Source organism: Actinacidiphila glaucinigra (assembly GCF_035918135.1).
Classification (GTDB): domain Bacteria; phylum Actinomycetota; class Actinomycetes; order Streptomycetales; family Streptomycetaceae; genus Actinacidiphila; species Actinacidiphila glaucinigra.
In genome coordinates this window covers 461374-517870 of sequence record NZ_CP109144.1, presented here as the reverse complement: position 1 = coordinate 517870, position 56497 = coordinate 461374, and the positions used below count along the sequence as shown (strand labels likewise).

The 56497-nt window shown below is 68.8% G+C and carries 50 protein-coding genes and 5 pseudogenes (2 of these 55 running past the window's edge); 23 read left to right on the top strand and 32 right to left on the bottom strand.

Going from position 1 to position 56497, the window contains the following annotated elements; genetic code table 11:
* Window positions 1–708: the start of a helix-turn-helix transcriptional regulator gene (locus tag OIE69_RS02300; protein WP_326570240.1), read on the bottom strand. The gene continues 2034 nt to the left of window position 1, outside the view; 708 of the gene's 2742 nt are visible here — the first part of the coding sequence; the start codon lies at window positions 706–708; the stop codon falls past the left edge of the window.
* Window positions 709–1428: 720 nt separating this feature from the next.
* Between OIE69_RS02300 and OIE69_RS02295 the strand changes: the two genes are divergently transcribed.
* Entirely contained in the window at window positions 1429–2019 is a 591-nt protein-coding gene (locus OIE69_RS02295; protein ID WP_326570239.1) for a TetR/AcrR family transcriptional regulator, read from the top strand.
* A gap of 352 nt (window positions 2020–2371) precedes the next feature.
* Here the strand turns inward: OIE69_RS02295 and OIE69_RS02290 are convergent, their stop codons facing one another.
* From OIE69_RS02290 to OIE69_RS02285, 4 genes and pseudogenes are all read right to left on the bottom strand, one after another.
* Window positions 2372–2575 carry a hypothetical protein gene (locus OIE69_RS02290; protein WP_326570238.1) on the bottom strand — a complete coding sequence of 68 codons (204 nt, stop codon included), beginning with the start codon at window positions 2573–2575 and terminating at the stop codon, window positions 2372–2374.
* Window positions 2576–2720: 145 nt separating this feature from the next.
* A pseudogene (locus OIE69_RS44700) lies at window positions 2721–3083 on the bottom strand (Ku protein); the annotation flags it as partial.
* 106 nt (window positions 3084–3189) lie between these two features.
* On the bottom strand, window positions 3190–3396 hold the full coding sequence (locus OIE69_RS44695; protein WP_392567445.1) for a Ku protein: 207 nt from the start codon (window positions 3394–3396) through the stop codon (window positions 3190–3192).
* Window positions 3397–3457: 61 nt separating this feature from the next.
* Window positions 3458–3826, bottom strand: coding sequence for a profilin (locus OIE69_RS02285; protein WP_326570237.1), 369 nt, complete (start codon window positions 3824–3826; stop codon window positions 3458–3460).
* Window positions 3827–3987: 161 nt separating this feature from the next.
* Between OIE69_RS02285 and OIE69_RS02280 the strand changes: the two are divergent.
* The 3 genes and pseudogenes from OIE69_RS02280 (at window position 3988) to OIE69_RS02270 (ending at window position 5771) form a co-directional block, all read left to right on the top strand.
* Window positions 3988–5223 (top strand): annotated as a pseudogene (locus OIE69_RS02280) (IS256 family transposase).
* The gene (locus OIE69_RS02275) at window positions 5220–5609 is read left to right on the top strand and encodes a hypothetical protein (RefSeq protein WP_326570236.1); all 390 of its coding nucleotides are present in this window, start codon (window positions 5220–5222) and stop codon (window positions 5607–5609) included. The pseudogene OIE69_RS02280 and the gene OIE69_RS02275 overlap by 4 nt, the downstream one beginning before the upstream one ends.
* A gap of 21 nt (window positions 5610–5630) precedes the next feature.
* Window positions 5631–5771, top strand: a complete 141-nt coding sequence (locus OIE69_RS02270) for a hypothetical protein (protein ID WP_392567444.1) — start codon at window positions 5631–5633, stop codon at window positions 5769–5771.
* A 169-nt stretch (window positions 5772–5940) separates the two neighbouring features.
* Here the strand turns inward: OIE69_RS02270 and OIE69_RS02265 are convergent, their stop codons facing one another.
* Complete coding sequence (locus OIE69_RS02265; protein ID WP_326570235.1) at window positions 5941–9180, bottom strand: family 78 glycoside hydrolase catalytic domain; 3240 nt, start codon at window positions 9178–9180, stop codon at window positions 5941–5943.
* Between the two features lie 882 nt (window positions 9181–10062).
* Window positions 10063–10302 carry a hypothetical protein gene (locus OIE69_RS02260; RefSeq protein WP_326570234.1) on the bottom strand — a complete coding sequence of 80 codons (240 nt, stop codon included), beginning with the start codon at window positions 10300–10302 and terminating at the stop codon, window positions 10063–10065.
* A 502-nt stretch (window positions 10303–10804) separates the two neighbouring features.
* Here OIE69_RS02260 and OIE69_RS02255 point away from each other — a divergent pair.
* From OIE69_RS02255 to OIE69_RS02230, 6 genes are read left to right on the top strand one after another with little or no spacing between them, the layout of a single operon-like run.
* A complete protein-coding gene (locus OIE69_RS02255) occupies window positions 10805–11533 on the top strand; it encodes a DUF1684 domain-containing protein (RefSeq protein WP_326570233.1) in 729 nt (242 codons plus the stop codon).
* Window positions 11534–11579: 46 nt separating this feature from the next.
* Window positions 11580–13100, top strand: a complete 1521-nt coding sequence (locus OIE69_RS02250; protein WP_326570232.1) for an ABC transporter substrate-binding protein — start codon at window positions 11580–11582, stop codon at window positions 13098–13100.
* On the top strand, window positions 13100–14065 hold the full coding sequence (locus tag OIE69_RS02245) for an ABC transporter permease (protein ID WP_326570231.1): 966 nt from the start codon (window positions 13100–13102) through the stop codon (window positions 14063–14065). Before OIE69_RS02250 ends, OIE69_RS02245 begins: the two co-directional genes overlap by 1 nt.
* Window positions 14062–14937, top strand: coding sequence for an ABC transporter permease (locus OIE69_RS02240; protein ID WP_326570230.1), 876 nt, complete (start codon window positions 14062–14064; stop codon window positions 14935–14937). Before OIE69_RS02245 ends, OIE69_RS02240 begins: the two co-directional genes overlap by 4 nt.
* A complete protein-coding gene (locus OIE69_RS02235) occupies window positions 14934–15734 on the top strand; it encodes an ABC transporter ATP-binding protein (RefSeq protein ID WP_326570229.1) in 801 nt (266 codons plus the stop codon). Before OIE69_RS02240 ends, OIE69_RS02235 begins: the two co-directional genes overlap by 4 nt.
* A complete protein-coding gene (locus tag OIE69_RS02230; RefSeq protein ID WP_326570228.1) occupies window positions 15731–16495 on the top strand; it encodes an ABC transporter ATP-binding protein in 765 nt (254 codons plus the stop codon). Before OIE69_RS02235 ends, OIE69_RS02230 begins: the two co-directional genes overlap by 4 nt.
* An 82-nt stretch (window positions 16496–16577) precedes the next feature.
* Here the strand turns inward: OIE69_RS02230 and OIE69_RS02225 are convergent, their stop codons facing one another.
* The 4 genes from OIE69_RS02225 to OIE69_RS02210 all read right to left on the bottom strand — a co-directional run bounded on the left by OIE69_RS02225 (window position 16578) and on the right by OIE69_RS02210 (window position 18951).
* The gene (locus OIE69_RS02225; protein ID WP_326570227.1) at window positions 16578–17258 is read right to left on the bottom strand and encodes an isochorismatase family cysteine hydrolase; all 681 of its coding nucleotides are present in this window, start codon (window positions 17256–17258) and stop codon (window positions 16578–16580) included.
* A gap of 155 nt (window positions 17259–17413) precedes the next feature.
* On the bottom strand, window positions 17414–17785 hold the full coding sequence (locus OIE69_RS02220) for a fic family toxin-antitoxin system, toxin component (RefSeq protein ID WP_326570226.1): 372 nt from the start codon (window positions 17783–17785) through the stop codon (window positions 17414–17416).
* 36 nt (window positions 17786–17821) lie between these two features.
* Window positions 17822–17986 (bottom strand): hypothetical protein, encoded by a 165-nt coding sequence (locus OIE69_RS02215; RefSeq protein ID WP_326570225.1) that lies wholly within the window; start codon window positions 17984–17986, stop codon window positions 17822–17824.
* Between the two features lie 209 nt (window positions 17987–18195).
* Window positions 18196–18951, bottom strand: a complete 756-nt coding sequence (locus tag OIE69_RS02210) for an SDR family NAD(P)-dependent oxidoreductase (protein ID WP_326570224.1) — start codon at window positions 18949–18951, stop codon at window positions 18196–18198.
* A 124-nt stretch (window positions 18952–19075) separates the two neighbouring features.
* Here OIE69_RS02210 and OIE69_RS02205 point away from each other — a divergent pair, with 124 nt between their 5' ends.
* Complete coding sequence (locus OIE69_RS02205) at window positions 19076–19510, top strand: Rrf2 family transcriptional regulator (protein ID WP_326570223.1); 435 nt, start codon at window positions 19076–19078, stop codon at window positions 19508–19510.
* Window positions 19511–19534: 24 nt separating this feature from the next.
* Here the strand turns inward: OIE69_RS02205 and OIE69_RS02200 are convergent, their stop codons facing one another.
* From OIE69_RS02200 to OIE69_RS02185, 4 genes are all read right to left on the bottom strand, one after another.
* Window positions 19535–20881 carry an IS630 family transposase gene (locus tag OIE69_RS02200; RefSeq protein WP_326570222.1) on the bottom strand — a complete coding sequence of 449 codons (1347 nt, stop codon included), beginning with the start codon at window positions 20879–20881 and terminating at the stop codon, window positions 19535–19537.
* A gap of 471 nt (window positions 20882–21352) precedes the next feature.
* The gene (locus tag OIE69_RS02195) at window positions 21353–22054 is read right to left on the bottom strand and encodes a flavodoxin (RefSeq protein WP_326570221.1); all 702 of its coding nucleotides are present in this window, start codon (window positions 22052–22054) and stop codon (window positions 21353–21355) included.
* Window positions 22055–22364: 310 nt separating this feature from the next.
* A complete protein-coding gene (locus OIE69_RS02190; protein WP_326570220.1) occupies window positions 22365–23348 on the bottom strand; it encodes an aldo/keto reductase in 984 nt (327 codons plus the stop codon).
* 64 nt (window positions 23349–23412) lie between these two features.
* Window positions 23413–24390 (bottom strand): aldo/keto reductase, encoded by a 978-nt coding sequence (locus tag OIE69_RS02185; RefSeq protein ID WP_326570219.1) that lies wholly within the window; start codon window positions 24388–24390, stop codon window positions 23413–23415.
* A gap of 219 nt (window positions 24391–24609) precedes the next feature.
* Between OIE69_RS02185 and OIE69_RS02180 the strand changes: the two genes are divergently transcribed.
* The gene (locus tag OIE69_RS02180) at window positions 24610–25527 is read left to right on the top strand and encodes a helix-turn-helix transcriptional regulator (protein WP_326570218.1); all 918 of its coding nucleotides are present in this window, start codon (window positions 24610–24612) and stop codon (window positions 25525–25527) included.
* A gap of 116 nt (window positions 25528–25643) precedes the next feature.
* On the opposite strand, the pseudogene OIE69_RS02175 reads toward OIE69_RS02180, so the two are convergent.
* A pseudogene (locus OIE69_RS02175) lies at window positions 25644–25793 on the bottom strand (transcriptional regulator); the annotation flags it as partial.
* A gap of 168 nt (window positions 25794–25961) precedes the next feature.
* The gene (locus OIE69_RS02170) at window positions 25962–26558 is read right to left on the bottom strand and encodes a TetR/AcrR family transcriptional regulator (protein ID WP_326570217.1); all 597 of its coding nucleotides are present in this window, start codon (window positions 26556–26558) and stop codon (window positions 25962–25964) included.
* Between the two features lie 104 nt (window positions 26559–26662).
* Between OIE69_RS02170 and OIE69_RS02165 the strand changes: the two genes are divergently transcribed.
* Both OIE69_RS02165 and OIE69_RS02160 read left to right on the top strand, forming a co-directional pair.
* Window positions 26663–27364 carry an SDR family oxidoreductase gene (locus tag OIE69_RS02165; RefSeq protein WP_326570216.1) on the top strand — a complete coding sequence of 234 codons (702 nt, stop codon included), beginning with the start codon at window positions 26663–26665 and terminating at the stop codon, window positions 27362–27364.
* 182 nt (window positions 27365–27546) lie between these two features.
* Window positions 27547–28392 (top strand): MBL fold metallo-hydrolase, encoded by an 846-nt coding sequence (locus OIE69_RS02160; protein ID WP_326570215.1) that lies wholly within the window; start codon window positions 27547–27549, stop codon window positions 28390–28392.
* Window positions 28393–28684: 292 nt separating this feature from the next.
* Here the strand turns inward: OIE69_RS02160 and OIE69_RS02155 are convergent, their stop codons facing one another.
* The 3 genes from OIE69_RS02155 to OIE69_RS02145 all read right to left on the bottom strand — a co-directional run bounded on the left by OIE69_RS02155 (window position 28685) and on the right by OIE69_RS02145 (window position 34227).
* Window positions 28685–30997: an FdhF/YdeP family oxidoreductase gene (locus OIE69_RS02155; protein ID WP_326570214.1), complete on the bottom strand. Its 2313-nt coding sequence runs from the start codon at window positions 30995–30997 to the stop codon at window positions 28685–28687.
* Between the two features lie 35 nt (window positions 30998–31032).
* Window positions 31033–31551 (bottom strand): SRPBCC family protein, encoded by a 519-nt coding sequence (locus OIE69_RS02150; RefSeq protein WP_326570213.1) that lies wholly within the window; start codon window positions 31549–31551, stop codon window positions 31033–31035.
* A gap of 1086 nt (window positions 31552–32637) precedes the next feature.
* Window positions 32638–34227, bottom strand: coding sequence for an MFS transporter (locus OIE69_RS02145; protein WP_326570212.1), 1590 nt, complete (start codon window positions 34225–34227; stop codon window positions 32638–32640).
* 899 nt (window positions 34228–35126) lie between these two features.
* Between OIE69_RS02145 and OIE69_RS02140 the strand changes: the two genes are divergently transcribed.
* Window positions 35127–36155, top strand: coding sequence for an alpha/beta fold hydrolase (locus OIE69_RS02140; RefSeq protein WP_326570211.1), 1029 nt, complete (start codon window positions 35127–35129; stop codon window positions 36153–36155).
* Between the two features lie 157 nt (window positions 36156–36312).
* On the opposite strand, the gene OIE69_RS02135 is transcribed toward OIE69_RS02140, so the two are convergent.
* From OIE69_RS02135 to OIE69_RS02120, 4 genes and pseudogenes are all read right to left on the bottom strand, one after another.
* Window positions 36313–38202 carry an ATP-binding cassette domain-containing protein gene (locus tag OIE69_RS02135; protein WP_326570210.1) on the bottom strand — a complete coding sequence of 630 codons (1890 nt, stop codon included), beginning with the start codon at window positions 38200–38202 and terminating at the stop codon, window positions 36313–36315.
* Between the two features lie 320 nt (window positions 38203–38522).
* A pseudogene (locus tag OIE69_RS02130) lies at window positions 38523–38722 on the bottom strand (TetR family transcriptional regulator); the annotation flags it as partial.
* A 174-nt stretch (window positions 38723–38896) separates the two neighbouring features.
* Window positions 38897–41308 (bottom strand): right-handed parallel beta-helix repeat-containing protein, encoded by a 2412-nt coding sequence (locus tag OIE69_RS02125; RefSeq protein WP_326570209.1) that lies wholly within the window; start codon window positions 41306–41308, stop codon window positions 38897–38899.
* Window positions 41309–41664: 356 nt separating this feature from the next.
* A complete protein-coding gene (locus OIE69_RS02120) occupies window positions 41665–42660 on the bottom strand; it encodes an aldo/keto reductase (RefSeq protein WP_392567645.1) in 996 nt (331 codons plus the stop codon).
* A gap of 142 nt (window positions 42661–42802) precedes the next feature.
* Between OIE69_RS02120 and OIE69_RS02115 the strand changes: the two genes are divergently transcribed.
* From OIE69_RS02115 to OIE69_RS02080, 8 genes are all read left to right on the top strand, one after another.
* Complete coding sequence (locus tag OIE69_RS02115; protein ID WP_326570207.1) at window positions 42803–43822, top strand: zinc-dependent alcohol dehydrogenase; 1020 nt, start codon at window positions 42803–42805, stop codon at window positions 43820–43822.
* Window positions 43819–44580, top strand: coding sequence for an SDR family oxidoreductase (locus OIE69_RS02110; protein WP_326570206.1), 762 nt, complete (start codon window positions 43819–43821; stop codon window positions 44578–44580). The genes OIE69_RS02115 and OIE69_RS02110 overlap by 4 nt, the downstream gene beginning before the upstream one ends.
* 538 nt (window positions 44581–45118) lie before the next feature.
* Window positions 45119–46489: an ABC transporter substrate-binding protein gene (locus OIE69_RS02105; RefSeq protein WP_326570205.1), complete on the top strand. Its 1371-nt coding sequence runs from the start codon at window positions 45119–45121 to the stop codon at window positions 46487–46489.
* 1 nt (window position 46490) lies between these two features.
* On the top strand, window positions 46491–47444 hold the full coding sequence (locus OIE69_RS02100; protein ID WP_326570204.1) for a carbohydrate ABC transporter permease: 954 nt from the start codon (window positions 46491–46493) through the stop codon (window positions 47442–47444).
* A 2-nt stretch (window positions 47445–47446) separates the two neighbouring features.
* Complete coding sequence (locus OIE69_RS02095; protein ID WP_326570203.1) at window positions 47447–48349, top strand: carbohydrate ABC transporter permease; 903 nt, start codon at window positions 47447–47449, stop codon at window positions 48347–48349.
* 31 nt (window positions 48350–48380) lie between these two features.
* Window positions 48381–49562, top strand: coding sequence for a mandelate racemase/muconate lactonizing enzyme family protein (locus OIE69_RS02090; RefSeq protein WP_326570202.1), 1182 nt, complete (start codon window positions 48381–48383; stop codon window positions 49560–49562).
* Window positions 49559–49897, top strand: a complete 339-nt coding sequence (locus OIE69_RS02085) for an L-rhamnose mutarotase (protein WP_326570201.1) — start codon at window positions 49559–49561, stop codon at window positions 49895–49897. Before OIE69_RS02090 ends, OIE69_RS02085 begins: the two co-directional genes overlap by 4 nt.
* Window positions 49894–50730, top strand: coding sequence for an amidohydrolase family protein (locus tag OIE69_RS02080; RefSeq protein WP_326570200.1), 837 nt, complete (start codon window positions 49894–49896; stop codon window positions 50728–50730). Before OIE69_RS02085 ends, OIE69_RS02080 begins: the two co-directional genes overlap by 4 nt.
* Here OIE69_RS02080 and OIE69_RS02075 read toward each other — a convergent pair.
* The 8 genes and pseudogenes from OIE69_RS02075 to OIE69_RS02040 form a co-directional block, all read right to left on the bottom strand.
* Window positions 50715–51497 (bottom strand): FadR/GntR family transcriptional regulator, encoded by a 783-nt coding sequence (locus OIE69_RS02075; RefSeq protein WP_326570199.1) that lies wholly within the window; start codon window positions 51495–51497, stop codon window positions 50715–50717. The genes OIE69_RS02080 and OIE69_RS02075 overlap by 16 nt on opposite strands.
* A gap of 91 nt (window positions 51498–51588) precedes the next feature.
* Entirely contained in the window at window positions 51589–52464 is an 876-nt protein-coding gene (gene larE / locus OIE69_RS02070) for an ATP-dependent sacrificial sulfur transferase LarE (RefSeq protein ID WP_326580914.1), read from the bottom strand.
* Window positions 52454–52756 carry a nickel-dependent lactate racemase family protein gene (locus OIE69_RS02065; protein ID WP_326580912.1) on the bottom strand — a complete coding sequence of 101 codons (303 nt, stop codon included), beginning with the start codon at window positions 52754–52756 and terminating at the stop codon, window positions 52454–52456. The genes larE and OIE69_RS02065 overlap by 11 nt, the downstream gene beginning before the upstream one ends.
* A gap of 299 nt (window positions 52757–53055) precedes the next feature.
* Window positions 53056–53622: pseudogene (locus tag OIE69_RS02060) on the bottom strand (lactate racemase domain-containing protein); the annotation flags it as partial.
* A complete protein-coding gene (locus tag OIE69_RS02055) occupies window positions 53619–54572 on the bottom strand; it encodes an amidohydrolase family protein (RefSeq protein WP_326570198.1) in 954 nt (317 codons plus the stop codon). The gene OIE69_RS02055 and the pseudogene OIE69_RS02060, both read right to left, overlap by 4 nt.
* Entirely contained in the window at window positions 54569–55558 is a 990-nt protein-coding gene (locus OIE69_RS02050) for an aldo/keto reductase (protein ID WP_326570197.1), read from the bottom strand. Before OIE69_RS02050 ends, OIE69_RS02055 begins: the two co-directional genes overlap by 4 nt.
* A complete protein-coding gene (locus tag OIE69_RS02045; protein WP_326570196.1) occupies window positions 55558–55851 on the bottom strand; it encodes a hypothetical protein in 294 nt (97 codons plus the stop codon). The genes OIE69_RS02050 and OIE69_RS02045 overlap by 1 nt, the downstream gene beginning before the upstream one ends.
* 86 nt (window positions 55852–55937) lie before the next feature.
* Window positions 55938–56497 carry the 3' portion of a FadR/GntR family transcriptional regulator gene (locus OIE69_RS02040; protein WP_326570195.1) on the bottom strand. The gene runs 160 nt beyond the window's last position, so 560 of the gene's 720 nt are visible here — the last part of the coding sequence; its start codon lies off the right edge, out of view; the stop codon is at window positions 55938–55940.

The following is a 56497-nucleotide window of genomic DNA, read 5'->3' as shown; positions in this document are numbered from 1 at the left end:
CGCCGGAAGGTTCTCCAGCGCCATGCGCTGCTGCCCGCTCAGCACCGTGGGCAGTTCGAGCAGAGCCAACGGGTTCCCTTCGGCCGCGGACAGCAGCCGACGCCGCACTCGTTCGGCAAGGTTCGGGAATCGCGCATCGAGCAGCGCCCGCGACGACGTCTCGTCCAGCGGTGGCACCTCGTACTCGGGTAGTCCACCGCGATTGAAGAAGGTCTCGCTTCCTTGGCGCACCGCGCCGAGGAAGCCGATCCGGCTGCCGCCGAGCCTGCGGGCGACGAAGCCGAACACGGCGGCGCTGGCGCGGTCCACCCACTGCAGGTCGTCGATGACGAGCAACAGGGAGTCGGGCGCGGCCACCTGGCGAAGGAGCATGAGGGTCGCGCTGGACACGACGAGTCGGTTCGGCGACGCTCCGCTGCCGAAGCCCAGCGCGACACGCAGGGCCTCCTGATGGGTGCTGTCCAGATCACCGAACGTCTCGGACAGGGGGAAGAGGAGTTGGTTCAGGCCGGAGTAGCTCACGTCGGCTTCGAACTCGACGCCGGCCGCACGCAGGACCCGCGTCCCGGTCGCGGACGCCGCCTGCGCCACAGCGTTGAGCAGAACCGTCTTACCCACCCCGGCCTGCCCCGACAGCAGGAGCGCCCCGCCACGGTCGGTGGCGCCGAGGAAGCCGCGTATGCGATCCAGTTCCTTGGCACGCCCCACCAGAGCGCCAGCGGCTCCGTCATCAAAGGGGTCGCCGTAACCCACGCGTCCACACTCCCGTCAGCCGTCCGCGTCCGCCCGGGTTCCACTCGGTCGGATATTCCTTGAATTCATTGGCAAGAGGATGCTCATGCTACAGCGCGAACCTCCGGTATCCCCTTGCCGACCGCATTTGTACTCGCCCTTCGGCACGTCTGGAAAAGTCAGGAGAATATTCTTTCACTGAGTGAAAACCGGAACCCGATGAGTGCCTGCGGGGGGTAGTGTGCCGTCCGGGCACGGGCTCCTTCGGCGGAAACCCCTTCGCTGTGACGGTCCTCGCCCAGGTGGGCGGCCCGTCAGGCGCCTAGCCGACGGATGTCAGGGGCGGGCCATGCGAGGAATACCGGAACGCGCGCGACGCCGGGAGCGGAAAAGGCGCCACACCGACCCGTGAGCGTCGCGCACCCTTCCGGCGGCCAAAGGTCATTCGTCCCCCACGGCCATTTCCCACCCTCTTGTCGGGGAAAAGTCGGCACCGTCGGCCCGTGCATTGGCCTCACGTCCTTTGCGCGCCGGTCGGCGCATCCGCCGGCACCGTCCTGACGGGAATTCGGACGGCGCCCGAGGAGGATGTGGGCGGCCCTTCGGCGTCGTCGTGTTGTCCCAGTGGTGCTGTGACCTGGGTGCCTGCTTGTGCCTACCCCAGGTTGTGGAAGGAACGTTCTATATAATGTCTCCATGACCGAGACGAAGAGCGGGCCTGCCACGACCGGCCGCAGGTCGGCGGCGCGGGAGCGGCTGCTGACCACGGCGAGCAGGCTCTTCTACACCGAGGGGATTCGCGCTGTCGGCGTCGACCGGGTGATGGCCGAGGCCGACGTCGCACGCGGCACCTTCTACCGGCACTTCGAGGGCAAGGACGACCTGGTGCGCGGCTACCTGGACGCCACCGATCACGACATCCGCGCCCGGGTGGCCGTGGCGGGCGAGAAGACGGGTGGAGGTGCGGCGTTGCTCGATGTCGTCGCGCACGGTATCGGCGAGGAGATCTGCGGTCCGGGGTTTCGGGGTTGCCCCTTCATCAACGCGGCCGCGGAGTACCCGGATCGGGAGTGTCCGATCCACCAAGCGGTGCTGAGGCACCGCGAGTGGTTCCACCAGGTACTGGAGGACACCCTCGCGACCATGGGCGTCGCGAACCCCCGGCAGTCCGCCGACCTGGTGGTCGCCCTACGTGACGGAGCGATGGTCGCGGGCTACCTCGGCGACTCCCGGTCCGCGGCGCGCACCCTGGTCCAGGGTGTCAACCTGGTCGTCGCGTCGGGCTGACGGAAGGGCGGGCCGGCGTCGGGACGCTGTCGTCGGCGACGCCACCTCACACGTCAAGAGGCTCATGAGCTGATCGCCGTCGCCGACCCCGGGGAACTCGCTCGACCTTCCACCTGGATCCCGCGACCCGCACCAGTGTTGCCAGGGGCGCCGGTTGCGGTGAATAGCAGCGGTAGTGGGCGAGTGCCCAGGAGGTCGAGGGATCGGGCGTGCCACAACCGTGCCGGGTGAGGCGGTGCCGAGTAGGGAGCCACGGCGAACAGCGGTGACGGGATCGCGTTGCCGCAGGTCAGCGTCCGCCCAGGTGAGGCCCGGTCCGCCGCCTCGGTCTTCCGAACTGGTTGCTTGCTGATCAGGAGTAGAAGCCTTGGCCGAAATCCTCGGGCGGGAATGTGAAGTCGCCCGGACGCTGACGCCGCAGCTCCTCATGGCGGACTGCGACCACGTCAATGGCTTCATGAATCGTGCAGCCCGTTGCTTCGCGGATCGCCCTGATCGCAAACATGATCCGATGATCAAGGATGTCGCGGTCTACGCTCGCCGGCAGTCCGGTCATGGGTCCCCCAGAAGTCGCTGTAGAGCAACGGAGTACAGCAACCGGGCAGACCGCAGTCAACCGAGTAGGACGGACCCCTGCCAACTCTGCTGAACAGCGCAGCGACCCTCGGCGACCGTCGCGCCCATAGTTCGCATCGAGGAGGTCAACGGTTGCGGTGCGCCGGAAACACCTGGCATCGGTGGCCTCTGTCCGGCTCGTGAACGTGAGCGTGGGGCGTGCAGGCCGGCGATCTCCACGCCGGCGAGCTGACCATCAGCGACTTCGCGAGGTCCGGCTCCCGCTCCGTCACCGGCGCCGGCGAGGACAGGTCCCCGGGCTCGCGGATCTCCTTCGGCCACAGCAACGTGTGGAGCGCGAGCATCCCGTACCGCGGCCTCAGGACCGTCAGCCGCTCCCGGGTACGCAAGGTGACCTTTGCGACCGCCACCCGACCGTGCCGGGCAAGGGTCTCCACGAGCAGCGCATACGGTCGCTGCCCCTGCTCGCTCGCGGCCCCGACCGAGTACGGGGGAGTAGAGCACCGGGTCGACGTCGCTCTCGTCGACGAACCCCAGGGACCTCTACCGTGCGCTTCGCGGGGAGGGGGAGTGCGGCCGGCTCCTCATCGAGGATCACGACGGTGCGGCCGTCCGGACGCTCCCGACCCCCTGTGGGACCTCGACGTCCTCACTCTCACAGACCCTCCGGTGCTTGATCCTGGAGCCGTCACGCGCATGAACCTGATGGAACCCCGTGCCGTGCTCCTCGGTCGCCGAGTATCGGTGGACGGGCAGCCTGACCAGGCCGAAGCTGACGTAGCCGGTCCAGATCGCGTGCATACCGACAGCAAGCAACCCGGGGCGGTCGGACGCGCGGTGGGCTACTCCTTGCCGCTGACCGTCAACTGGCGTTCTCGGCGGCGTAGGTCTGGAGCTTGCGCAGGGCTTGAGGCGCGGCGCTCTCGTCGACGCGGGCGACGATGACGATTTTGCTGGTGGCGACCGCGATGATTGCCTTGTCGTCCTTCTTTCCGATGACGGTGTCGTCCTGTCGGGCCGTAAGCGCGTAATCCTCGCCCTGAACCGTCAAGCGCGGAGTGGCTTCGGGATCGCGAACCGTCTGCACGATCTCCTTGGTCTCCTGCGGCGAGGGGCGCCAATGCGCGGCGTCGCTGGTGCCGTACAGGCTCCCGCTGAGATCAGCGAGGAACACCGCATCTACGCCCGGAGTGCTTCGGACGATGCCTTCGCAGGACGGTTCCCAGCTCATGAACCGCTCCTTTCCGATGGGGAGCCGGCGGCGGCCGGACTCGGGTCCAAGACGGTGCGCATACCGCCAGCGTGCAACCCGGGGCGGTTCCCCGCGCGGGGTGCTGCTCCGGGTCAGTGACCAGCGCACGCGGGCACGCGGTCGGCGACAAGGGCGTACCGATGCGCCAGGTTGCCGAGGTCTTCGCCGCGAACCTCGACGTCTCCTTGATCGACGAGATCGTGCGCGAGGGCGCTCGCCGGATGCACGCCGCCGCGCTGGAGGCCGAAGTCAACCAGTACGTAGCCGAGTTGGCGGCCGAGACGGAGGGCGTCGGCCGCCGCGTGGTGGTACGCAACGGATACCACCCGGTGCGGACCGTGGTCACCGCGGCCGGGCCGGTGGAGGTGAAGGCGCCGCTGGTGAACGACCGGTGGGTGGACGAGGCCACCGGGGAGCGCAAGCGATTCTCCTCCAGGATCCTGCCGCCCTGGTGCCGTAAGTCGCCGAAGATCTCCGAGGTGCTGCCGCTGCTGTATCTGCACGGCCTGTCCACCGGCGATTTCGTCCCGGCACTCGAGCAGTTCCTCGGCGGGGCGGCGGGCCTGTCCGCGGCGACCGTGACCCGGCTGACGAAGCAGTGGCAGGACGACCACGCCGCATTCCAGAACCGGGACCTGTCGGACCGCGACTTCGTCTACGTGTGGGCCGACGGTGCGCACCCGAAGGTCAGGCTTGGGCAGGCGTACTCGTGCGTGCTGGTCCTGCTCGGGGTGCGTCTGGACGGTACCAAGGAGCTGATCGCACTGGCCGAAGGGCTGCGCGAGTTCACGGAGTCGTGGGCCGATCTGCTGCGCGACTGCCGCCGCCGCGGAGCTCGTCGTCGGCGATGGAGCGATGGGCTTGTGGAGAGCCCTGGCCGAAGTCTTCGCGGACGCTCGGCACCAAAGGTGCTGGGTCCACAAGTCCCGCAGCGTCACGAACTGCCTGCCCAAGTCCGCGCAGCCCGTGCGACGAAGGCGATGCAGGAGATCTACAACGCCGAAGACCGCACCCACGCCGAGAAGGCGATCGAGGGGTTCGCAAAGACCTACGGCGCAAAGTGGCCCAAGGCCGTCGCGAAGATCACCGACGACGCCGAGCGACTGCTGGCGTTCTGCGACTTCCCGGCCGAGCACTGGATCCACCTGCGGACCACGAATCCCATCGAATCGACCTTCTCCACGGTCAAGCTCCGCACCAAGGTCACCCGCGGCGCGGGCAGCCCGGCGGCAGCCCTCGCGATGGTGTTCAAGCTCGTCGAGTCCGCCCAGACACGCTGGCGCGCGATCACCGGCGCCCACCTGGTCCCCCTGGTCCGCACGGGGGCCCGGTTCGAGAACGGCATCCTGGTCGAGCGACAGGAGCAGGCCGCGTGAACACGGGAAAGGACTACGGAGACTGCCAGATCTATGTGCGAGGCGGCCATCGCGAGTCCGTGACCGCGCTCGTCGCGGCGACTCTCGGAGCCTCCGCCGACGATCACTACACGATCCGATCAGGTCGGATGGTCTTCGAGATCCGACTCAACCCGGACGACGGGCTGGCCGAAGACTTCATCGGATGGCCTTTCACGATCGAGGCGGAAGCCGACGACTCCGACCCCGACCCCGTCCTCGTCCTCGTCCTCGTCCTCGTCCTCGTCCTCGTCGAAGCAGTATCACGAATGCTCAAGGCAATCTGGCATCGCGGCCTCGACGCCGTCGCCGCCTGCGACTTCGAGGACGAGCTCCCGGACCTCGGCGGACTCCCGCGCTACCACTGAACCACGCCGAATCCACAGGTCTTGACTGTCCCTCGCCGGCTGGGCGGGTTCTGGGGATTCGACGGCCCCGCCTCGTCGCAGATCACCCGCGACCTGCTCGGGTGGCAGCCGACTCGTCCCGGACTGATCGCCGACCTGAAGGACGGCCACTACTTCGCCTGAGCACGCCCCGCGCTCGGACGGGCGAGCGCGGGGCGCACGTACGGGATCACGAGGGGTGTGGCGAGGGCCTCGCCGGCCGGCGGTGGATGTCGCCATCCCCACCGCACCGCGAAGGCCCTCGCCTTCTCCGCCACCCGGCGTGCGTGTCACCAACGCTGTGGGACGACACCTACCCCGTCACGCGGAACAGGTGGCTCCCCGCGCCGACGGTGAAGCGGGCGTAGCCGCCACCGCGTTCGCCGGCCGCCGCGGCTGCGGGAGCGTGCACGGTCTGCCGGCCGCTCACCGGCACGAGAACCTCGGCGGTCGACCCCACCGGCACGTCCACGCGCAGACTGAAGCGTCCGTGTGCCCGGGTCCACGACGAGGCGATCCGGCCGAGCGGTGACTCGACGTGCGCGGAGGCGTGTGTCAGGTCGCCTACGGCCTGGGGGCGGATCCTCACCTTCGTGTAGCCGGGTGCGGCGGGTTCGATGCCGGCGACATCCTGGTAGAGCCAGTCGTCCACCGTGCCCATGAAGGCGTGGTCGTGCGAGCGCGAGTTCGCGTTCCACTCCTCCCACATGGTCGTGGCGCCCAGGCCCTCGAACCAGTAACCCCAGCCGGGATAGGTCGGGTTGGTGGCCACCGTGTAGGCCAGGTCGGCATGTCCGGCGTCGGTGAGGACCGGAAGGAGCGCCTTGGTGCCGAGCGCGCCGGTGTCCAGGTGGTCTCCGCGGGCGTGGATGTCCTCGACGAGGTTGTCGACCACGGCCTGGCGGTGCTCCTTGGGCACCAGGCCGAAGCTCAGTGGCAGCAGGTTCGACGTCTGCCGGTAGCCCGCGGCCTTGTTGTCGTAGTAGGCCTCCTGGTCTGCGTCGTAGAACGTGGCGTTGAAGGTGTCCTTGACCTGTGCGGCGAAGGCGCAGAAGTGACGGGCGTCCGCGTCGTGGCCGATCGCCTTCGCCATCGTCGCCAGCCGCGTCGCGGTGAGGTAGATGTACGCGGTTCCCGACAGCCGGGTGCCTTCCGGGGCATTGGCGCCCTCGGGGGAGAGCCAGTCGCCGTAGCTGAAGCCGGTGTAGATGCCGCCGGTGCCGGCGATGTCGTGCTCGTAGTGCTCCAGCCAGGCCTTCATGCCGTCGTAGTTCTCGGCGAGCGTGTTGGTGTCGCCGTAGTACCAGTACAGGTCCCAGGCGCCGAGGATGAAGCTGGCCGACCAGATGGGGTCCTTGACCTGTTTCCCCGACTCGGTGGTGGGCACTGTGGGGCCGATCGATCCGTCGTCGTTCTGGTCGTCGCGGTGCGAGCGCAGCCAGCCGGCGTAGAAGTTCTGCATGTCGAAGTTCGCGATCGCCGAGTCCGCGTACAGGAAGCCGTCAGCCGTGTAGGGCCGCTTCTCGTACATGGGCGTGTCGGTCGGGATCGAGTGCAGGTTGTTGAGGATTGTGTCGGCCTGCGCGTCCTGGTAGCGGTTCAGCAGGTCGCTGGAGCTGGTGAAGTCACCGGTGGACGATACGGCCGTGTGGACCCTCATTCCGTCGACCGAGCGGAGGGTGACCCCCTGGGGGACGACCACCTGCGCGTAGCGGAAGCCGGCGTAGCTGTAGCTGGGCTGGTAGTACTCCACTCCGTCGCCCTTGAGGGTGTAGGAGTAGGACTGCAGGGCCATCCCGAAGGCGCCGGTGTTGTCGACGGTGCCGTCGGCGCGCAGCTTCTCGCCGTAGGTGACCGTGACCGTGGCTCCGGCAGGCCCCTGGACCCCGATGCGCGCCCAGCCGGCCGTGGGCCGGCCGTAGTCGTAGACGTGCGTGCCGTCGGCCGGCGCGGTGGTGTGCTCGGCCTTGAGGTGGTCGGTCACCTTGACGGGCGGGAAGTTCTCCGAGCGGAGCGTGCCCTTGGGGCCGTCGACCGTAAGGGCGCGACGCCAGGTGTCGTCGTCGAAGCCCGGACGGTCCCAGCCGGACTGCTCGACGCGGGCGTCGTAGGTCTCCCCGAACCAGAGCGACTGGGTGGTCGTCGGCCCGTCGGACACCTTCCACGAGTCGTCGCTGACCACCTGCTGGTGCGTGCCGTCGGTGTAGGTGATGTCCAGCTCCAGCTTGAGCTTGGGCTCGCCCCACCAGGACGACGCCTTCCACTCGTCGGGGTTGGTCATCGCGTAGAAGCCGCGGCCGAGGCTGACCCCGATGGCGTTGCCGCCCTGACGCACGGCGTCGGTGACGTCGTACGTCGAATACAGGACGGTCTTGTCGTACACGGTGAACCCGGGTTCGAGTTCGCGGTCGCCGATGCGCCGGCCGTTCAGGTACAGCTTGTTGTAGCCAAGGCCCGCGATGTGGGCGCGGGCCGACGCCACGTGCTTCTTCGCCGTGAACTCGTCGCGCAGCAGCGTCTCGGGGGGCGGCGGCGCCGACACCGACCGGCCCCAGGGGCCTGATCCGTAGTGTGCCGCCTCGCGCGCGTTCGGCCACGCCGCGTCGTCGAATCCGGGCTGCTCCCACCCGTCGTCCGCGGTGGACGAGGCCCTCCAGCCGCTGTCCGTGACGAGGTCGGCAGGCGATCCCGCGCCCTGGAAGTGCAGGCTTCCGAGCACGCCCGCCGGCCCCTGATTGGTGTTCGTCGCCTCGACCGCCAGCACATTGGCGCCCGCGTGCAGGTAGGGGGCGATGTCGATGACGCTCGCCGTCCTCCAGGAGTCCGCGACGCGCGGAGAGCTCGCCACCTCCGTGCCGTTGACGTGGAGCGTGAAGCGGTCGTCTGCGGTGAGCTGCAGCTCCGCCGCGGTGATCTGCGCGTCGGCGGGCACATCGAAGCTCCGGCGCAGGTAGCGCGTCCCGGCGGGAGCCGAGTCGGCCGGATTGCCCTCGGGGTACCAGATCCAGCTCGCGTCGTCGAGCCGCAGCGTGGGCGCCTTGTCGTGCGCCCCGATCCACGCCCCGCCGAAGTCACCGGGGTTCACGAAGGCCGTCTCGAATCGCGCCTCGCCGCTCCACGGCGATGCCTTTCCGGAACGGTCCCAGACCCGTACGCGCCAGTAGTAGTGCGAACGCGACGTGAGAGCGGGCCCGTCGTACGCCACATCGAAGGACCGGGAAGAGCGCACGCGCCCGCTGTCCCAGACGTCCGCCCGGCCGCCGCGCGACGTGGACACCTCCACTTCGTAGGCCGTTTGCCCGGCAGGGGTGCGACCGGCCGCGCCATGGCCCGGTGCCACCTGCCAGCTCAGCCTGGGCCGGGGGACGTCGACACCCAGGGGCTGGACCTGGTGCTCGACCTCTAGCCCGCTGACCTTGAGCGCCGACCCGCCTGCGGACGGGCCCTGTTGGAGGTCCGGGACGGGCGCGCCCGCCGCTCCGGGCGCCGCTCCCAGCCCCCACACGGCCGCGAGTGACAGCACCAGCCCGGCAGCGATTCTTCGCTTCCTCACGCTTGCTCCCATCGATGACGCACGGTTCGGTATGCGGCGCGCACGCATGCCGTTAATGAATCGATTCAATTGTTTCGTGTGTTACTCAATCACAGCCGTCAGGGGCGAGACAAGATGTCGTCAGTGGTTCGGTCGACCGGACGTGTCGGCCCGATTCGCGCGCCGGATGCCCTAAGGGCGACGGCGAACGCGTCCGCGTGAACTCGTCGCCCGTGAGGTCACCGAGCACGCGAGCGAGGACCGCAACCGGCTGCGTGGATCACCTGAACTCGACGGATTCCATGCTCGTTTCCGAGAAGGGCGACCGGCGCGTCCCTTGCGGGGCCAGTGAGGCCCAGTCAGACGCAGACCGGCGACGACGGCCTCGGCTGCCGCGCGTCGGTGCGCGCGGCAGCGACGGCCCGATCACGCACGCGCAGGGGGCGCGGGCTGAACCGGAAGCGGCACGCGGGGCGGTGTCACGAAGCGACCTTGAGTCCCCGTCAGGTGCGGGGACAAGAGTTCCCCGGATCTGTCATGGACAAGACATGAAGCGTCACTTTCGTGCAGTGCTTCGGCAATACGAAAGCCGGGCTTTCGAGATGATCCAGGACGAAGCGCTTCACCGGTCCGAGTGGAGAGCGCGGGATGCGAGCCTCGCCGCCCTGACGCTTTTCGGGGAGGCGCGCAGGCGTTGTCGGTCGACCTTCGAAATCAACGCTTCTGCGGCCGCAACCTCGCGAGGATCCGCTGGGCTTCATCGCGGACGTCGGCGTCTGTGTCCGCCGCCAGTTCGTGCAGTTGCCCGATCAGCCGGTCCGCGCCTTCGTCGACCGTCCAGTCGGGATCGCTGTCCAGGGCGGCTTGGATCTCGTCCGCCGTCCAGGTCTCGGCCGCATGGCTTCAGGCCAGTAGGACGCGGCGGAGGCCGATGGAGTCCCTGCGTGCGAGCAGAGCCACCGCCGTCTCCTGGGTGACCGCGGTGTCCTGGGCGTCCAGGAGGAGGCGGTGGATGACATCCGCCATCTCATCCACCTTGTCCGAGGCCGCGAGGCGCCGCCCAGCCGCGGCGCGTACCGACCAGTCCGGCGAGTCGGCATCGCGAACTGCCGTGGTCAGTGCTTGATCTCCCGAGAGCGTCATGCCTTCAGCCTGCCAGGGGGCACACCCTCAGGGGCGCGCCCTGATGGCTCGGTCCCACCCGGGCGGCGAAGGCCGCGGCCGGCCGGTGGTCGTTCCGTACGCCGACGCTGCCGGCATGGCGCGGCGGTGGTGGCGAAGGTCACGCAGGGCAGTGGACCGGCGGTGTGGCGGCGCCCATGGCGGTGCCGCGGTGCCTCTGACCCGCACGCGCAGGTCACCTGTTGGTCTCAAATAATGGACAGTCTGTGATGTGGTCGTCCGCGAGTCAGGGTGGGGTGATGACTCCCGTAATCCCAGGTCATGAGGCTCATCCCACGTTCCGCCGAGAGGTGGACGTGCTTCCGCCGACCGCCCCCGTCGGTCGACATCGTCTCAATATGTGGGACCTCGTTGACTTTGGATCTCCGTCTGGCGGATAAAGAACACCCTTAGGTCAATTCTTCGCGCAGCGTGACCATCGCGGCGTGAGTGCCGACGTTCCCTCTACGCGAATGAGTCCAACGTGTCCCAGCCCACTGCCATCGGACCTGCGTCCGTCCCCGTCGGGCTGTGGCACGCGTGGCGCGCCGAGCGCCATCGCAGTCTCACCTCGGCGACGGGGAATCTCGCCCTCGTGGAGACCCGCTGGCTCCCGGCGGGCGAGCACTCCGATGCGGAGAAGGCCGGGGTGGGGCAGCCGGACACGGTGACCGTCACGGCGCTCGAACGGACCGACATCGTCACCGGTGAGCCGGAGTACGGTCTGCGCTTCTGGGACGCCGACTCACCGGCCATCAGGAACTTCGACCGCGTCGACGTCTTCCCCTACGACCCGGCGTGGGTGGTGCACGCCACCTATACCCCCGTGCCCGGCGCCCGCCGGATCTCTTTCGAGCACCTTCGGGACAACGGCGGCACGCGGGACCTCGTCGTCCCCGGCGACATCACGCTCACCCTCGACGGTCACGAGTACACCCTGAGCGCCTTCGACGACGACGGCACCCTGCTGCTGGTCTTCGGCGACCCCACCAACGGGACCGCCACCTACGGCGCCGGCCGCTTCCTCTTCGTGGAGCGCACCCAGGACGACGATCGAGTCCTGCTCGACTTCAACCGCGCTTTCGTGCCGCCCTGCGGATTCTCCGATCAGTACAACTGTCCGATGCCGCCGCGGCAGAACCGTTTCCACCTGCCCGTAGAGGCCGGCGAGAAACTCCCCCTCTTCCGCGGCGGCTTCCTCGCGCAGCACTGAACCTCCCGCAGCCTTCTCGTTACTGCAGCACGAAAGCGCCTTCATCATGAACCTCAAGAAGACCTCCCTGTATGGCACCGCGACGGCCGCCACGCTCGCTTTGACGCTCACGGCCTGCGGGGGCTCCAGCTCCGGAGGGAGCGGCGCCGGCGGCGCCTACGACAAGGACGCGACGGTCAACATCGGCTCGCTCTACGAGCCGCAGAACCTCGACAACACCGCCGGCGGCGGCCAGGGCGTGACGGAGGCACTCAACGGCAACGTCTACGAAGGCCTCTTCAGGCTCACCGACGACGGCAAGGTGGACAAGCTCCTCGCCCAGGACTACAAGGTCAGCCCCGACGGGCTCACCTACACCTTCACCCTCCGCGACGGCGTGAAGTTCCACAGCGGCAAGGAACTCACCAGCGAGGACGTCAAGTACAGTCTGCGGAAGGTCATCGCCGAGGACTCCCAGTCCGCGCGCAAGAGCAACCTCGAGGTCGTCAAGGACGTCGCCACCCCCGACGCGCGGACGGTCGAGGTCACGCTGTCGCAGAAGTCGATCTCCTTCATCTACAACCTCTCCTACGTCTGGATCATCAACTCCAAGGCCCAGAACCTGAAGACGACGGAGGACGGCACCGGCCCCTACACACTGGACAAGTGGACCCGCGGTTCGGCCCTGAGTCTGGACCGCTTCCCGGGCTACTGGGGCCACGCCGCCGGGAACAAGAAGGCCGTCTTCCACTACTACAAGGACGCCACGGCCCTCAACAACGCGCTGCTGACCAACGCCGTCGACGTGGTCACCAGCGAGCAGTCGCCCGACGCCCTGGACCAGTTCAAGAGCAACCGGAACTACAAGGTCAACGACGGCGACTCCACGACCAAGCTGCTGCTCGCCTTCAACGACAAGGCCAAGCCCTTCACCGACGTCAAGGTGCGCCAGGCCGTGTCCGCCGCGATCGACGACAAGAAGCTGCTGGAGTCGGTCTGGGGCGGCTACGGCAAGCTCATCGGCTCCATGGTGCCGCCGACCGACCCCTGGTACGAGGACCTCACCAAGGTCAACGCCTACGATCCGGCGCGCGCCAAGCAGCTGCTGTCCGAAGCGGGATACGCCAAGGGCTTCGCCTTCACCCTCGACACCCCGAACTACGACCCGCACCCGACCGCCGCCACCTTCATCAAGTCGGAACTGGCCAAGGTCGGCATCACCGTCACGATCAACACGATCACCCCCGACGAGTGGTACACGAAGGTCTACAAGAACCACGACTTCTCGGCGACGCTCCAGGAGCACGTCAACGACCGCGACCTCGTCTGGTACGGAAACCCCGACTTCTACTGGGGCTACGACGACAAGCAGGTCACCCAGTGGGTCCAGCAGGCCGAGGAAGCCGCCACCACCGATGAGCAGACCGCGCTGCTGAAGAAGGTCAACGAGAAGACCGCCGAGGACGCGGCAAGCGACTGGTTGTACCTCTACCCGCAGATCGTCGTCGCGAGCAGCAAGCTGTCGGGCTACCCGCTCAACGGCCTCAACTCGCAGTTCTACGTCTACGACATCAAGAAGAAGGGCTGATGGCGCGTTACCTCCTGCGCCGACTCGTCTTCCTGCTGGTGTCGCTGGCCCTGGCGAGCGTGGTGCTGTTCGTGCTGCTCCGCCTGCTCCCCGGCGACCCGGCCAACGCACTCACCGCGGTCGGCGCAAGCCCGGAGCAGATCGCCGCGGCACGGCACTCCATCGGCTCCGACAGGCCGCTGCCCGAGCAGTTCACCCACTGGCTCGGGCAGCTGGCCCGGGGCGATCTCGGTACGTCCTTCGTCAGTTCGCTGCCCGTCGGGCCCGAGGTCGCGTCCCGGCTCAACGTCACCGTCCCGCTGACCCTGGCCGCCTTCGTGCTCGCCGTTCTCGTCGCCGTCCCCGCAGGGTTCGTCGCCGCACACAGGCGGCACACCTGGTACGGCGCCCTGCTCAGCGGCGTCTCCCAGCTGGGCATCGCGATACCGGTGTTCTGGCTGGGCATGATCCTGATCGCGGTGTTCGCCCTGAACGCGGGCTGGCTGCCGGCGGGCGGCTTCCCGCCGGACGGCTGGTCCGAGCCGGGCGAGGCGGTCCGCTCCCTCGTCCTGCCGGTCGTGACCATCGCCTTGGTGATGAGCGCCTCCCTGATCCGCTACGTACGCTCCGCGACCCTCGACGTTCTGGGGAGCGATTATCTGCGGACCGCCCGCGCCCTGGGGTCGTCCTTCGGCCGGGCCATGTGGCGGCACGGCCTGCGCAACGCCTCGGTACCGGTGATCTCCGTCCTCGGCATCGAACTCGCCACGACCCTGCTCGGCGCGGTCGTCGTGGAGTCGGTGTACGCGCTGCCGGGCCTGGGCTCGATGCTCGCCACCGGCATCGCCCAGCACGACTACCCGGTCATCCAGGGCGTGCTGTTCGTCTCCACGCTCGCCGTACTGGTCATCGGCTTCGTCGCCGACCTGGTCCAGCGGATCATCGACCCGCGGCTGCGCGGACGGCTGTCGGGAGGAGCCCGATGACCCAGGACGTTCTCGAACCGGCCCCGTCCCTGCGGGCGACGCGAGCCGGGCGCCGCTTCCGGGGTTCCGCCACGCTCGCCGTCGGCTGTGTCCTGGCCGGACTGATTTTGCTGCTCGCGCTGGTCTCCCTGTTCTGGTCGCCCTACGCCGCCGACGACACATCCGGCGGACGGCTGGCGGCACCCGGCGGGGGGCATCTGCTGGGCACCGACAAGCTCGGCCGTGACCTGTTCACCCAGGTGATGGCGGGGTCGCGCATCGCCGTCGAGGCGGGGCTGGGTTCCGTGCTCATCGCCGCCGCCCTCGGCGTCACCCTCGGCATGCTCGCCGCGTTCGCGCAGGGCTGGCTGGACGACACCCTGTCCGCGTTCCTCGACATCCTGATCGCGTTCCCGACGCTGCTGCTCGCGATGCTCATCGTCGCGGCACGCTCGGCGACCCTCGGGTCCGCGGTCCTCGCGATCGGCCTGGCGCAGAGCGCCGTCGTCGCCCGGCTGGTCCGCATCCTGGTCAAGCGGGTCCTGGCGCAGGACTTCATCACCGCGGCCCGCACGTCCGGCACATCCTGGCCCCGCACGGTGCTCGGCCACGTCCTGCCGAACATCTGGCCCACCCTGTCGGTGAACCTCGCCCTGCAGTTCGGCCTCGCCGTGCTGGCCGAGGCCGGCCTGTCCTACCTCGGCCTGGGTGCTCCGCCGCCCAACGCCTCATGGGGCCGCATGCTCCAGGAGGCGCAGGCCACCTTCACCACCGCCCCAGCCGGGGCACTCGCCCCCGGCGTCCTCCTCGTCCTGCTCGTCATCGGCGTCAACCTGATCGCCGACGGGCTGCGGGACTCCCTCGACCCCGCGACCCGCCGGAGGCGCACATGAGCCTCCTCGACGTACGCGGACTCACCGTCCGGACCACCGACGACCGCGTCCTCGTCGACGACCTCTCCTTCACCGTAGAACGCGGTGAACGACTCGGTCTCATCGGCGAGTCCGGCTCCGGCAAGTCGCTCAGCACGCTCGCCGTGCTCGGCCTCCTGCCCGCCGGCATGACCGCCACCGGCAGCATCGAACTGGCCGGAACCCAGATCGTCGGCGCTTCCGACAAGAGGCTCACCGCGGTGCGCGGCCGCGACGCGGCCATCGTCTTCCAGGAACCGCTCACCGCGCTCGATCCGCTGATGCGCGTGGGCCGGCAGATCGCCGAACCGCTCGCCCGGCACATCGGTCTCAAGGGAGCCGCCCTGCGTGACGCCGTGCGCGACGCGCTGACACAGGTACGGATGCCGGATCCCGAACGCGTCGCCCGGGCATTCCCCCACGAGATCTCCGGCGGACAGCGCCAGCGCGTCGCCCTGGCCATGGCCTTGGCCTGCGCCCCCGCGCTGCTGATCGCCGACGAGCCGACGACCGCGCTGGACGTGTCCGTGCAGGCGGAGATGCTGGACCTCGTCGACGCGCTCGTACGGGAACGGAGGATGGCGGTGCTCTTCGTCAGCCACGACCTCGCCGTCGTGGCCCGGGTGACCGACCGTGCCGTGGTGATGAAGGACGGCCGTGCCGTCGAGGAGGGCACGGTCGGCGACCTCATCCGCTCTCCTCAGCAGGAGTACACCAAGGCCCTCGTGGCCAGCGCGCGGAAACTGGAGTCCGCTTTGGACCTGAGGAGCGCACCGTGACACCCGTGCTGGAGCTGAAGGACGTGACCCTGCGCCACCGGGGAGCCGCGGCCGGCGCGGTGCAGGACGTCACCCTCGCCGTCGAGAGCGGACAGAGCCTGGCCCTCGTCGGTGAGTCCGGGGCCGGGAAGACGACACTGCTGCGCCTGCTGCTGGGTCTGTCCCGCCCCACCACCGGAAGCGTCCGCTTCGACGGCGCCGATCTGTCCCTGCGCGACCGAGAGCAGATGCGCCGTTTCCGGCGCAGCGTGCAGTGCGTCTTCCAGGACCCCTACTCCTCGCTCGACCCCCGACGGCGCGTGGGAGCCATCGTGGCGGAGCCTCTGCGCTCCCTGGGCATCGACACACGGTCCGGCGCCATGCCGAAGGCGGCCGCGGCACTGGAACGCGTCGGTCTGCCCGCCGAGGCGCTGCACCGCTATCCGCACGAGTTCTCCGGGGGACAGCGCCAGCGCATCGCGATCGCACGAGCCGTGGTGTGCCACCCGCGGGTACTGCTCGCCGACGAACCCGTCAGCGCGCTCGACGTCACCACCCGGGTCAAGGTCGTGGACCTGCTCGCGGAGCTCAAGCAGGAACAGGGCCTCACCCTCGTGATGGTCTCCCACGACCTGTCGGTCGTGGCGTCCCTGTGCGAGCGCACCGCCGTGCTGGAACGCGGCCACGTCGTCGAACAGGGCGACACCCGCCAGGTGCTGGGGCGCCCCGAACACCCCTACACCCGGCGCCTGATCGACAGCGTGCCGCGCCTGCCCGCCTGACCCCTTCCCCACCGGCGCCCGGGTGCCGTCGCATCCCCATCCCCGCGCCGCGGAGCCGCGCCAGAACGCGCTCCGGCAGTGCTCAGCCCGGCCGCCGCGCGATCAGGTCCACCACCTCAGCGGTGGTGCGCACATCGCCGAACGACCGGTAGATCGTGTGCAGCGCCGCATTGTGGTCCTCGTCGCGCCGGGCCGCGTTCGCATCGGCGACCATCACCACGCGCAGGCCCGACGTGGCGGCGTCCCTGGCCGACGACTCGCAGCAGACATTGGTGAGCGTGCCGGTGATGACGACGGTGTCGACACCGCGTTCCGCCATCAGCCCCGGAAGAGGCGAACGACCGGGGAAGAACGCGCTGTACGCGGTCTTCTGCACCACCGGATCCTCCGGCCGCACGTCGAGGGCGTGCCACAGGCGCGACCGCAGCGGGCCCTCACCCCCTGACCCCGCGTACAGCCTGCTGACCGCCGGTCCGTAGAACTCGGTGGTCGCCCCCGCGAGGGGCGCCTCGTGCGCCGGTACGACCCACGCCACCAAGCCGCCGGCCACGCGCAGCGCCTCAGCGATGCGGCCCACGTTCGGCACGATGCCGCGGACGTACGGATTCCCCTCGGCGAAGAACGGCACCATGTCGATCACGATCAGGGCGGTCCGGGCCGGGTCGAGGTTGTTGTAGGCGTGCCGCTTCCCGCGTCTTTCCTCCTGCCGCGCATACTCCCGAGGTTCGATCCGCCACTCGTGCATCTTGGTGTCAGGTTGCATACGTCCCCTTGGCAGGCGCGTCATGGCGGGGCGAGCATGCCCTCCATCACCACCGGCTACGCCGGCCCGCCCGCCCGGCAGTACGACGTACCGCCGGCGTCCCCTCTGCGCGCCGGGAAGTCCCTCTCAGGGCCGAGGTCCTCCTCAGCACCGCGTCAGGCGGGCCACGCCCGCAGCAACGCAGCCACGCTCTGCCCGGTGCACGCCTCGTCGCGCAGTTCGTCGACCAGGGCCCGCACCTCGTCCCAGGTGGGTTTCACCTGGCGGCCGGCGGCTTGCAGGTACGCCACGGTCACCGCGACAGCGACCGTCATGTTCGACCGCTCCAGCCACCGCAGGCGCCCCAGGGAGTGGGCCAGAGCGGCCGCGCGGGCGACCGGCCCGTCGTAGACGTCCCGGTCGAACAGCTGGGCCTTGTGCCGCTCCACCGCCGACAGGGGCACGCCGAAGTCGTCCGGGGCCGGATCGTCCTGCCCCGCATTGCTCGCGACGCTCAGGATCCAGCCGAGGTCAACCTCGAGGTTCACGCACGCGCTCCTCGATGAGGTCCCCGAACTCCTCGATCACGTTCGCCGCCGACGCGAGGAACGCTTCCGGAGGGGATCGGTGTCGGACTTCACCAGGTGCTCGATGTACTCCTGGAGGGACATGTGCCGGTTGCCCGCCGCCTGGCGGGCCGCCTCCACCGTGTCCTCGTCCAGCCGGACGTTCAGCTGCGTCTTGGCCATGCGGTGATGCTAGCTCTCGCTAGCCAAGATCGGTAGTGCCTCTGTCGGGGTGCAGGACGGGAGAAGTCGAGTTCGCGGATCTCCTGCGGCCACAGCGGCGTGTGGCAGCACCAGCATCCCGCGCCGCGGTCTCAGGACTGCCGGCCGCTCCTGGGTGCGCGGAGCCCTGGTGCGACCCCGCGGGTCGATTGCGGGGACAGGGTCGCCGTTCAGGCGTTGTAGCCGCCGTGGGCGTCCAACACCGCCCCTGTGACGTACGAGGCGGCGGGGCTCGCCAGGAAGGCGATTGCCGCGGCGATCTCCTCAGGGCGCCCCATGCGCTGGAGGGAGAGGGAGCTGACCAGGGTTTTAAGGGTCTCGGGGTCCGGCGGCTCCATGCCGCTCTCCATCAGCCCGGCCTCCACGACGTTGGCGGTGATGCCCCGGTGCCCCAGGTCCCGCGCGACGCCCATCGTGTACCTCTCGATGCCCGACTTGGTCGCCGAGTAGTCGGCGAGGCCAGGAAGGCCGACGCGGGAACCGAGTCCGGAACTCACCGTAATGATGCGGCCGTCTGCGCGCAGCACCCGGGAGGCGGCCCGGATGACGGCGATCACACCCAGGTAGTTGGTCGCGTGCATGCGGTCGAGAGCGGCGGTGTCGGCGTTCGGGTCATCCACCGTGCGGCCCTGTTCCACCGAGATCGCCGCGTTGTTGACGAGGATGTCCAGGCCGCCGAAGGCGGTGACCACGTCGTCGATCAGCAGCGGCGCCTGGTTCATGTCCGCCTGGTCGGCCTGGAAGGCAGCGGCCTTCGCTCCCTTGTCGCGCAGTTCGTCGACGACGGCCTGCGCTGGCTTCTCGGAGTTGACGTAGGTGAAGGCGACATCGGCGCCCTGCTCGGCGAGGAGCCGTACGGTGGCGGCTCCCAGTCCGCGGGATCCGCCGGTGACCAGGGCGACCTTGCCAGCGAGTGGCTTGCTCATGCTTCTCTCCTCGTTGATCCATTCCAGCCTGTCGCAACAAAGATTGTTACGACACTGGTCGCAACTATACTGGTTACGATTGCGTTGTCGAACGTAGAGTGGTTCCGCCGAGAGGAGGGGGCGCATGAGCGCCAACAGCAGGTTGACGATCGCGGCCCATGCGCTGGCCTGGATCGGCCTCTACCAGCGCCAGGGCAACGCCGTCGCCACCTCCGAGCAGATCGCGACCAGCGCCAACACCAATCCCGTGGTGATCAGACGCCTGCTGGGCGAGCTGCGCCGCGCCGGTCTCGTGGAGTCCCGGCGGGGGGTGGGTGCGGGCTGGGCGCTGGCGCGCGACCTGGGGTCGATCAACCTGCTCGATGTCTATGAGGCGGTGGAGCCCGGGCCCCTTTTCGCGCTGCACCGGGCCACCCCGGACCAGGGGTGCGTCGTCGGTCACGGCATCCAGCCGGCGATGCAAGGCGTCTACGAGGGCATCGAGGACACCGTGCGACGTGAGCTGTCCCGCGTCTCACTCGAGGACGTGCTCCGGGACGTCCTCGCGGCACCTCGCTAGTGTCCTGCGCCAGAAATGGCGGTGCTAAGTCTCTGGTGGGTTGTCGGTGGCTGGTGGTGCGATTTTGCCGAGGTAGTCGGCGAGGGAGTTGAGGATCTCGTCGGCGGTCTTGGTCCAGGTGAACGGTCTGGGGTTCTTGTTCCAGCCGTCGATCCAGGCTCTGATGTCGTCTTCCAGGGCTTTTACCGAGGTGTGGATGTCGCGGCGGATGAGCTTGTCGGTCAGCAGGCCGAACCACCGCTCGACCTGGTTGATCCAGGACGAACCGGTGGGTGTGAAGTGGACGTGGAAGCGGGGGTGTCTGCTCAGCCACGCTTTGATCTCGGGGGTGTTGTGGGTGGCGTAGTTGTCGCATACCAGGTGCACGTCGAGTCCGGTGGGGACCGCCTTGTCTATCGTGATCAGGAACTTCTTGAATTCAACCGCCCGGTGGCGGCGGTGAAGTTCCCCTATGACAGTGCCGTCGGCGATGTTGAAGGCGGCGAACAGGCTGGTGATGCCGTGCCGCAGGTAGTCGTGGGTGCGGCGCTCGGGCATGCCGGGCATCATCGGCAGGACGGGCTGCGAGCGGTCCAGGGCCTGGATCTGGCTCTTCTCGTCCACGCATAACACCACGGCCTTCTCCGGCGGGTTGTGGTACAGGCCGACGACGTCGACGACCTTCGCGACGAACTGCGGGTCGGTGGACAGCTTGAAGGAATCCTGCAGATGCGGCTTGAGGTCGAACCGTTTCCAGATCCGGCCGATCGTCGATTTCGACAGCCCGGTCCGGGCGGCCATCGAGGCCCGGGACCAATGCGTGTCGCTTCCCGGCGTGGATTCCAGGGTCGCCACGATCACCTCTTCGACCTGGTCGAGGAGAATCGACGGCGGCCGGCCCGGCCGGGGCTCATCGGCCAAGCCGTCAAGGCGGTCGGCGATGAAACGGCCCCGCCAGCGATCAACCGTGGAGGTATCGACACCGAGATCAGCCGCGGCTTGCTTGTTCGTCCCGCCCTCCGCGCAACGCAGCACGATCTTCGCGCGAAGCGCCAAATACTGGGCGGTCTTCGCGCGCCGGGACCACCGGACCAGTTGCGCCCGTTCGGCCTCGCTCAAAACCAGATCGGCCTTCGGCCGGCCGATACGAGCGGCGTCCTCCAGCCCGGCCATCCGCTCAGCCGCGAACTTCCCCCGCCACTTCCTCACCGTCGCGACGGTCACGCCGACCTCCACCGCCACCTTCGCGTTCGGCGTCCCGTCCGCGCATGCCAGCACGATGCGCGCCCGCTCCGCGAACCGTGGTGCCACCGCCCCGCTCGCCCAATGGGCCAACTCCGCGCGTTCCTGATCGGACAGACGGACTTCAACGGCACGAGGACCCGGCGACATGACAACAGACTACAGACTTAGCCCCGCCATTTCTGGCGCAGGACACTAGCGGCGGTCGCGCGATCGCATGCCGACAGCGTGCGACTGGCGTATGCCAACCCCTGTCCCCTCCGATGTTCCTCTCCGGCGCTGCCATCAGGTCCACCGCCGGCACCGGCTCTCCGGGCTCCTCCACTTCGCTGCCGGACATCTTCGCGACCACCGGCTGCTCCAGCGCCGCGGCGTACTCGTCGCGGAGGTCGCGACTCCGTCGGCAGCGCGCACGGCAGTGGTCGGCCTCTACCTCGTGAATCTGCTCGTGGACCCGGTGCAGCTGCTGCGGCAGGTGGAATCGATCACGCTGAGGCGGGTGAGTTCTGTGAGGTGTCCGCGTCGGCGGGCACGCCCGTGACGGACGGGCCGGGGGCCACCACCATGGCGCTGGACGGCGGCCCGGCCGGGCTGGCGCAGCCCGCACGCTCCAGGGCGCGGTCATGCGCGGGGAATGCCGGCGCGCTGCAACCACGCTTCGATGTCGGAATCGGCGCCTCCGACCTGTTCGCCGCGGACTGCGAGACCTTCTGCGACGGTGGCGCCGGGGCAGGAGGCGGCGTAGTCGCGTTCGGTCGTTCCCAGGCCACTCATGGCATAGGTGGTGACCGGGTGGACGGTCTTACGGCGCCAATCGAAGGCTTCGGTGAACGTCGTCATGATCATCGGTGCTCTGACGTTCCAGATGGGGCTGCCCAGCAGGATCGTGCCGTAGCCGTCGAGAACAGGCAGGCGGCCGGAGATGGCCGGCCGGGCGTCGGTGTCCTGTTCACGGACGTTGCGCCGGACGGTCTCGTCGTAGTCGTGCGGGTAGGCGTCGGCAGCCTGGATGCGGTAGGTGTCGCAGGTGATGCGGCTGCTGATCTTCCGCGCGAGGACCTCGGTGTTGCCCGCCTTCAAGTCGGTGCGGCGGCCGTAGAAGTAGTTCTCGCCCGGCCGTGAGAAGTAGACCAGCAGGACTCGACTTCCGCTGCTCCCGGTCGTAGGAGCCGAGCGGGAGGGCGCGGAGGTTCCTGGTTGAGGTGAGGACGGTGAGCAGCCCGTCAGATGGCTTCCGGCCAGAGCAGCGGCTCCTGTCAGCAGTGCCTGGCGCACGACGGTGCGCCGGCTCGGCATGGCGGTGCTGAGCTGTGGCGTGATCACGCAGACACCTCCCGGTGAACCGTCGGGTAGGGCGGGTAGCAGGGGACGCCCCGAGTAGGTCACGGCGCGGAGCGTCCGGGAATGGCGGTAGCTGAGGGTCAGGCATGGGGCGCTGCTGCCGCCCCTCTCGGTCGGCCATCCAAGCGGCGCTTGCTGAACATGGCGAACATCCGTGGGCCGTGATGGTCGGAGCAGCGCGTCAGGGGGCATAGCCGAGGCTGGGGCCGTGCTGCTGTATGTGCGTGCCTGGTCACGGTTGGGCAGGGCCAGGCTCCCCGCCGGTGGCCGGGCACACGGCAGTGAATGTCCGTCAGAACCATGTGGGCATTCGGGGTACGTAGGCCTCTTCCAGGGAGTGGATCTCCTCCTCGGTGAGCTCGATGTCGAGTGCGGCGGCGGCGTCGGCCAGATGGTGGGGTTTGGTGGCGCCCACGATCGGCGCTGAGACGACTGGGTTCTTCAGGACCCAGGCCATCGCGACCTGCGCCATGGGGACACCGCGGGCCTCCGCGATCCTCTGCACGGTGTCGACGATGGCCTGGTCGCTGTCGAGGAAGAGCGGCCGGCCCTTGGGGTCGACGACGGGGTAGTCCTTTCCGCGGCGCGTGGCGGACTGCGTACCCCAAGGGCGCGCGACCCACCCCGCCGCGAGAGGGCTCCAGGGCATGCTGCCCACGCCCTGGGCGGCGAGCAGGCCGAACATCTCCCGCTCTTCTTCGCGGTGGATCAGGTTGTACTGGTCCTGCATGGACACGAACCGTGTCCACCCGTGCGTCTGGGCGGTGTGTTGCATCGTGGCGAACTGCCACGCCCACATCGAGGAGGCCCCGATGTAGCGGGCCTTGCCGGCCTTGACCACGTCGTGCAGGGCCTCCATCGTCTCCTCGACCGGGGTTTCGGGGTCGAAACGGTGGATCTGGTAGAGGTCGATGTAGTCGGTGTCCAGGCGCCGCAGGGAGGCGTCGACCTGCTCCATGACGGCCTTGCGGGACAGGCCCGCTCCGCCCGGTCCCTGGTGCATCGGTTGGAACAGCTTGGTGGCCAGGACGATGTCGTCGCGCTGCACGTACTTCTTCAGGGCCCGCCCGACGATCTCTTCCGACGTGCCCAGGCCGTAGATGTTCGCGGTGTCCCAGAAGGTGATGCCCAGTTCGACGGCCTGTCGGAAGATGGGTTCGGCCTGGTGGTCGTCGAGTACCCACGGCATTCGTTTGGCTGGGTCGCCGAAGCTCATGCAGCCCAGTGCGATGCGGCTGACCTTCAGTCCGGACGTCCCCAGGCGGGTGTACTCCATGATGTGTGTCCTTTTTCAGAGGTGGCGGCCGTGGGGCCTTTGTGCGGGTGGGGACGGGCGCTGGTCAGCGTTCGATGATCGCCATACCGGCCTCGTCATGGCTGTCGCCGGATGCGGGGGTGAGGTTGTTCAGTTGCTCGATCTGCTCGGCGGTCAGTTCCACGGCGTCGGCGGCGGTGTTCTCCTCAACACGTGCCATGCGCTTGGTGCCGGGGATCGGGGCGATGTCGTCGCCTTGCGCGAGCAGCCAAGCGAGTGCGACCTGGGCGGGAGTGGCACCGGCCTGGTCGGCGACGGCTTGGACTTCGTCGGCGATCGCCAGGTTGCGCTGGAGGTTCTCGCCGGTGAACCGGGGGTTGTTCTTGCGCCAGTCGGTGTCATCGAGGTCGCCGGTGGAACGGATCTGCCCGGTGAGGAATCCGTGGCCCAGCGGTGAGTAGGGCACGAAGCCGATGTTCAGCTCCCGCAGCAGGGGCAGCAGCCGTGTCTCGGGGTCCCTGGTCCACAGGGAGTATTCCGTCTGGACCGCGGTGACCGGGTGGACCGTGTGGGCCCGGCGGATCGTCTCGGGGCCGGCCTCTGAGAGGCCGATGTGGACGATCTTGCCCTCGGTGATGAGGCCGGCCAGCGTCCCGATCGTCTCTTCGATCGGGACCTGCGGGTCGACGCGGTGCTGGTAGTACAGATCGATGTGGTCGGTACCCAGGCGCTTCAGGGACCCTTCGACGGCCGTGCGAATGCTGTCCGGGCTGCTGTCGAGCTGTCCGGACGGCCGTCCGGTGTGGGAGAGAAATCCGAATTTCGTCGCCAGCACCACATCGTCGCGGCGACCTTTCAGGGCGCGGCCGACCAGTTCCTCGTTGGTGTAGGGGCCGTAGACCTCGGCGGTGTCGAGGAACGTGACACCCAGCTCCAGGGCCCGGTGGACGGTGCGGATCGACTCGGCGTCGTCCTCGCCTGCTCCGGTGTAACCGTAGGACATCCCCATCGTGCCCAGGCCGATGCGGGAAACATCGAGGTCACCGAGTGTTACGTGATTCACGGCGGTAAGTCATCTCCACTTCGGATCACCATCGGGCCGGCTATTCAGCCGGTCGCTCACTTCTGCGTGCTCCGTCCCGCGAGCCGGGTACGGCTGCTGGGCGGCCGTATCCCACTCTCGCCCGTGTTCGGCGCAGGTGGCAGGGCGAGCTGTTCAGGGGTAATGACAGGGCCCCTCACTTCGCTGCCGCCCAGGTCAGCGCGGTGTGACACTGATGTCATGGCATCGGAGCACCCCACCGGCGGTAGCGAGGGCGCGGAGCTGGGCCGTTTCCTGCGCGCCCGCCGCACCCAGACCAGCCCGCGGCAGGCCGGTCTCACCGTCGGCCCAGGGCTGCGCCGCACGCCGGGGCTGCGTCGCGAAGAGCTGGCCACCCTCGCCGGGATCAGCATCGACTACTACGTGCGCCTCGAACGCGGCAAGGAGACCCGCCCCAGCCCCTCCGTCCTCGACGCGCTCGCCCGCGCACTGCACCTGGACGACCAGGAACACCAGCACCTGCGGGATCTGGCCGCCCGGGCCGCCCGCTACGCGCCCGAGACGCCGCCCGCGCCGAGCCGGACCGTGCGCCCGCATCTGAAGCTGCTGCTGGAATCGCTGCGCCCCAACCCCGCCTACGTCATCAGCCGCAGCATGGACATGTTGGCGTGGAACCCCGGTGGCCTCGCTCTGTACGCAGGCTTGGAGGACTGGCCGGCCAAGCACCGCAACCTCGCCCGCTACCTCTTCCTCCACCCGGCCGCCCGCACCCTGTTCCCGGACTGGGACCGCCAGATCACCGCCTGCGCAGCCCGGCTGCGCGCCGTCGCAGGCACCGCCCCCGACGCCCCCGACCTGACCAATCTGGTCGGCGAACTCCTCCTGAAAAGCCCCGACTTCGCCCGGCTCTGGGAACGCTACGAGGTCACCGGCCGCAAGCCCGCACAGAAGACCTTCCACCACCCCCGCGTCGGCACCGTCACCCTCACCTCCCAGTCCATGCAACTGGAAGGCACCCCCGGACAGCGCATCGGCGTCTACACCGCCGAACCCGGCACCCCCGACCACGACGCCTTGCTCCTACTGGACATGACCGCAGCGCAACCGACGCAGCGCCCAGCCGGGGCGGACGCGGAGCAGTCCCGCCAGCAGCCCTGAACGGGGGCGCCGGCCCTGCCACCAGACCAATGTCGAGGTGTCGAGTTCGCGAGAGCTGTCGTCCAGCACTGTTGTCGCGAATTTGGTGACGGGCGGTCAGCTGCTCTGCTGTGTATGGGGGAGTCGGATTCCTGGGTGGCTGCCCACGATGCTGGCAGGCGCAGGCTCTCTTCCGATGGGGAGCCGGGTCCGGCGGCATGGATGGTGAGGGTGGATCCAGGCGCCGCCGCCATCTCAAGGCCCTCGTAGGCGGGGGTGAGGTCGCCGCGGTGTGTCGAAGCGCAGCGTCTCGGCAAGCCGTCGTGGTCGCCCCGGAAGTCAAACTGACCCTGCAGAGGCGGGAGTCGGTCGCCTTGGACGCGTCTGGGTGGGTGTCGGTGCCGGCCTCTGGGCGGGTCCCCGGGGCGTGACTCCATCGACTCGGCCCCGCCCTGTCAGGGCATTCCCGCCGTGTCCAGCAAGGCCGTGGCGGTGGCCGTGGCCAGCCCGCCCAGGTGCTGGGCCTGGGCGACGACGCGGGAGCTGGATCCGTCGAAGGCCACGGTGAGCTGGCGGGCGAGCAGATCCGGGTCCTGCGCGCCGCCACGACGGGCCTCCTCGCGGAAGAAGTCGGTGAGCGCGTCCTTGTAGCGCCGGGCGACCACGCTGGCGGGGTGCTCGGGGTCCTTGAGCTCGAACGCGGTCGCCAGGAACGGGCAGCCGAGGTAGTCCGATGACGCGGACAGCGACTCGAGGCGCTCGAAGACGTGCATGATGCGTTCGCGCGGTGGCAGGTCGGCTTCGGGGGCGGGCAGCAGCGCGCCCAGGTAGCGGGAACCCGCACGGTCCAGGCTCGCGGCAAGGACGTCGTCCTTGCTCGTGAAGAGCTGGTACATCGACCGCTTGGAGACGCCGGCCGCGCGGCACAGTGCCTCGATGCCGATGTTGACGCCTTCCCGGTAGAAGAGCGCGGCCGCGGCATCGAGGAGCCTTTCGCGAGTCGGAGCCGCCGTGGCGGTGGCAACGGGCGAGGCGGGTGTGCTGGACGTCATAGGAGTGAGCTTACGCCTTGTGTTGCAGAGATGAAACCGATCGGTTTACGGTACTGGAAACCGATCGGTTTCCGCCGGTCGGCCGACAAGCCGGGAGTAGATCCATGACCGCAATCGCAGGTTCGACCGTGCTCGTCACCGGAGGCAGCCGAGGCATCGGCCGGGCCCTGGTCGAGTCCCTGTACACCCGAGGCGCCAAGAAGGTCTACGCCACCGCCCGCGACCCCCGCACCATCACCCACCCCGGCGCCGTCGCGCTGCCTCTGGAGGTCACCGACCCCGCCTCGGTGGCCGCCGTCGCGGAACAGGCACAGGACGTCACCATCCTGATCAACAACGCGGCTGCGGCCATAGCGGCGTCATTCCTGACCTCCCCCGTGGACGACGTTCGCCGCGAGTTCGACACCAACTTCTACGGCCCCCTGCAGATGACCCGCGCCTTCGCCCCGATCATCGAGGCCAACGGCGGCGGCCACTTGCTCAACGTGCACTCCGTCCTCTCCTGGGTCGCGCTCTCCGGCTCCTACAGCGCGTCCAAGGCCGCACTGTGGTCACAGACCAACTCGCTGCGCCTGGAGCTGAAGCCGCGCGGCATCACGGTCACCGGGCTGCACGTCGGCTACGTGGACACCGACATGGCGGCTCACGTCGACGCGCCGAAGACGTCGCCGCAGAGCGTCGCGGAGCAGGCGCTGGACGGAATCGAAGCCGACGCCTACGAGGTGCTCGCCGATGACCTGTCCCGCCAGGTCAAGGCGGGCCTGGCAGCCGACCTCGCCGCCTTGTACCCGCAACTGACGGGCTGACCCAAGCACCCCGCCGCGACGTCCGCGGGCGCGAACGACGACCTTGCCCGGGACGCGCGGCAACCGGCCCGAGCGCCGAGGACCGGACCAGTCGTTCGCCGCCCGCCTCGGCCGTCAGCTCCAGCCGTCCCCGTAGCAGCCAGTCTCTTGACCCCTAACAGCCATGAACGAGAGGTATTGTCATGCCGTCAAACGGTGCACTCGCGTACGAGGTCTTCATCGCCGACCCGATCCCGCTGAGCGTGCCCGAGCTCGTCCCCAACGGCGACCGGCGGACGTTTTCTCCCCTGTCCGTCACGCTCATCTACGGCGAGCGTGACGCCGTGCTCGTCGACCCGCCCATGACTTCGGCTCAGGCCGAGGCCGTCGGTGAGTGGATCGACGCCAGCGGTAGGAACCTGACCCACATTTTCGCCACTCACGGTCACGGCGACCACTGGTTCACCGCCGGTGTCCTGTCCGAGCGATTCGGCGCCCAGGTCGTCGCGACGACCGGCACGATCAGGCAGATGCACCACAACGTGTCGATCCGTGCAGGCTTCTGGGACAAGTTCCTACCCGGCCAGATCCCGGACACTCCGGTCACGGCCGTCACCGTGCCCGACAACCGGTTCACGCTCGAAGACCACGATCTGGTGATCATCGAAGCCGGCCACAGCGACACCGACGACACGAGCGTCCTGCATGTCCCCGACCTCGACCTCGTGGTCGCGGGCGACGTGATCTACAACGGCGTGCACCAGTTCCTGGTCGAGGCCGGACAAGGCGGACTGGACGCATGGCGCCGAGCCATCGGAATCGTCGAAGACCTCAAGCCTCGCCGGATCGTCGCCGGACACAAGAACAAGGGGCTCGACGACGATGCCACCCGCTCCATCCATGAGACCCGCCAGTACCTCGACACCGCCGCCGAGTTGCTCCTCCAGCACGACAGCGCGCTCGGCTTCTTCAACGCCATGCTGCAGCGGTTCCCCGAGCGCCTGAATCCGGGCGCCCTGTGGGGCGGAGCCGTCGCACTTTATTCCTGACTTCCAATCGGTGACCGTGCACAGCAGCCGGCCATGAGGCCCCGCCTTGGAAGCCATTGCATCGATGAGGTCCGGCAGCAGAATCCTGCTGGAGTACAAGGTGTCGGCCCCATTCGGCATTGACGCGGTGCAAGGCGCTCCGCCAACAAAGCCCTTCAGAAGGGGGAGGGTTCAAGATAAACGGACGTGGCCATAGTGTTGCCGGTGCCCTGACCGGGGTGATGCGACGCTTGCTCTGACGGCCCGAAGGGGTAGGCGTGCCCCGGGCGTTGAGGAGCCATGGGGCACCGGCTCACCGTGGCGAGGCGTCGGGGCGGGTGTCCGCGGGCTCCAGCCGGACGACGATGCCCTTCGAGGTGGGCTGGTTGCTGGTCTCGGCCACGCTCTCCAGCGGCACCAGGACCTGCGTCTCCGGGTAGTACGCAGCGGCGCACCCCAGCGCGGTCGGGTAGGGGACGACCTCGAAGCCCTCCGCGCGGCGCTCCACGTTGTCGGACCACACGCTCACCAGGTCCACCGGCTGTCCTCCTCGGAGGCCGAGGTCGGTCAGGTCCGCGGGGTTGACCAGGACGACGCGACGGCTGCCGTGGATGCCCCGGTAACGGTCGTTGTTGGTGTAGGGGATGGTGTTCCACTGGTCGTGGGAGCGCAGGGTCTGCAGGAGCAGGTGCCCGTCCGGGGCCTGCGGCATGGCCCAGGCGTTGCGGGTGAACATGGCCTTGCCGGTGGCGGTGGCGAAGACGCCCTCGTTGACCGGGTTCGGCAGCCTGATGCCGCCCGGCCGGACCACGCGCCGGTTGAAGTCGTGCAGCCCCGGCAGGATGTGGGCGATCCGGTGGCGGATCGTGCCGTAGTCGGTCTCGAACTGCCTCCACGGGATGTCGGTTCTGCCGTCGAGGGTGTGCCTGGCGATCCGGCACAGGATGGCGATCTCGCTGAGCAGCAGTTTGGATGCCGGCTCCAGGCGTCCTCGGGAGGTGTGCACCTCGCTCATCGAGTTCTCGACGGTGACGAACTGCTCGCCGCAGGGCTGGACGTCCCGTTCGGTGCGGCCCAGTGTCGGCAGGATGAGTGCCGTGCGGCCGCAGACCGCGTGGGACCTGTTGAGCTTGGTGGAGATGTGGGCGGTCAGTCGGCACCGCCGCATGGCCTCCTCGGTGACCGCGCTGTCGGGCGCGGCTCGGACGAAGTTGCCCGCGAGGGCGAGGAAGACCTTGATGCGGCCTTCCCGCATGGCCTTGATCGAGTTGACGGAGTCCATGCCGTGGGCGCGTGGCGGGTCGAAGCCGAACTCCCGCTGCAGCGCGTCGAGGAACGAGTCCGGCATCTGCTCCCAGATGCCCATCGTGCGGTCGCCTTGTACGTTGCTGTGTCCGCGTACCGGGCAGGCACCGGCCCCGGCCCTGCCGAGGTTGCCGCGCAGCAGGAGAAAGTTGACGATCTCCCGGATGGTGGGGACGGCGTGCCGGTGCTGCGTCACGCCCATGGCCCAGCAGACGATGACGCGCTCGCTGCGCAGCACGTCGTCGCGTACGTCCTCGATCTCCTCGCGGGTCAGTCCCGTCGCGGGGAGGATCTGGTCCCATCCGATGCCGCGGGCGTGCTGTGCGAACTCCTCGAAACCGCTGGTGCTGGAGCGGATGAAGTCGTGGTCGAGCACGCTGCCGGGCCGGGCGTCCTCGGCCTCCAGCAGCAGCCTGTTCAGGCCCTGGAACAGCGCGAGGTCGCCACCGCTGCGGATGTGCAGGAACCGGTCGGCGATCTGGGTGCCGTGTCCGATGATCCCGCGCGCCTTCTGCGGGTTCTTGAACCGGATCAGCCCGGCTTCCGGCAGCGGGTTGACCGCGACGATGCGGGCGCCGTTGCGCTTGGCCTCCTCCAGGGCGGAGAGCTGCCTCGGATGGTTCGTTCCGGGGTTCTGGCCCACCAGGAAGATCAGGTCGGCGTGGTGCAGGTCGTCCAGGCTCACTGTTCCCTTGCCGGTGCCGAGGGTCTCGTGGAGGGCGGTGCCGCTGGACTCGTGGCACATGTTGCTGCAGTCGGGCAGGTTGTTGGTGCCGAACGCCCTGGCGAAGAGCTGCAAGACGAAGGCGGCCTCGTTGCTGGCCCGGCCGGAGGTGTAGAAGACCGCCTCGTCGGGTGAGTCGAGCGCGTTCAGCTCCACGGCGATCAGTTCGAAGGCGTCCCGCCAGCTGATCGGTTCGTAGTGGTCCGCGTCCGGTCGCTTGACCATCGGTTCGGTGAGCCGGCCCTGCTGGTTCAGCCAGAGGTCCGAGGCCTGTTCCAGCTCGGAGACCGAGTGCCGCCGGAAGAAGTCGGCGGTGATGCGGCGCGTCGTGGCCTCGTCGTTGATGTGCTTGGCACCGTTCTCGCAGTACTCGTTGCGGTGCCGGTGGCCGGGAGCGGGGTCCGCCCAGGCGCAGCCGGGGCAGTCGATGCCGTCCACCTGGTTCATGGTCAGCAGGGTCACTCCGGTGCGCGCGACCGAGGTCTCCTCGAGGGAGTACTCCAGCGCGTGCCGTACGGCGGGTACTCCCGCGGCCCAGTCCTTGGGCGCAGTCGTGTCGAGTGTTTCGTCCGGCTCTTCTCGGGGGGCCTTCTTCATGAGGTGCGTCCCTCGTTCTCTCGTGCGCGGATCGCTTACCCGACGGGCCACCGCGGGACCCGGCTGCGTGGCGGTTCCGGCTCCAGCGGCAGTACGTGTCCGTTGTGGATGGACGCGCGCCAGGCCCCGCTCTCCTCGCCCAGGCCCTCGATGTACTCCTTGAAGTTCCGCAGCTCGGCGCGGACGACCCGGCGGGTGACCCCGAGGCCGTTGGTGACGGCGTCCCTGAGTCCGCGCCGCGTGGTCTCGATCCGCACGGTCATCACGGTGCGGTCCGGTGCCACGGAGCGGAACGACACCGTGCCCCGGTGGTACGGGCTGCGCTCCAGGCTCTGCCAGACGAGGTGCGAGTCCGGCCGCTGCTCCACGATCTCCGCCTTGAACTCCCTGTGCAACGGGCCGATCCCGATGACCCAGCGGGTGACCGCGGGGTTGATCTGCTCGACCCGCTTCACCGCGGACATGAAACGTGGAAAGCTCTTGAACTGGGTCCACTGGTTGTACGCGGTTCGTACGGGGACCGCGACCTCGACCACTTCTTCGACGGTTGTCATGGCCCACCCTCTCCAGGCGCCGCTCTTCCCAGTGTCACCGGCCTGTCGGCACGTCGCATGTGGATGCGCGCGGGGCAGGGACCCGAGCCGGGCTCCAGTGACCCTCCGCACAGCAACCATCACATATTGCGGCGAGGGTGATCCCCTCGGCCTGCAGGGCTTGCCACCGTTTGCGGTGGCGGCGGAGACATCAGGAGCGACAGGACCGACGCCGTGGCCCCTGCCGCGTTCCAGCGCGGCGCCGAAGAAGATCGTCACGGGGACCTGGGTATTGGACTTGCAGGAGTGATGCCGGATCGCCGCCCGGCCGACTGGCGATGGCGGCTCGGCTTCCACAGACCTGACCGAACAGGTCGTCGGAGAAGCCTGCGGCCTGTGGTAGCGCGTCCTTGGTTATCCACAGCGATACGGTGTCGATGGCGAGTGTCCTGTCGATGCAGAAGTCGCCGGGGTCCTGCATCCGGCCCCGTGTGCAGGTGTCGGGGCGTGGAGCGGGGCCCCAAGGGGGAGTGTTTGGGGCCCCGATTGCGCACTGGCGGCCTTCCCGGGCTCCGTTCGGCCAGCCAGCCAGCCAGCCAGCCAGCCCCGTGCCACGAGGCGCTTGGCGTTCGACCGCACTCCCTCGACCTTCACGGGCACCGGCTGAAGCCCGAGCGCGGCGGCGACCTGCCGGCAGTCCATCGCTTCTTTGACCGGTCCGTCCGGGCCAGTCAGGATGTCCATGATCTGCCGGTAATCCGGCGCGAGCACCCCGGCCTCCAGCCCCTCCCGCCACACCGGGACTACCGAACCGCGCACGGCGCCGGCCACGGGCGCCGGCCGGCTACCGGCTGCTGCCCCCGGCGTCTGCCCAGTGTCATCAGGCTCGGTCAGGACCTGCCCGACCGCCGTGCTTGCTTCTCGCAACGCGCCGTCGCTCCGGCTTGGTTCTCGCTCGGTACCACGCACACGCCACCCGACGGTCTTTCGCCCTGGGGGCGAAACCCCTCTTTCCTGCCCTGCTCCGCAGGGGTCCGATTCCTCCCCGGCCTGAAGGCCGGGGCATCCTCGGAGGAACCCGGTGACCCATCATGGAAAAGGAAGCCCTCAGGCAGCCGAGTTTTTGCGGAGCCGGTGTGTCGGCAGGTGCCGGGTGGACGGGAAGCCGGCGAGCGCGATGGCGGCGGTGGCGAGGACGGCGGCTTTGAGGCTGCCGAGCTGTGCCTCGGCGTATTCGGCCACGAGGGCGTCGGCCTCGGGCTTGCCAAGGCCCGCGCGCTCTGCCGCGGCTCGTACCTGGTCGGTGCCGACGAAGCTGACGCCCGCCTCGATGGTGATGCCGACCTGCTGACGTGCCGCGTTGGAGATCTCCGGGTTCTCTTCGATCCGCGTGGTGAACACGTGCACCAGTGCCCCGATGAGCAGCGAGCCGATGAGGGCGGTTCCCAGGGAGGATCCCAGGTTTTGAGCGGTGTACTGCAGACCGCCTACCTCGCTGCGTTCCGACTCGCCGACGCTCGATTGGACGACGTTGCCGAGTTGGGAGGCGAGCAGGCCCATACCCGCACCAAGCAAGGCCATCGCCCATGCGAAGGAAAGATCGTTGAGGGATGGAGTGATGGTGGCGAGCAGCCAGAGAATCGCCGCGATGAGAATCAGCAGAGCCGTACGGACCACCGTGCGGGGGGAGGCGATCCGGCCGAGCAGGGGGCCGCTCATGGAGACCACGAGCATGCTGATCGACACCGGTAGCAGCCGCAGCCCCGTCTCGAAGGCACTGAGGCCCTGCACGATCTGGAGGTACAGAGGGATGACGAAGAACAGGCCCAGCAGGATGAGGTTCTGACTGAGCAATGCGGCAAGGCCGGCCCGTAGAGCGGGCACGCCGAACAGCGAGAACCGCACGAGGGGTTCGTGCCCACGTGCCTCCTGCCGTCGCTCCCACAACCGGAACAACCACAGCACGACGGCCCCGGCAGCGATGACGAAGACGGTGAGGGAGAAGCCGAAGACGGTCACGGGGGAGTTGCGGGGGCGCAGCCACCCCCAGGTGCTGCTTTGCAGGACGCCCAGCACCACGAGGGCCAGGCCGATGGAGGACAGCGCGGCCCCGGCCTTGTCGAGGTGCGGTCGGGAGCCGCCGTGGGGCTGGTCCTCGATCCAGCGCATGCCCAAGAGGATGGCAGCCACCAGCACGACCTCGGCGGCGAAGACCAGACGCCAGGTCAGGTAGGTGGTCACCCAGCCACCGACCAAGGGTCCGACTGCGATGCCGGCTCCGGCCAGGCCGCCGATGACCCCGTAGGCGACGGCCCGGTCCCGGCCCTGGTAGGTCCCGGCCACGAGGGCGGCAAGCGCCGGGAGGACCAGTGCCGCGCCGAGCCCTTCGATCACGGACCAGCCCAGGATGAGCACCCACAGCGTCGGGGACACAGCGGTGAGGGCGGAGCCCGTGGCGTACACGATCAGTCCGATGCCGAATACCTTGCGGCGTCCGAGCATGTCCCCGAGTTTCCCACCCGTGATCATGAGGGCTGCCATGACGAGGGTGTAGAGGGTGATGACGGCCTGAATCGCGGTGACCTCGGTGTCGAAGTCCTCGACCAACTGGCTGATCGAGACGTTCATGACCGAGGTGTCGAGCACCATCAGGAACTGGGCGGTACCGAGGATGATCAGAGCCCGCCATCGCCTCACCGCTTGCACCTCCAGAGGTTCCGGTGTGCGTCACGGCTTGCGCGCGCGACCCCTCAGGTCACCATAAAGCAGGCATAACCTCACTTTCAGTACATTCGGTGCTTGAGCTGTGGCGTTTGCTCCTGCGTGGCCTGTGTCGGTCAGCGCAGGATCTTCTCCAGGGCGCGTTGGAACTCCTCGTCCGTGAGGTCGCCCTTGGCCGCTACCGCCGGTGTCAGATCTCCAACTCGCCCACGAGGTCGGCGAAACCGAGTGCGCGCAGCACGTTGCCTGCCGCGGTCGATTCTCGCCTGCACCGTGTGAGCGGCCTGGCGGTCGGTCAGGTTCTCCGCGAACTGCGGCACGCTGACGGGCGCCAGCTGGCCCGGAGCGATGCCAGGGCGGCCACGCACCTGGTCACCGGCCTGGCCGCCCGGCTGTGCCGTGCGGAGGGCCGCAAGGGACGGATCGGCGCCGGTGCCGGAGCCGACCCATCTGGCCGTCGACGGTGATCCCGTCAAGGACCCCGCCGCCCTTCTGGACGTGCGGGCCGTCTTCCGGCCGGCATCCGGGTGCGCTGACCTCCGCCGGGCGGCGTCGCCTCGCGTGCCGTCGGCGGGCGACCTGTCAGGGGTGGGAGGCCGTCCCCCCAATGGCGTATCCCCGGGTGCTGTGCTCATGATGGTCGCGTAGGGCCGACGTTCAGCTCTGCCTCCGCCGGCGTGTACAGCCTGGTGGGCAGGCGATCCGCCTTTGCCCGCACTCCTTGCCGCTGCGGGAATTCCATGGCCCGCTGGGTCGTGCGCGGCGTCGCCGGTGCAACAGCGTACATCGCTGACGTTTGGCCGTGATCACGCGCACTGGTGGCCTGCGGCAACAAAATGACCTCCCTCATACGAATCACTTCAGGTGGGTGAATCGTGGATACACCAACCAGGAAAACCGGCAGGCTCGCCGCGCTCATCGCAGTGCTGGCTGCTGCCCTGCTGGTCGCCCCGAGCGCGAGCGCCGGAGCATGGGGCGACAGCCGCGGGCAGGACACGGCGGCGGGAGAGTCTCCCTCCCCGTCGTCCTTCCCGCAGGCGAAGCCTCCCCCCGGTTTCACTTCCAAGTACGCAGAAGTGAACGGCTTCCGCATGCACTACCTGCGGGGCGGCAAAGGTTCACCGGTCGTGCTGATCCACGGCTTCCCCCAGTCGTGGGCGGAGTGGCGGGACCAGATGGGCCCGCTCTCCAAGAACCACACCGTGATCGCGGTGGACCTTCGCGGCGCCGGCAACTCTGACGTCACCAAGGGCGGTTACGCGAAGACGCAAATGGCCGAGGACGTACATGAGCTGCTGAAGAAGCTGAAGCTGAACGACGGCGTCCAGGTCGTCGGGCACGACGTCGGTCTGTGGGTCAGCTACGCCTACGCGGCCCAGTGGCCGCAGGAGGTGCGCCGTATGGCCGTGATGGAGGCTCCCATCCCGGACGACAGCCTGTACCGCTTCCCGGCGCTGGAGGCCAACCCGAAGACCCCCTCGATGTGGCACTTCGGGCTGTTCCAGCTGCCGCTCGCCGAGCAGCTCATCTCCGGTCACGAGCGCGTCTTCGTCCAGGGCTTCATCGAGGAGCTTCTGGCCGACAAATCGGCGTTCACGAAGGACGACTACGACTTCTACGCCCATTACCTGAAGGAGCCGGGCCGCACGGTGGCCTGGATGAAGATGTACCGCGAGCTGCGCGGGGACGTGGACCAGAACAAGAAGTTCCTGGCGGAAGGCAAGCTGCGGATGCCGGTCCTGGCTATCGGCGGCCAGGCGTCGTTCGGCGGCAAGATCGCCGACCAATGGCGCGACTATGCCGTGAACGTCGAGGGCCGGGTCATCAAGGGGTCGGGTCACTGGGTGACCGAGGAGAAGCCCAAGGAAGTGACGAACCTGCTGCAGTCCTTCCTGCAGAAGTAGGGTGCCGCGGCGAACGGCGGTCCCCGCGGTAACCGTGACAGCGCCATCGGCGCCACAGGCCGCGGGGGGTGGGGGATGCGGCCCTCGGCAGTGGGGGGTGGGAGCACGGATCGTCCTCGGCGGTGCCGGTCCGGCTGATCGGCGGGGGCGTGACGGATCAGCGGTCCTGGGAGAGTTCCAGGAGTTCGGCGAAGGTTCCGCCGGCGTGGAGGAGGTCGTCGTACCGTCCCTGCTCGGTGATCCGGCCGTGTTCCATTACGACGATATGGTCGGCGATCTTGGTGTTCTCGAGGCGGTGCGTGACGATGACCGTGATGCGCTCGGCGGCGATGGCCTTGATCTGTTCGAAGATCTGGTGCTCGCCGCGCGGGTCCATCTGGGAGGTCGGCTCGTCCAGGATCAGCAGCCCCGGGCGCCTGTACAGGGCCCTTGAGCAGGCGATGCGCTGCCATTGCCCGCCGGAGAGCTCCGTGCCGCCGAAGATGTCGCGGGCCAGGAGGGTGTCCAGGCCCGCGGGCAGGTCCTCGACGGCCTCGCGCAGGCCGACCGCGTCGATGGCCTGCCACACGGGGGTGTCGTCGTGGGTGCGGGGCTGGCCGAGGGTGACGTTCTCGCGGACCCGCAGCGGCCACTGTGCGAAGATCTGCGGCACCAGGCCGGTGTTGGCCCACACCGTGGCGGGGTCCACTTCGGCCAGGTCGGTGCCGTTCCACGTGACCTTGCCCTTGTCCGGCAGGTAGATCCCGGTCAGCAGCCGGGTCAGCGTGGACTTCCCCGAGCCGTTCGCGCCGACGATCGCGAGGATCTGGCCGCGTCGCAGGGAAAGGGAGACACCGTCCACGGCGGGCTTGTCCTTGCCCGGGTACTGGTAGACGACCTCCTCGAGCCGGATCTCCTCGGTCGGCGCGGCGTGTGTGCGGGGGCCGCGTTCGGGGGCGCGGGCGGTGGCGTCGTCGAGGAAAGCCTGCAGGTCGCCCAGGTACAAGCTGGTGTGGAAGACCGCGGCGCCGTTGACGACCACCTGGGAGAGTGCGGCGAGCGTGGTCTGCACGGCGACGACAGCGGTCGCCGCCACCGCGAGTTCGATCCGGCCGGACACCGCCAGCCACGCCAGCGCGCCCCAGGTCGCGACGAGGAAGACGCCGCCGGCCAGCGCGGCAAGCAGGGCGATCCGCAGGGTACGCGGCGCGGCGGCCAGGGTGCGCCGGTCACACCGGTCGGACAGGGCCCGGTACCAGTAGATGAGGTAGTCGGTCATCGCGTTGGCGCGGACCTCGTCGCCGTTCTTCGACTCGGTCGCCCACCAGCGCATCATGCCGCGCACGTTGCGATCGGCGATGTTGGCGTAGTGGATCTCGTAGTCGACCCGGGCGGTCAGCACGGCGCCGACACCGGCCGGCAGCACCGCCAGCAGGAGCGGTGGCAGCATCAGCGGGTTCAGCACCGACAACACGCCGCCGGCGGTGGTCATGCGGATCAGCGCGGACAGGAACCGCTGGGCGTCAGTGACCATGACGTGCGTGCGGATCACCCCCATCTCGGCTGCCTCGTGCCGATCCGAGAACCCGTCCTCCGCGTACGCCGCCGCCTCCACCCGGCACACCGCCTCGACCAGCGCTGAGTCCGTCTCCGTGGTCAGCCGCGGAGTGATCCGCCGCTCGGCGTACGTGGCCACCGCCCCCGCCGCGCGGCCCAGCGCGGCTGCGAGCGCCACCACCAGCAGCGCCGGAAGGGCGCCGCGCAGCCGCTCGCCGGCAGTGCCGTCCCCGAGGACCGGTTCCATGCCGCGGGCGGTGGCGGCCAGCAGCACGGCGGCCGAAACGCCGGTGACCACCTGGCAGCCGAGAAGCAGTTGCACGGCCCGCCGGTCGGTCCGCAACGACAGCCGGGCGATCCGGCCCAGGACAGCCGGGATCTGCCCGCACATGCGCCGGAACGAGACCTCGGCGAGCGGATTGACGGAGTAGTGCCCGCTGTAGGTGATCTCTGCGGGAGGTGGTGGAGGCGGCTGGGTGTGCTGCTGTGCGTTCGTGGCGGCCGAGGTCAACGTGGCTCCCCTACAGGGTCGTCCGGCGTGGTCGTGAGGCTCAACGAGCCGGCCCTGATATCGAACTGGTGTGTTTCGGACGCTCTCTGAATCCCGAGATAGAGCGCGTGTCGGAGCGTGGACGATGCACCGACCCGTCTCCTGCAACAGGAGCGCGAAGAAACGGGGTTGGCCAAATCGCCGATGGTGCCTCGGAGGGCTGGGCCGCTGATACCGGAACCGCTGCGGTTGCCGGTTGCCACCACTCACCGGACCACTCGGCCCGGACTCGCCGCCGTCCTCTGCTGCTTCAGAAGACTCGTCCGCCTCACCACGTAGGACACGGGCAGGAGGCGGTCGAGGAAGTGGGCGTGCGGCGTCTCGAAGCCGGCGTTGTCGGACCGCAGTACGGCGGCGAGCCCGTCCTTGGTCACCAGGAAGTCGACGAAGAGGTCGATCCATCGCGCCGGCGCGGTGTGCGGGGTCGCGCCGCCCGCCGGCAGCGCGGGGGGCTGGCATTGGCGCAGGCGTCGGCTTGGTGCAGCCGTGCGGGGCGAGCGTACGCCCGCCCCGCACGGCTTTACGGCCGACGGCAGGTCACGTTTGGTGCTCTGGTCCTCTTGTGCGTCCGCTGCCGGGGTCCGCGCACCGCCGGTCCGCCGGCGCGCTCCGCAACACGTCACCGGGCCTGCCGTCGGACGACCGTGAGCGGTATCTACGGCATCATTGCGGCCGTGAATGAGGCGGAGTCGAACTGGTTGATCGCTGACTGCGTGACGTCGTGGGACGTGGAGAAGATGCCCGCGTCCTGCTTCGCTGCGGCCGAGGCCAACGTCACGGGCTGACCGATCGGGACATAGTTGGCGCCGTCGTAGGAGTACGAGGCACTGAACGACGTGCCTGACCGGGTGAGCTTCACCCAGATGGGGCGGTAGATGTCGACACTGGCACGGGCATCGGTGTCCAGGTACCCGTCACCGTTGGCGTCCCACTCGAACACGACGCCGTTGCGGGCGGTGACCGCCACGACGGCGTACCCGGCCGAACTTCCCGCATTGGTCATGTCGTTGCGGACCATGACCCCGGACTTGGCCCAGGCGTTCGCGTCGTTGACCGATACGACCCGGGTGGACACGCTCGCGTCGGCGTTGAACGAGCCGTCCCGGTAGACCGAGCCGAACTGGTCGTCGTGCTGACCGCCGGCGCCCCACACGTCGGCGCCGGCCGCCGCGATCCCGAACCCACCGCCGCGCTGGCCGAAGTACGAGCTGACGGCCGAAGTTCCGGAGGTGCGGAGGCCGGGTGCGACCGGTGCGTCGACCGCGCACCCGCTGAAGCCGAACTGGTTCGCGTTGAGCGACGTCCGGTACTGCGGCGCGACACCCGCCTGGCAGATCACGTCTCGTGCGCCCGCGGGCCAGTTGGCGCCGGTGACCTTCACGTTGTTGATCAGCTGGTTGTTGTGCGCCGCGGCGTTCGGTGTCGAGGCTCCGCCCGAGTTGTACCAGTTATTCTGGATGACGTTGTCGCTGGTGTTGTTGCGGAGGCTGTACGCGTTGGTGAAGAGGAAGGAACCGCCCTGGACCACGTTGTTCTCGTAGGTCATCGAGCGCGAGCCCTCGTCGAGGTAGAGGCCGACTCCCGAGATGTTGAACAGGTAGTTCCTGGCGACGACGCTTCCCGGGCTGGCGGAGAGGTTGTAGACCGATCCGCCGTCGGCGAAGCGCGCCTTCGTGTTGTGCACGAGGTTGCCCTCGACGCGGTTGTCCTTGAGCGTGGTCGGCGTCGTGTAGAGCGTGTTCCACTTGTAGTAGCCGCGGTCGACGTAGTCGTTCGAGCCCCCGGCGTCGTTGATGCCCCAGCCGTATCCGGTGTCGATGCCGTCGTAGGGGACGTTGGAGACCTCGTTGTGCAGGATGCGGGCGCCTGTGACGTAGGTGCTGAGGATGCCGCTGTTGTCCTTGTAGTCCACCGCCACGCGATTGATCGTGTTGTCGGAGATCAGGATGTTCCGGTTGGTCATCCTCGGGTCGCTCGGGTGGTGCGCGTCAGGCAGTACGCCGCCGACCGCGACGCCGTGGCCGCTGTTCTCCATGAACCGGTTGCCGACCACATCGATGTCGCCGGCGCCCAGCCCGACGCCGGTCGCGGTGGCGTTGGCGTCGTTTCCGATGCCCAGCGCCGACTGGCCGAGGTTGGTGAACGTGTTGCCGGTGAACGAGATGCGGCCGGCAGCGGAGACCTGCACGGCGGCGGGTTCCTGGTACCAGCTGGTGCGTGCTCGTTCGAACATCTCGCAGCCGCGTGAGCAGCTGGTGAAGGCGTCGGCGGGGCGGTAGTCGTAGGCGCCCTTGATGAAGAGGCCGTTCTGCTGGACCGCATACCCGTCGGTGGAGGGGCCGAGCCACGAGGTTCCGGAGAACTGGATGCCCTTGAAGGCAAGGCCGGACACGGGCTTGTCGTACGTCCCGCCGATGCTGATCAGTGTCTCCAGGCGGGGCAGCTCGATGTCGAGCCGGTTGGGGTCGACCCCGTTCGCCGGCTTGTAGTAGAGCTTCCCGGCGCCCGGATCTATGTACCACTGGCCGACCTGGGTGAGGAAGCTCAGTGAGTTGTCGAGGTACCAGCTAGGACCGGCCAGGAATGAGTTCTGGACGGTGTCCCAGCCCCAGGTGTTGTTGTCCCACGCCGGTTGCGCCATCGTGATCTCGGTGGCACTGATGCTCTGGACCGGCGAGTAGCGGTTCGTGAAGTCGCCGAGGGACTCGAACTCGATGCGCCCCTGGTCGGGGAGCGTGGCGAGGTAGCTCAGGGCCGGGTTCTTGATGGTGAGGCCGGTCGCGGTGGGAGTGACGTCCGCGTTGGCCAGGCGGATGGCGGCGCGAGGGGCGATCACGCCGTTCACGTAGAGCTGGCGGGTGTCGAGGCCGCTGGGGGTGTCGGCCTCCCAGATGCCCGATCCTGCCTCGGACTTGGACCAGCCGGTGACCTTCGAGGCACCTGTGATGACGGGGTGGGCGCCCGGGGCGGCGGCCCACTGGACCGTGTGGTCGCCGCCGTCATCGCCGGGTCCGAACCGCAGGGGCTCCGAAAGGCGGTAGGTGCCGTCGGCAAGCTGAACGGTCACGTCACCGTGCTTGGTGGCCGGACCGACCACATGCTGAGCCCGCTCGAGCGAGCACGGCTGCGCCTGGCTGCAGTGTCCGGAGCCCTTACCGTCCGGCGCTGCGAAGTACACCGTCCGGGGCGCGGCTTGAGCCTGGAGGGGAATGAGCGCTGATGCGATGACGGCGCAGGTGCCGAGCGCCGCAAGGATGCCCGCCTTGCGCCTCCATCGTCTGCTCACCGAGCGTGTCGAGTCTGACGTCGATGTCATGTTCGATCGCTTCCTGTGCTAGGGGCGTTGATGCCCGACACAGAGTTAGCATACGTATGATGTTTGTGACAAGATTCATATGACGTATGACTCCTGACCCTGGAGGGTCAGCTTGTCCGGACCGGGTCGGGGACGAGCCCTGTGAAGTGCAGCTCCTCCCACAGCGCCTCCGGGATCGCCGCCCGATACCGTGCGACATTGCTCCGCACGTGTTCCTCGGTGCGCATCCCTGTCACCACCGAGACGACCGCGGGATGACGCAACGGGTATTGGACGGCGGCCGCGGGAAGCTCCACGCCGTGTCGCTCACAGACGGCGGCGATGCGGGCGGCACGTTCTACGACGGCCCGCGGCGCCGCCGCGTAGTCGTAGGTCGCCGACTCGTCCACGGCCGTGCTGCTCAGCAGTCCGGAGTTGTAGACCGCCGCGGCGACGACGCCGATGCCGCGGGCGCCGGCGACGGGCAACAGGTCGTCCAGTGCCGATTGGTCGAGAAGCGTGAATCGCCCGGCGACCATGACCACATCGACGTCGGTGTGCCTCACGAACTCGGCCGGCATCGCCGCCTGGTTCATGCCGGCGCCGATGGCACCGACGACACCCTGGTCCCGAAGTTCGGTCAGAGCTGCGATCCCGCTCGACGATGCCGGCCCCCAGTGGTCGTCGGGATCGTGCAGATAGGCGATATCGAGCCGGTCCGTTCCGAGCCGCGCCAGTGACTCCTCCACGGAGCGCAGGATCCCGTCGCGGCTGAAGTCCCAGACCCGCCTCTTCGTCGCCGGCACGATGAACCCGTCGTCGTCGAGCAGGTGACTGGTGTCCGGGCTGTCCACGAGCAGGCGCCCGACCTTCGAGGAGATGACCACACCTCGCCGAGTGGCCGCATGCAGGGCGTCCCCCAGGCGGCGTTCGGACAGTCCGAGGCCGTAGTGCGGCGCGGTGTCGAAGTAGCGGATCCCTTCCTCGGCTGCGGCTCCGACGGCGCGGTGCGACTCGTCGTCGGTCGTCTCGGTGAACAGGTTGCCGAACTGGGCTGCACCGAGGCCCAACTCCGTGAGCTGGTGCCCGGTCCGCAGTCCTCGGGTCGGCAGCGTCTGCTCCATGGATGCGTGGTCGCGCGTCGGCGGCTTGCTGGTCACGAGGTTGAATGTAGCAGCGACAGCATACGTATGATGTTTCCCTGTTAGGCTGCGCAGGGCTGTGGGCCGGTGCGGCCCGCGACTTGAAGAGGAGGAGCCGATCGGCATGTTGGCGGCACATTACGTAGGCGCGCGCACGATGACGGTCGAGGAACGGGAACCGGCTGAGCCGCGTGCGGGGGAGGTCCGGGTCGCCGTGGCCTACGTCGGAATCTGCGGCACGGACCTCCACGTGTTCCACGGGGACATGGACGGCCGGGTCAGCAGGCCGGCGACGATCGGACACGAGATGTCGGGCACCATCGCCGCCCTCGGCGCCGGAGTGGAGGGCTGGTCGGCGGGTGACGCGGTGACCGTCATGCCGTTGGCCTGGGACGGGACCTGTCCGGCCTGCCGCGCGGGGAACGAGCACATCTGCCAGAACCTGGACTTCATAGGCATCGACAGTCCAGGAGCCCTTCAGGAGTACTGGAATGTTCCGGCGTCGACACTCGTGCGGCTGCCCTCGGAGATCTCGCTGCGAGACGCCGCGCTCGTGGAGCCCGTCGCGGTGGCGGTTCACGACGTACGACGTTCCGAACTTGCCGCAGGCGACAAGGCCGTCGTCATCGGTGCGGGCCCGATCGGCGTTCTGATCGCGACCGTCGCTGCCGCGTTCGGTGCCGAGGTCGTGATCGCCGAGATCGACCCGACCCGGCGGGCCGCCGCCGAGGAGATGGGGCTGACGACGCTGGACCCCTCGTCGGACGATCAGGTCTCCTGGGTGGAGGAGTGGACGGACGGCGCCGGAGCGGACGTCGTGTTCGAAGTCTCCGGCTCGGCCGCCGCCGTGCTCGGCGCCACCAGCTTGGCGAAGGTCCGTGGCACGCTCGTGGTGGTGGCCATCCACTCACAACCGCGGCCCGTCGACCTGCACCGCGTGTTCTGGCGGGAGCTGAGATTGCTCGGTGCGCGGGTCTACCAGCGCCACGACTTCGAGCGCGCCGTCGAGCTCCTGGCCGAGGGCGCCATCCCGGCCGACAAGCTCATCACGGGCATCGTGCCCCTGAGGGAGGTCGAAGCGGCCTTCGGTGTCCTCGAGGCCGGGCAGGCGATGAAGCTGCTCGTCGAGGTGAGCGCGTCATGAACCCGTTCGACCTGACCGGGCGCCTCGCTGTCGTGACGGGGGCCAAGCGTGGAATCGGGTTCGCCGTCGCCGAGGCCCTGGCCGCCGCCGGTGCCGACATCGTCGCACTCTCCGCCACCCTCGATCCTGCGTCATCGGAGATCGGCGACCGCGTACGCCGGCTCGGCCGCGAGTTCTCGGGACACCGCGTCGACTTCGCGGACCGGCGGCAGGTGATCCGGTTCGCGGGGGAACTCGCCGCAGGCGAGCGGCCGGTGGACATCCTGGTCAACAACGCCGGGACCATCCGCCGCGCTCCCGCCGCCGAGCACCCCCTGGAATGGTTCGACGAGGTGCTCGAAGTCGACCTCACCAGTACCTTCGTGCTCAGCCAGGTTCTCGGGCGGCGGATGCTGGAGGCGCGGCACGGGCGCATCGTCTTCACCGCCTCCCTGCTCTCGTTCCAGGGCGGGATCAACGTGCCGGGCTATGCGGCGGCCAAGTCCGGCGTGGCGGGACTGATCCGGGCGCTCTCGAACGAGTGGGCCGGACGCGGTGTGACCGTCAACGGCATCGCCCCGGGCTACATCGCGACCGACAACACCCAAGCGCTTCAGGACGACCCTGACCGGTCCCGCGCGATCCTCGAGCGGATACCGGCGGGGCGGTGGGGAACGGCGGAGGACATCGCAGGCGCTGCAGTGTTCCTGGCGTCGGACGCTGCGCGCTACGTCTCCGGGACGATCCTGCCGGTCGACGGCGGCTGGCTCGGCCGATGAGGCTCTTCGAACGCCCGTCGGTGGTGACGACGCTCCGGCAAGAAGCTGCGGCCTGACGGGCGAACACGTGCTGCCCCCCCCGGGGGAGACGATGGGGCTGTTCCGCGCCGCCGACGTCGGCGACCTCCTCGAGGCGGTCGACGCCCGCATCCGGCCGGTGTGCGCGGACAGCAACGTCGCCCTGGGCCTTGGCCGGCCCGGCATTGAGGCGATCCGGGCAGGGCGAGTCGTAAGCGACGCCCACTGGTGGAGAGCGTGGCACTCGTCCACGTCCCTCCACCGGCGTGAGCGACGCGGCAGCAAGTGTTTCCTGGATCTCGGCCGGCTTCGCGACCCCGAGTTGCCAAGAGGCCCTGCCTTCATGCCCGCAGTCGACGGAAACCGATCGAACGAGACCGCCGTCGACGCGCACCCCTCGAGATCGGGACGACAACAGCTTCTCAAGGTGATACGCCTCAGGCCCGTGACAAACATCATACGTATGCCCTACAGTCCTGGCGCGGAGTCGTCAACGAAGTCGACAAGACAAGGACATCTCATGGTCGGAATCCACTCTGTGGTGCGTTGGCGCCGTAAGGCGTCGGCCGTCGCCGTAATGTGTGCCGCGACGGCGCTCCTGAGCCTCGCTGGTTGCGGCGGCCAAGGCAGCTCGGCGAACGGGGCGTACGGGTTTCCCGAAGCCAAGCAGGAGGCCTCCTCGACGATCACGGTCTGGGTGGACGCGGACCGACAGGCTGCCGCGAAGGCGTTCCAGACGGCGAACCCGGACACCAAGATCAAGGTCGTCACCTATGACGGGTCGGCCAACGGGTCCAACTCCTTCCGGACGAAGATGCAGCTCTTCGACCGTGCCGGCAGTGGCTGGCCTGACGTCGTCTTCTCCAGCCAGAACAACGACGCGGCATGGGCCAGTCAGAAGAGCGCCGGCAAGCAGGCGTTCGCGGCCGTGTTGGACAAGGGTCTGGTCCCGAAGGAAACGCTCGGCAACTTCACCGAAGGCTCTCTCAACCCCTGCACGGTGGACGGCCGCGTGTACTGCCTGCGCAACGACCTCGCCCAGGCGGTGCTCTGGTACGACAAGTCCCTGCTGGACCAGTTCGGCTACGCCCTCCCGACCACATGGGAGGAGTACCAGGCGCTCGGGGAGAAGGTCGCCAAGGAGCACCCCGGCTACATCATGGGGACGGCCGGTGACGCCTGGACGCCCGAGGTGTTCATGTGGGGGAGCAAGTGCCAGGCCAACGGCGTGACCGGTCCCAAGTCCGTCACCGTGAAGGCCGACTCGACCGAGTGCAAGCGGGCGGCCTCGATGCTCGACGCCCTCCGCCAGAACGGAACCGTGCCGGTGGTCAGCGTTTTCACTCCTGAGTTCCTGAAGAAGTACTCGGGCAAGGTGCTGATGATGCCGGGTCCGGCCTGGTACGCCGGCGCGATCTTCAACAACCCTCAGTCGCTCAACGTGCCGGCCGGGCGGCTCGGCGTCGGCGCGCCGCTGCCGTGGAAGGGCGAGGGCGGCGCGGTGACGGGCAACGTGGGTGGCGGAACCTGGTTCGTCTCCAGCCATTCGAAGAACCTCAAGGCCGCCGAGAAGTTCGTCCAGTTCGTGACCACGGCCGACGAGTACCAGGTGAATGTCGCACCGGGTTACCCGGCGTACGCGCCCGCCGCACAGAAGTGGATCGCCAAGCAGGAGGCGAGCAAGTACTACGCCACCCCGCTGCAGCCGGTGGTGACCGCCGCGTCGCAGGTCTGGGACGGCTGGGGCTACCCCATGTTCAGCCAGGAGGCGATATGGGCGAAGACGATGACCCCGGGGATCACGGGTGGCAAGTCGATCGTGGACCTGCTGCCGACCTGGCAGAAGGCGATCGAGAACCAGGCCGAGGTCAACGGGTACAAGGTGAACTGACATGACCCTCGCTCCTCCGAGTGGCCGGCCGGCCGTCGACGCCTCGGGGCGTCGGCGGTCGGGCCGGGGCAGCGGCCGGCCGGCCGGCCGCGCCTTCGCTCGCAGTCCGATCGGCTATCTCTTCGTCTCGCCCTACGCGTTGTTCACCATTGCCTTCGGGATCGTCCCTTCGCTCTACGCAGTACTCCTGGCGTTCACGAATACCGACGGTGGATTCGCGGGCTTCGACAACTTCACCAAGGTCGTCGGCGACTTCCGGTTCTGGCCGGCCGTGTTCCACGTGACCACCTATCTCCTCATGTGGCTCCTCGCGCTGGTCGTCTTCGTCGTCGGCCTGGCGCTGGTGGTCCACGCCGTCAGCGTGCGGTGGGTGAGCACGAGCCTGCGCTTCGTCTACTACCTGCCCGGCGCGCTCGCGGGCGCGTCCAGCGTCCTGTTGTGGCTCTTCGTCCTCGATCCGACGGCGAGCCCGGTCAGCGGTCTGCTCAGGGCGATGGGGTTCGAGAGCTTCGTGCAGGTGATCCAGCCCGGCCACCTTCCGGCGATCTTCGCGATCATCGCGTTCTGGACCGGAGCCGGCGGGTGGATCATCATCATGTACGGCGCCCTCAACAACATCAGCACCGACGTGATCGAGGCCGCCCGCATCGACGGTGCGAACGCCGTCCAGATCGCGCTTCGGATCCAGCTCCCGATGCTGCGCAAGTGGGTCGCGTACATGGGCGTCATGTCGCTCGCGGCCGGCACCCAGCTGTTCGTCGAGCCGCAGCTGCTCAGCCAGGCCAGCAACGCGGTGGTGCCCAACGACTACTCGCTCAACCAGCTGGCCTACCAGTACGCGTTCCAGCAGAACGACTTCAACGGCGCGGCCGCGATCTCGTTGATCCTGCTGGTCGTCGCGCTCCTGCTGTCCTGGGTGTTCGTGACCCGCGGTGGCCTCTTCGAGAAGGAATGACCATGAGAGCACTCTCCGCCGAACGCCGCCGGCCGCGCCTCAGCGGGTGGAGCGGGCGGTCCATCGCCGGCGTCCTGCTCGTCGTCTTCGTCCTGTTCTTCGCCGTCCCGATCGTCTGGCTGCTCCTCGCGGTCACGAAGTCCTCGAAGGCGCTCGTCGTCGCCGATCCGTTCTCGTTCGGGTCGTGGTCGGACTTCGTCGTCAACTGGCACCAGCTGTTCGACTTCCAGGACGGTGCGGTGACGACCTGGATCGGGAACTCCGCGCTGTACGCCATCGGCGCTCTGGTGATCACGCTCCTCGTGAGCATCCCCGCCGGCTACGCGCTCGCGCTCACGGAGTTCAGGCTTCGGCAGGCGCTGCTCGTGCTGACACTCGTCGTCATGCTGATCCCCAGCACCGCACTGGTACTGCCCATCTTCCTCGAACTGAACAGCGTCGGTCTGATCGGGAGCCCGCTGTCGGTGATCCTGCCCATGTCGTTCTTCCCGTTCGGCGTCTATCTCACCTACATCTACTTCTCGACCAGCATCCCTCGTGACATCCTCGCGGCCGCACGCATCGACGGCTGCAACGGGTTCCAGGTCTTCACCCGGGTCGCCCTTCCGCTGGCCGCCCCGATCGTCGCCCTGGTGGCGTTCTTCAGCTTCGTGCAGAACTGGAACAACTTCTTCCTCCCGTTCGTGATGCTGCCCTCGAGCGACGGCTACCCGATCCAGGTCGGGCTCACCTCGCTTCTGGCGTCAACCCCGGCTTTCAATCCCAGCTCCGCGGGATCCGACTCCGTTCAGCTGCCCACCCTGGCGCTGGGAACGATCGTGTCGATCCTGCCCGTCCTGGTCGTCTTCCTGTTCTCCCAGCGATTCCTGGTCGCGGGCATGACAGCAGGAGGAACCAAGGAATGACCGCTCGCACCTGCAAGGAGAACCACCGCCGATGAAGATCACCGGGTACCGCAGTCTGAGTACCGTTCACGACTGGGGCAGAATCACCGGGGACGTCAACGGTGTCCAGCCCGGCCACTCCACGCCGGTCCCCGTCCTCATCATCGAGACCGACACCGGAATCGAGGGAGTGGGCCTCGGGTCCCACGCCGACATCGCCCGTGTCTTCCCCGCGATCGAGGGCGATGACCCGCGGTCGGTCACGGCGCTCTACGACCGGATGCTCGACTGGGTGTTCAAGGCCGGTCACTCGGGATCCACCTTCGGCACCATCGGCGCCGTCGACATGGCCCTCTGGGACATCAAGGCCAAGGCCGCCGACGAGCCGCTCTGGCGGACTCTCGGGGCCCGCGAGCGCTTCGTCCCCGGCTACGCGTCGGGTCTCGAGTACGGCCTGACCGAGGACGAACTCGTCGACCTCTACGGCCGGTTCGCGGATCGCGGGTTCAAGGCGGGCAAGCTCAAAGGCGGCCGCGACCTCGACCGCGACCTGCCCCGGCTGGAGATCATGCGCGACGTTCTCAGCCGCAACTCCCGTCGGCCGGCGCTGATGTTCGACGCCAACGAGTCGTGGAACCACGCCCAGGCGGCCCGGTATGTCGCGGCCATCGAGCAGCGCATGGACCTCACCTGGGTGGAGGAACCGCTGCGCCGGTGGGATGCGGCAGGCATGGCCACGCTGCGCGGGAAGGTGCGCGCGGCGATCGCAAGCGGCGAGAACCTGACCGGGCTGGAGCAGTACCGCCCCCTGCTGGACGCCAACGCGGTCGACATCGTGCAGGTCGGCAACGTGTGGGGGATCACCCACTTCCTCCGCGTCGCGACGCTCGCACACGCCCACGATCTGCCGGTGAGCCCCGTCGCGTACAACGCGAATCCGGTGGCACACGCCGCCGCCGCCGTGCCGAACCATCTGGCCTTCGAAGTCCAGGATCTCGTCTTTCCCGTCGGTCTGGACGTCGACCAGCAGTTCGACGACGGAGGCATCGTCCTGGGCGATCGCCCAGGCATCGGGATCGTGGTCGACGAGTCCCGGATGTCACCGGCGGGCGCCGCGACGCCCGGGCCCGCGGCGACCGGACCGCACATCCGGCCCGAACGGGCCGCCCTGCGGCTGGTGGCCGAGCCGGACGTGCTGGACGACCCGTCCTACCGCGGAGGCCGACTCTCGTGACCGGTCGACCTGAGCGCAGGGCCTTGGTCGTGGGTGTGCGGCCCGACAAGCGCGAGGAGTACCTGGCGCTGCACCGTGCCGTGTGGCCGGGCGTCGAGCGAAAGCTCACCGAATGCAACATGCGCAACTACAGCATCTTCATCTTCGGCGACATCCTGTTCGCCTACTACGAGTACGTCGGCGAGGACCACGAGGCGGACATGCGACGGATCGCCGACGACCCGGTCTCGCAGGAATGGTGGACGCACACCGACCCGTGCCAGGTGAGGATCGCGGAGGAGCGTGATCCCGGTGCGCTGTGGCAGCCTGTGGAGGAAGTGTGGCACCTCGCATGACTGCACGCATCGACGCCCACGTGCACCTGTGGAATCGGGCCGTGGACCCGCAGGACTGGATCGACGCGGAGACCATGGCGCCGATCGCCCGCGACTTCGGCGCCTGCGATCTGAGCGGGATGCTGGACTCGACCGGACTCGACGGTGCCGTGGTCGTGCAGTCGAGCAACAGCCTCGACGAGAGCATCCGGCTCGCCGAGCTGGACTCATCGGCCATCGCCGGCCTCGTCGCGTGGGTCGACCTCGCGGCGGAGGTCGGACCTCAGCTCGACCGGATCCGCGAGCACGCCGCCGCCCCCGTCGTCGGGGTACGGCATCTGGCCCACATCGACCCGGACCCGGAGTGGATGATGCGCGAGGAGATCAGCTCGGGCCTCGCCGTACTCGAGCGTGAGGGGCTCTGCTTCGACCTCGTCGTGCGTGAGTGGCAGCTCCCGCAGGCAACTCGTCTGGCCGCGCGCCACAGCGGACTCCGCTTCGTGCTCGATCACCTGGGCGGTCCGCCCGGGCCCGGGCAGCACAGAAGCATGTGGGCGTCGCGACTGCGGGAGCTCGCGCGGCAGCCGAACGTCGTCGCGAAGGTCTCGGGACTCACTTCGGGCCTCGCCCCCGGATCATGGCGTGCAGCCGATCTCGCCGACCCGGTGACGATCGCCCTGGGATCCTTCGGAGCTGAGCGTCTGCTCTACGGCTCCGACTGGCCGTTGGCTGAACTCGGCGGGGGAGCGGCGCCCTGGAAGTCCGCTCTGGAAACCCTGCTCGACGGGCTCTCCGCCTCGGAACGCGCACGTGTGTTCGGCGGCAACGCCGCCGACGTCTACTCGCTCTCCTGAGCGGCTGCCCGGCCGCGCGCCCGTGGCGCGTGGTCGGGCAGCCGACGACGCTCCCACGAGGTGTGGATGTGATCGTGCATCGCCTTCTGGGCCGCGGCGACGTCCTTCCTCGAGATGGCCTCGACGATCGCCGCGTGTTCCTTCAGTGTCAGTGCGACCGCGTCAGGGGGGTCGATGCCCTGGTAGCGGCTGGACTCCGTGGCGCGCTTGTACAGATGCTTGGCGATGTTCTCCGCCAGCCGGTTGCCGGAGATCTCCATGAGCGCGTAGTGGAACACCACATCCGCCTGCCGGAAGGAGTCCGTCTCGGACTCGCTTTCACGCATCGTGGTCAACGCGTTCTCCAGCCTCCTCAATCCATCTGCGCTGCGAGAAGTGGCAACCGCTCCCGCCATCGCCGACTCGAGGCTCGCCCGCACGATCGTCAGCTCGTCAAGGACGCCGAGCGTCGCGTCGTTGTCGATCAACGCGGACAGCACCACCGGATCGAGCATGTTCCAGTACCCCGGCGCCCGCACCTGGGTGCCGCGGCCCTGGGAAACGATCACCAGGCCCTTCTCCTCGAGCCGCTTCACCGATTCACGCAGCACCGTGCGACTCACGCCGAAGTGTTCGCTGAGCGGACCCTCCGGGGGCAGCAACGCGCCTTCCTTCAACTGGCCCGTCACGATGAGGTCGACGAGCTCGGCGACGACTGCAACACCCAAGCGGCCTGCGGGTAGGCGTGGCGGGAACAGGCGGTTCGAGGGCTGCGACTCGGATGGCATACGTATGACCTTATCGCTCAATCAATCTGCGGTCGAAGAGGTTCATGGTTCACGACATGTCGTCGATGTCACGTCCGGGTCGCGGAGGCGTTCACGACGGACAAATTCGAAGTGGTCGGCAGCGGCATGCCGAGTGGGGCCTGAACCCCGGCGCCCGCCGGTGCGGGCCGGACTGCCGGCCGCGCAGGCCGCGCAGGCCGGCGAAGTCCGCTTCCGCGAGCGTTCCCGCGAGGCCCGGCAATGCCGCGATGCGGGCGACGAAGGGCGGATCCACCTCGATGCGGGTCCGGTCTCCGAGGTCGCGGACGCGGAGGTCTCTCACGTGCACTCCGGCCCCGGCCGTCAGCGCGCGAACGGCCGTTTCCGCGCGATCGATGCGGGCCAGGCGGTAGGAGGTGACTTCGACGCCGTAGCGGACACGGCTGGCGAGGCAGGGGGTCGCGGGTTTGTCCCAGGTGGGCAGCGACCAATGTTCGCTGAGGCGGCGTACGTCCGCCTTCGTCAGGCGGGCGTCGAGGAGCGGTGTCCGGATGCCGCGTTCCCACCCGGCGCGGATGCCCGGACGGTGGGGATCCACTGCGTCATCGGCATTGGTGCCGGTGGCCACGACACCGAAGCCGTGGTCGTGCGCGAGCGCGGTGATGGTGTCCAGAACCTCGGACTTGCAGAAGTAGCAGCGGTCGGGGCCGTTGGCCCGGTATCCGGGTCGGGACAACTCGTTCGTGTGCGGCGCGAGATGGATGATCCCGAGGTCGTCGGCGAGTCGCCTCGCACGGGACAGCTCACCGTCGGCCAGGCTCTCCGAGACGGCGGTGACGGTCAGGACGCGCTCGGGCCCGAGCGCCCGCGCGGCCGCGGCGAGGACCAGGGCGGAGTCGACCCCGCCCGAGTAGGCGACGGCGATGGAACCCCCGAGCGCGCGCACGCGGTTCAGCAGTCGCCGCTCCAGGGTGTCGTCACTGCGCACCGTGCAGGTGGGCCGCGGCCAGCTCCTCGTCACTGAGGAAGGAGGTGTGCATGATGACCCGGCTTCGCGACTGTATGCGGGCCTGGATCTGCACCTGCCACTGGTCCGGAATCGTCTCGGTGCGCGCGGAGATCTCGTCGACGAGCGCCTGCGGGGAGGGGGCCGAGGCCAGAACCCGGCGGTAGGAGCCGTGGTCGGGGAAACCGTCACGGCACTCGGCCGCGCACACGATCGTCCCTCCGGGGCGGACCACCTGGTGGGCCGCCGACATCCCCTTGACCGCCTGGTACAGGTTCTGGTCCAGCGGGCAGCCGGAGTTGGTGGTGACGACGACGTCGACGGTGCCTGTACCGGGCGCATCGCCATGCGTGCGGCCGTGGCCGTCGCGGCGGCGTGCATCGGCAGCAGATCGCCGCCGAACGCCGCGACGACGTCCTTGTCGCGGTTGAGCACCACGTCGAACGCGAAGGTGACGCCCGTGGCCTCCGCGATGGCGCGCACGTCGTCGTGAACCGGGTTTCCGTGGGTGATGCCCCAGGTGGCGCGTGGATCGCCGATCCGTGCCGCGTCATGCAGCACGAGTACGGTCTCGAGCCCCGCCAGGCCGGGGGCGACGAGTTTCGGGCCGCCGGAGAAACCGGCGAAGAAATGGGGTTCGACGAAGCCGGTGGTGATCCGGACGTCCGCCTGCACCCATTCCCGGTTGAGCCACACCGGTACGCCGTCGCCGTACCTGCCCATCCATGTCAGCTGCGCGGTGTCGCGGGTGTCCTGGTTGACGATCCTCACCGTGTCGGCGATCTCGTCGCCGAACATCGTCCGGAGCTCGGACGCGTCGTTGCCGCGGTGGGTGCCCGTCGCCACGAGGATCACGACGTCCTCCCTGCGGACGACGCCGTCCAGCTCGTCCAGCACGGCCGGGATCATCAGGTGCCGGGGCTGCAGCCGAGTGCCGTCGCAGGCCGAGATGGCCACCGTCTGCCCCGGGCGTACTCCCTCGGCCAGCGGGGGCCCGGCGACCGGCTCGCGCAGGGCCGCGCGCAGGACGGCCGCCTGGTCGGCGGCCGCCGCGTGGTGGACGGGCTGGACGACGGTGGCCCTGTGCGGATCGACGTCGATGTCGAGCCCTGACTGCCCGTAGGCGAGGCGTACCTTCACCGGGTTGCCTCCGCGGCCTCCTCGTCCTCGGCCCGTCCTCGACGGGGGCGCTCGTCCAGGCGGTAGGCGCGTTCCGCCGTCGTGCCGAAGACGTGGCAGCGCTCGGCCTCGGTGAGGCCCGCCGTCAGTGCCTCCGCCGCGCCGACGACCTCCTCGTACGAGGCTGCCAGCAGGCAGACCGGCCAGTCGGAGCCGAACATCACGCGCTCGGGGCCGAAGGCGTCGAGCACGACGTCGACGTAGGGACGCAGGGCTGCCACGTTCCAGTGGCGCAGGTCGGCCTCGGTGACCATGCCGGAAAGCTTGCAGAACACGTTCGGACGCGCTGCCAGTTCGCGGATCAGCGAGGCCCAGGGCTGCAGTTCACCGGCGTCGATGGGGGGCTTCGACAGATGGTCGAGTACGAAGGTGAGTTCCGGCAGCTCCCGTACGGCCTCGATGGCCGCGGGGAGTTGATGCGGACGGACGAGCAGGTCGTAGGCGAGGTTCGTCCGCGCGACCAGGCGCAGACCTCGCTGTACGTCCGGCCGGTTCAGCCAGCGGGGGTCCCGCTCGTCCTGGACGAGGTGCCGTGTGCCCACGAGGAGTTCACCGCCTGGCGCCGCCCGCAGGGCGTCCAGCGTATGCGGGAGGCGGTCCGACGTGAGGTCGACCCAGCCCACGACGCCTGCGACGGTCCCAGCCGTGGAGGCCAGGGTCAGGAAGTCCTCGGTCTCGTCGGTGTCGGGCAGTACCTGGACCAGGATCGTACGGTCGATGCCCGCCGCCAGGGCCAGTGGCGCCAGGTCCTCCAAGGTGAAGTCCCGCCGCACCGAGGCCATGCCGGGTTCGTCGAGCCAGGCGTGCACACGACGCTGTGGACCGGGACCGGGACCGGGGGAGGGGGAGGGGGACGTGGACGGGGCCGAGGCGGGTCGCCAGACGTGGTGGTGTGCGTCGATCCTGCTCATGGTTCCTCCGCTTGCAGGACGTCGAGCTCCGGCCACAGCTCTTCGGGTATGGCCGTCGAGGCGTGCGCGGCGTTCACGGTGATCTCCTGCGCGCTGCGCGCCCCGACGACGACACCGGTGACGGCCGGGTGGCGCAGCGGGAACCGCAGTGCGGCCGCGGCGAGCGGGACACCGTATTCGGCGCAGCGCTCACCGAGGGCGAGAGCGCGGCGGAGGACCGCTTCCGGAGCCGGCGCGTAGTCGTACATGGCGTCCGGCGCGAGGTTCGCGAGGATGCCGCTGTTGAAGACACCACCGACCAGGACGCCTACCTCGCGTGCGGCACAGGCGGGCAGTAGTTCGTCGGCCGCGCTGCGGTCGAGCAGTGAGTAGCGGCCGGCCACGAGGACGCAGTCGAGGTCGGTCTCGGTCACGAAACGGGTGAGCATCGCCGTCTGGTTCATGCCCGCGCCGATCGCCCTGACGGCTCCTTCGTCGCGAAGCCGGGCCAGCGCCGGGTAGGCACCGCTCACGGCCTGCTCCCAGCAGTCGTCCGGGTCGTGGATGAAGACGACGTCGAAGGCGTCGAGACCGGAGCGCTCCAGGCTTTCGACGAGTGACCGGTAAACCCCTTCGGCACTGTAGTCCCGGACCCTGACGAGGCCGGGTGCGCCGTGGAAGGCCTCGTCTCCGGGGGCCGATTCCCCTGGTACGAGGAGCCGGCCGACCTTGGTGGACACCGTGGTCTGCGCGCGCGGGTGCCCGGCCCCGGTGAGGAACGCGCCGAGTCGGCGCTCGGCGAGTCCGGCACCGTAGTGCGGGGCGGTGTCGAAGTATCGGATCCCGGCCGCCCAGGCGGCCTCCAGCGTCTCGGTGGCCTGCCGGCCGCCGACAGCCGAGAAGAGGCCGCCCAGCGGCGCGGTGCCGAGCCCGATACGGCTGACGCTCACGCCGGAGCGTCCCAGCGGCACCCGTTCGGCGTACCACGGCCGGGTCGCGGAGGACATCACGCCCGCCCGAGGACGAGCCGGTGACGGCTGGGTCGGTCGAGCTTCGCCTCGACGACGTAGCCGGCGTGCGGGTGGGCGAAGTCGTCGGGGCCCATGGCCGGGGCGTGATCCACGTGGTTGAGCCCGGTGAGTGGGAGTCCTCCATCGGCCAGGGCGGTTCGGCGGCGATCCGTGACGTCGCCGGCCGGGTCGACGCCGGCGGTGAGCGGTGCCGGGCCGTGGGCGGCTCTTTCGGCGCCGAGGACGGTGGGACGCCCGAAGTCCGCGGTACCGACGCGCGGGGATCTCATCCGGTCGCTCCTCGCTGATGAAACGTGCAGGCCGGTGGACGGCGGGGCCGTGGGCCCGGTCACGGAGCGAACGATGCCGTGCCGGGTCACTGCCGGCCCTCCGTGACGTCGCCCGGAACGCCGAAGTCTGGTTCCAGATGCTCACGCAGCCACTGTTCGGTGTTGCTGACGTGCAAGAGGGCGGCCGCCTGGGCCAGGGGGGCGTCACCGGCGGCGAGTGCCCGGTGGATCGCCTCGTGTTCGGCGACCGTCCGTCCCGCGGCGTCGTCATCGACCAGACCACGCCAGACACGGGCACGGAGTGTCCGTCCGGAGATTCCCTCCAGCAGGGTGGCGAGTGTGGCGTTGCCGGTGGCCGCGACGACGGCACGATGGAAGGCGGCGTCGTGCTCGTTGAGGAGCTCCACGTCGTCACGGGCCGCCCGCATCGCTTCCAGATGCCGTTCGACCTCCCGCAGCCCCGCGACCGAGATCCGCGTGGCGGCGAGCCCCGTGGCGATCGGTTCGAACAGCCGGCGTACCTCGGTGAGCTCCAGCAGGGTGTCGCCACGCAGCAACTCCACCGCAGAGCCGATGCTGCTCAGCAGCAACTCGGGCTCCAGACTGGTCACATACGTCCCGTCGCCCCGGCGGATCTCCAGCACCC

Coding starts and splice junctions, on each gene's coding strand:
- OIE69_RS02165 (WP_326570216.1), top strand. CDS start 26,663: ATGACCGCAATCGCAGGTTCGACCGTGCTCGTCACCGGAGGCAGCCGA.
- OIE69_RS02290 (WP_326570238.1), bottom strand. CDS start 2,575: ATGACCGGACTGCCGGCGAGCGTAGACCGCGACATCCTTGATCATCGG.
- OIE69_RS02100 (WP_326570204.1), top strand. CDS start 46,491: ATGACCCTCGCTCCTCCGAGTGGCCGGCCGGCCGTCGACGCCTCGGGG.
- OIE69_RS02110 (WP_326570206.1), top strand. CDS start 43,819: ATGAACCCGTTCGACCTGACCGGGCGCCTCGCTGTCGTGACGGGGGCC.
- OIE69_RS02245 (WP_326570231.1), top strand. CDS start 13,100: ATGGCGCGTTACCTCCTGCGCCGACTCGTCTTCCTGCTGGTGTCGCTG.
- OIE69_RS02295 (WP_326570239.1), top strand. CDS start 1,429: ATGACCGAGACGAAGAGCGGGCCTGCCACGACCGGCCGCAGGTCGGCG.
- OIE69_RS02155 (WP_326570214.1), bottom strand. CDS start 30,997: ATGAAGAAGGCCCCCCGAGAAGAGCCGGACGAAACACTCGACACGACT.
- OIE69_RS02160 (WP_326570215.1), top strand. CDS start 27,547: ATGCCGTCAAACGGTGCACTCGCGTACGAGGTCTTCATCGCCGACCCG.
- OIE69_RS44695 (WP_392567445.1), bottom strand. CDS start 3,396: ATGCACGCGATCTGGACCGGCTACGTCAGCTTCGGCCTGGTCAGGCTG.
- OIE69_RS02045 (WP_326570196.1), bottom strand. CDS start 55,851: ATGAGATCCCCGCGCGTCGGTACCGCGGACTTCGGGCGTCCCACCGTC.
- OIE69_RS02225 (WP_326570227.1), bottom strand. CDS start 17,258: ATGCAACCTGACACCAAGATGCACGAGTGGCGGATCGAACCTCGGGAG.
- OIE69_RS02105 (WP_326570205.1), top strand. CDS start 45,119: ATGGTCGGAATCCACTCTGTGGTGCGTTGGCGCCGTAAGGCGTCGGCC.
- OIE69_RS02115 (WP_326570207.1), top strand. CDS start 42,803: ATGTTGGCGGCACATTACGTAGGCGCGCGCACGATGACGGTCGAGGAA.
- OIE69_RS02250 (WP_326570232.1), top strand. CDS start 11,580: ATGAACCTCAAGAAGACCTCCCTGTATGGCACCGCGACGGCCGCCACG.
- OIE69_RS02180 (WP_326570218.1), top strand. CDS start 24,610: ATGGCATCGGAGCACCCCACCGGCGGTAGCGAGGGCGCGGAGCTGGGC.
- OIE69_RS02200 (WP_326570222.1), bottom strand. CDS start 20,881: ATGTCGCCGGGTCCTCGTGCCGTTGAAGTCCGTCTGTCCGATCAGGAA.
- OIE69_RS02120 (WP_392567645.1), bottom strand. CDS start 42,660: ATGGAGCAGACGCTGCCGACCCGAGGACTGCGGACCGGGCACCAGCTC.
- OIE69_RS02075 (WP_326570199.1), bottom strand. CDS start 51,497: ATGCCATCCGAGTCGCAGCCCTCGAACCGCCTGTTCCCGCCACGCCTA.
- OIE69_RS02210 (WP_326570224.1), bottom strand. CDS start 18,951: ATGAGCAAGCCACTCGCTGGCAAGGTCGCCCTGGTCACCGGCGGATCC.
- OIE69_RS02235 (WP_326570229.1), top strand. CDS start 14,934: ATGAGCCTCCTCGACGTACGCGGACTCACCGTCCGGACCACCGACGAC.
- OIE69_RS02240 (WP_326570230.1), top strand. CDS start 14,062: ATGACCCAGGACGTTCTCGAACCGGCCCCGTCCCTGCGGGCGACGCGA.
- OIE69_RS02055 (WP_326570198.1), bottom strand. CDS start 54,572: ATGAGCAGGATCGACGCACACCACCACGTCTGGCGACCCGCCTCGGCC.
- OIE69_RS02215 (WP_326570225.1), bottom strand. CDS start 17,986: ATGGCCAAGACGCAGCTGAACGTCCGGCTGGACGAGGACACGGTGGAG.
- OIE69_RS02095 (WP_326570203.1), top strand. CDS start 47,447: ATGAGAGCACTCTCCGCCGAACGCCGCCGGCCGCGCCTCAGCGGGTGG.
- OIE69_RS02150 (WP_326570213.1), bottom strand. CDS start 31,551: ATGACAACCGTCGAAGAAGTGGTCGAGGTCGCGGTCCCCGTACGAACC.
- OIE69_RS02080 (WP_326570200.1), top strand. CDS start 49,894: ATGACTGCACGCATCGACGCCCACGTGCACCTGTGGAATCGGGCCGTG.
- OIE69_RS02090 (WP_326570202.1), top strand. CDS start 48,381: ATGAAGATCACCGGGTACCGCAGTCTGAGTACCGTTCACGACTGGGGC.
- OIE69_RS02050 (WP_326570197.1), bottom strand. CDS start 55,558: ATGTCCTCCGCGACCCGGCCGTGGTACGCCGAACGGGTGCCGCTGGGA.
- OIE69_RS02190 (WP_326570220.1), bottom strand. CDS start 23,348: ATGGAGTACACCCGCCTGGGGACGTCCGGACTGAAGGTCAGCCGCATC.
- OIE69_RS02285 (WP_326570237.1), bottom strand. CDS start 3,826: ATGAGCTGGGAACCGTCCTGCGAAGGCATCGTCCGAAGCACTCCGGGC.
- OIE69_RS02205 (WP_326570223.1), top strand. CDS start 19,076: ATGAGCGCCAACAGCAGGTTGACGATCGCGGCCCATGCGCTGGCCTGG.
- OIE69_RS02260 (WP_326570234.1), bottom strand. CDS start 10,302: ATGACGCTCTCGGGAGATCAAGCACTGACCACGGCAGTTCGCGATGCC.
- OIE69_RS02170 (WP_326570217.1), bottom strand. CDS start 26,558: ATGACGTCCAGCACACCCGCCTCGCCCGTTGCCACCGCCACGGCGGCT.